Genomic DNA, 57,671 nt, shown 5'->3' with positions numbered 1-57,671 from the left:
AGGCACGGGGACGGGGACGTTTCCAACGGACAGTGACGCGGTCCAGCGGGCGAACAGCGTGGGGTAGGGCGGCAGTTCCTGGTCCTTGAAGCTGCCCTCGGCAACGTGTGCCTTGTAGTTCAGCCCCACGCAGATCACCCGCGCCGAGGGGGGGACGAGCGGCACCTCGGTGACGCTGTCCCGCTCCAGCCAGGTACAGGGGTCGGGCGCCTCCCGTGCTGCTCCGGCCTCCAGCGAGGCTGCTTTGTCCTGCCAACCCTCGGCGTCAGCCCAGAAGTCGCTGACGGCGGTGAGGGGAAGGACGCGGGAACCGGCCAGCGCTGCCGCCCACGGTTCCGCGTGGTGTGTGATGCCAATGAACTGCATGGAAGGGCCTTTCAGGTCTGTTCTTGGGCGTCTCTTGCCCCGGAAGAGTGATGGGATATCAGTGTTGTGCCGCCTGGCGGCGGAAGAAGTCGATGGTGGCGGCATTGGCCTGATCCGCTGCCGCACTGCTGCCGTCAGGGGTGGCCCACATGTGGTCCGCGTCCGTCAGCAGGAGAAGTTCGACGGCGGCGCCCGCGCCTTCGAGCGCGGCGGCAAGCCTGGTGGACTGGGCCACCGGGACGAAGCGGTCCGTTGTTCCGTGGATGAGGAGGAAAGGAGGTGCGCCGGCGTGCACGTAGGTAACGGGACTGGCGGCCTTGGCCTTGTCCGGAGCGTCGGCCGGCTGCGCTCCCAGAAGCAGTGCTTCGCGGGAACCGGCATCATCGGCCCGCGCCACGGCATCCGGCCGTGCCTGCCCGCCCATCTTCTCCAGGTCTGTGGGCGGATACCAGGCCACGACGGCCGCCACGTGGTCGTGGCCTCCAGGGCCGTCGTCGTTGGGTTCCCCAAACTCCCTGGCTCCGGAGGTCAGGCCGACGAGGGCGGCCAGGTGGCCGCCTGCTGAGTCCCCCCATGCGTAGATCCGCTCCGGGTCCACCGCGTAGTCAGCTGCGTGCGCCCTGAGCCAGCGGACCGCTGTCCTGGCGTCCAGCAGCTGTGCCGGAAAGGTGGCCGCATCCGTGAGTCGGTAGTCCGCGGAGGCCACCACGAACCCGGCCTTCGCCAACTGTTCGATGGGGCTGAGGCCGAGGCTATCCACCACCGGGCCCAAGGAAGACCGCTCCCCCGTCCGCCAGCCGCCACCGTGGAAATGGACCACGGCGGGCCGGCTTCCCTGTCCCGCCGCCTCCGAGTCCTCGGCAGGAAGGTAGAGGTCCAGCAGCAACGCTTCCGCGTTCTGTGGCCGGGCGAACTCGATCCCCCTAAGGACCTGCAGTTCCGTCATCGTTGACTCCATGTGTGTGCCGCGCCGTTTCTTTCCTGTGCTAGTCCAGCAATACCTCTTGCTGGTCGATGCATGTGCTCACCGTCCTGCTTAACACTCGGCTAGGCGACGATGCGCACGCGCTGCCAGTTTCAATGATTGAAACTAGTTCGGGCAGTGCAGCGGGGGCCGGAAGAGGGACATTGGTCCAAGGCAGCGTCAGCTCAGCGGGTGGCAAATTCCGTCAGGTTGCCGGGGCACACCCTGCATGCAGCATTCAGGGTCTCCCTCAAGCCCCGCGCACTTCGGCCAGCTCGACTGCCAGAAAATCTAGGGCTGCCTGCCCCTCCGGGAGCCCGGCCGTGTGGTTCAGGTGGCCGTGCACGCCGCCTTCGGCGAGGAAGTAGGACACAGGGACCCCAACCCGCTCCAACGCCGAGGCGAACAGCTCGGTTGAGCCGCGGGCGTCGTCGTACTCGCAGGCAAGCAGCGCCGTCGGCGGCAGCCCGGTAGGGTCCGCATATCCGGGCATGGCGTAGGACGGGGCCAAACTGACCGGGCCGCCCACGTAGTTCTCGGCCGTCCGGATGCAGTCCTCCAGCGTGAAGCGCAGGTGCCGCGGCAGCCCCGCCATCACGTCGTCGTCCAAGCCACCGGCGGGTGGAGGCAGTTCTGCGTGCAGGAACGGGTAGGCCAGCAGGAGTTTGGCCGGCAGCGGCTTGCCGGCGTCAATCAGGTAGAGCGCGGCGCCGGCGGCCAGGTTGCCGCCGGCCCCGGCCCCGCCCAGGCACAGCAGGTCCGGATCCAGTCCCAGTGAGCCGGCGTTCTTGCGGGCCCAGAACCAGCCGGCCAGGGCATCCTCGTGCGGGATGGGGAAGGCCACACCGTCACGGGCCAGCCGGTAGTCCACCGACAGCACAGGCATCCCGCGGCCGGCGAGCACCCGTGCCAGGTAGTCCGACTCGGGGCTGTCCACGCTGCCGCTGACGAAGCCGCCGCCGTGCAGCCACAACAGGGCGGGGCTGTCCGTCCCGGCTGGTTCACCGTAGATCCGGATGCCCACCGGCCCGTGACGCCCGTCTGCAGTGGCGGTGTGGATGGTGACGTCCGGACCCGGTGAGCGGATGGCCTCAGGGTTCAGGAACTGCGGGCCCTCCGGGCTGGCCAGATACTCGGCGAAGCCTTGGGCAGGCGTTTGCCCCTGAACTGCGGTCCCCGTGCTGTGCGGGGCAGCCTCGGCGGGTTTTGTCCGGGGCGTCACGGGGTCCCCAGCTTGCGTGCGAAGAAATCCACTGCGGTAGCCAGGATGGTCTCCATTTGGTCCTCGGCGCCAAAGAAGCAGTGGTCACCGCCTTTGATGGTGACCACCTCGTGTTCCGCGCCGGCGCCGGCGAGGGCTGCAGCGAGCAGTTCGGTCTGCGCGTGTGGGACCAACCCGTCACTGTCGCCGTGGACCAGCAGGAACGGCGCGGTATCGGCGGTGGCGTAGCTGACGGGGCTGGCCGCGGCCAGCAGGTCCGGGTCGTCAGAGCCGCCCACCAGCATGTATTCGGGCTGCAGGGACATGCCCTCCGGCACGGCTGCGGTGAGCGCGGGCGGGAAGAGCCCGGCCGGCCGTTGCATGGGCGGGATGTCCGTCAGGGAGGAGACGCCGTAGAAGTCGACGACGGCGCTGACGCTGCTTGGGTGACCCTGGGCGCCGAGTCCCCCCTCAAGGCCAGTGTGGTTGCCGGTGAGTCCGAGCAGCGCCGCCAGGTGGCCGCCGGCGGATTCCCCCCAGGCACCGAACCGGTCCGGGTCGATGTTCAGGTCCGCGGCGTACTCCCGCAGGTAACGGACGGCGGCCTTGAGGTCGTGCAGCTGCGCCGGGAATGGCGCTTCGAGCGAGTGCCGGTAGTCCGCAGTGGCGCAGGCGATGCCGGCCTCGTTGAGCAGCCGGAACACGGAGTCCGGTGCGAATGTGGGCGGCAGCTCCCGGCGGTCCCCCAGCTGGAACGCGCCGCCATGCACCCACAGCACCAGCGGCGTGGGTCCGGCGGCGTTGCGCGGCAGCCAGATGTCCAGTTTCAGCGGACGGAAGCCGATGGCCCGGGCGTAGGTGACTTCGCGGTGCACCAGCGAGGCGTCCGAGGCAGGCTCCGGCGTACCGGGCGCGTCAAAGACCGGGAAGGGCGGAACGGTCCTGCCGCTGGGGCGGAAAGTGTCAGGTACTTCGGTGGCGTAATCCGCTGTCATAGCGTGCTCCTCATAAGCTCAGGGTGCGCGGTGTCCCCGCCGGATGCGGCGTGGAAAGTATGGTGTCCGGGCCCGACGACAGCCGGTGCCGGTGATGAACCACAGGTGGGCAGCACCTCAGCTGTGGTGCCGGGCGGGATCGTGACAGTTAGCGTCAGCAGGCCGTCGTCCGCCGTTTCCTTCGACACACCCACGTCCTTTGACACGGTCCAGGCCACCTCGATCAGGCCGCGCGGTCCCTGGTGGGAAGTGGAAGCGGACGTGATGGCGGCGCCGGGGCGCGGTTCGATGATGATCCGCTCCCAGCCCGCGCTGCCGGGTGCCTGCCGCAGGCCGGCGGTGTACCGGTGAAGGAAGGACACTACCGCGCCCTTGCTGTAGTGGTTGAGCGAGTTGTGTGCAGTTCCGTCAGCGTCGATGCCGTTCCACTGTTCCCACACGGTGGTGGCTCCGCGGTCCACCATGGCGAGCCAGGAGGGTTCCGAGTCCTGCATCAGCAGTTCATATGCCAGGTCCAGGTTGCCATTGTCGGCCAGGACGGGCAGCAGGTACGGGGTGGCGAGGAAGCCTGTGCCCAGGTGCCTGTCCTCGCCGCGGATCAGGTCCGCCAGCTGGGCAGTGACGGTGGCGCGGTCTTTCGGGCTGACCAGGTCGAAGGCCAGGGCGCGGACGCAGTTGGCCTGGCTGGCTTCTATGACCTGCCCACTAGCGTCGACGTATTCCGTTTCCCAGGCATCCCGGATTTTTGTCGACAGCTCCGTCAGGACGGCTGCATCCTCCGGCAGCCCCAGGACCGTGGCGATGCGCGCCATCAGCTCTGTCGTGTGGCGGTAGTAGGCGGTTGCCACGATGCCGTGGTCTGCGGTGCGGGCGGCGAACAGGTCCGGCTCGGGCCCGCCCGGTTCCATCCATTCCCCGAAGTGGAACCCGGCATCCCACAAGTACAGCTCATGCGGTGCCGCTGTGGGGTCAGCCGCGACCCTGGACGGGTGCCGCTGTGTCTCCGCTGCGTTCCGGACAAAGCGCAGCCAGCGGTTCATGGCCTCCCAGTTCTCGGAGAGGATCGAGGTGTCCCCGGACGCCAGGTAGATCTCCCATGGCACCATGACGATCGCGTCGCCCCAGCCGGCGGAGCCGTTGGTGAAGCCCATGAACTCGGCAGAGGTGACGGCAGGGCCGGGTGACGGCGAGATGTTCACGATGACGCCGTTGTCCCACTGGTCAGCCCGAACGTCGCGCAACCACTTCCGGGAAAAACCGGTGACGTCGTACAAGAAGGCCGCGGAGGGGGCGAACAGCTGCCAGTCCCCGGTCCAGCCGGCCTTCTCACGCTGCGGACAGTCGGTAGGGACTTCGCAGGAGTTGTCCAGGAAGCTCCACTCCACAATGTCATGGAGCATGTTCAGCCTTTCGTCGCTGCAGTGAAAGGTCCCGATGCGCTCCAGGTCGGTGCGGACCAGGCAGGCGGTGATGTCCTCCGGCTGCAGGTCGGCCGCAAGGCCCTGGACCGAGACGTACTGGAAGCCGTGCGTGGTGTGCCGGGGCTCGAAAACTTCGCCGGCAGTGCCGGAGGCGATGACGCCGTCCACCTGCCCGGCGTCCCGGAACGCACCGGGCGCGCGGAAATCGAGCGGGCGCAGGTGGTCCCGGGTGACATCGCCGTCCCTCCCCAGCGCTTCGCCATACTCCAAGGTGGTTGGTGTGCCCGGCAGCCCAAGCCTGGTGAGCCGCACCCAGCCATGGATGTTCTGACCGAAGTCCACCACCTGGTGGCCGTTGGACAGGCGGGTGATGGACACCGGCGCCAGCTCCTGCGTCACGCGGGTGGGTGGGGCGAGTGGTCCTGTCAGTGTGTCGAAGCTGCCCGGGCGCACGACGGCGGTGCGCGGCAACGATGGCCGGGCACCTGCCGAGTCCCCACCCGCCGGAGTGTCCCCCGACTGAAGGGCCCTGCCTCCGTCGGCGGTTCGGAAGTCGATGCGCTGGCCCGCCATGAGGTCAGCGCGAAGGATTTCCGTGACGGACACCAGCCACGAACTGTCGGTGCCGATGACCTCCCTGCCGGCCCTTGACTCCAGCTCGAGCTGTGCAAGGAAGGCCGTCTCAGTGCCGTAAATGTCGGCGTCGCGCGTGTAGCCGAAAGAGCCGCGGAACCAGCCGTCTGTGAGGACGGCGCGGACGGTGTTGGTTCCTTCGGCGAGCAGGGCGGTGACGTCGTAGGCCTGGACCTGGAGGGTGGTGTTGTAGCTTGTGGAGCCGGGGGTGAGCTGTTGGTCGCCCACGCGCTGACCGTTGATGAAGAGTTCGTAGATGCCGTGCGCGGTAGCGTAGATGCGGGCCCTGTCCGGAACGTCCTGGAGCGTGAAGGCCTTACTAAGGGCATAGCCGGGCCGCTCCCCCGGGGCCGGAATCTCTTGTTCTTCGGGGCCGATCCACCGTGCCGTCCAGTTCGACGGGTGCAGAAGGCCCAGCTCGACGGGCATCGGTTCCGACCAGGCACTTGTCGTTTCGGTGCCGGTGGCATCGATGTTCCAGGTACGAACGCGCCACTCGAACCGGCTGCGGGAATCCAGCGCGGGTCCGCTGTACGGGATGCCCGAGCACGCCGCTGACTTTACCTTCCCGGTGTCCCAGCCGTTGCTGGCGGTGATCCGGTAGGCCGTCTGGCCGGTGGTGCCGGGGCTCCAGCTGAGCCGGGGCTCGGTGATGGTCAGGCCCATCGCCTCAGGGAGGTGCTCGGCCCGAAGGCGGGTGGGGGCGCTCATGCGGCGGGACTCCTGGACGGTGCGGTTGCTGGAAGTTCCAGCTTCGCGTTCCACGACGTGCCCTCCACAGGGTCCTTTCAATGGTTGGAATAGTATTGTGGTTCAGCTCACTAAGCACCATCAACTATCAACGTCGCTAGGAATCACTGCCATGACTGCCACTCCGGACACGGTAATCTCACACGCTGACGTCCCCGCGGCACGCGGAAAGCGGCCCAAACAGGGCGAGCCGGTGATCGACCGGGCACTGAGCCTGCTGGCCGTCTTTTCGGACCGGCGCCGCGCGCTGACCCTGTCCGAGCTGGCCCGCTACGCGGGTATGCCGGCGCCCACGGCATTGCGGCTGATTGCCCGGCTTGTTGCCTGGGGCGCCCTGGAAAGGCTCGACGACGGCAGGTACGTCGTGGGGGTGCGGCTGTGGGAAGTTGCGTCGCTGTCACCGCGCGGGCACGGCGTGCGGGAAATCGCCCTGCCGTACCTGGAGGACCTGTTCGAAGTCACCCGGCACCACGTCCTGCTGGCCGTACGGGACAACGAGGAGGCGGTGCTGATTGAGCGGTTGTCCGCCAAGGACGCCACCGAAGTGGCCTACCGTGTGGGCGGCCGGGCTCCGCTGCGGTCCACGGCCATCGGGCTGGTGCTGCTGGCCGGGGCGGACCAGCAGTTCCAGGAGACCATCCTGAAGCGGCCGCATGAAAACGAGCCTGGCGTGTCCGAGATGCCGGAGGGGCAGTTGCGGCGCACCCTCTCGGATGTCCGGCGCACCGGTGTGGCGATGATCCGGCGCAGCCTGCCGTCCCGGACCGTATCCGTCGCGTCTCCCATCTTCGATGCCCAGGGCAGCGTGGTGGCGTCGCTGTCCATCGTCGTTCCGGATGGTTCTACTCCCCCCAATGTGCTGGCTCCTGCAGTCCGGGCCGCTGCCAGGGCGGTGTCTCGCAACCTGGGTCACCAGGCCCAGGCAAGCACCGGCCTCCGGGCCCACTCTTCGGGATGACTAGTAGCGGCGTCATCGGAGGTTATGCCTTAGCGGCAGTACTCGCGTTTGAGAACGAGGGGGAGCCGCACGTGATGCCGCCGTTGCATCACGTGCGGCTCCCGCTCGGCGGACAGGCTGTTGTCCACACGTCGAAACCTGTAGGGCGTTCTCCGGTGAAGCCATGGTCGTACTGGTTCCCGTGGTGGGCCTCGGCGCAGGCGGCCCGAGGAGGGCACCGGGCGACCGGCGTTACTTCAAACAGTGGAGGTGATTTTGACATGCACGACGTGCCGCACGGGTCATGCAGGGAACGTCTTTTCGCGCATACTTGCTACTTCACCAGCACGCCCACAGCGGCGGTGAAACCGTGCGTCCCGTCCTTAACCGCGTGCCGGGCACCGTCTGGAAGGACGACCTCGGCCTCCGCCCCGGCGGGGACTGTCACCTCGAGCCGGAACTCTCTGCCGTCGGTCTTCCATTCCGTTCGCACCTCGCCGTGCTTGGTTTTCAGGGACGTCCTGGCCCAGCTGATCCCCTCCCCCGGCTGCGGCTGGATGAGGACGCGGGTGTACCCGGGTTCGGCCGGGCGGATGCCGCCGATGGCCTTGTGCATCCAGTCGGCCACGGCGCCCAGGGCGTAGTGGTTGAAGCTGGTCATCTCACCGGGGTTGATGGTGCCGTCAGGGAGCATGGAGTCCCAGCGTTCCCAGACTGTGGTGGCGCCCATGGTTACGGGGTACAGCCAGGACGGGCAGCCCTCTTCGAGCAGCAGGCGGTAGGCGTCATCGACGTGGCCGGTGTCTGTCAGCGCGTGGGTGATGAACGGCGTTCCGGCGAAGCCGGTGGACACCCGGTAGTTATTGTCCCGGACCAGTTCGGCGAGGCGGTTCCCGGCGAACTCCCGCAGTTGAGGGGTCTTCAGCACGTCGAAGGCAATGGCCAGGGCGTAGACGGTGGTGCAGTCACTGGAGATGGTGCCGTCGCCGGCAACGTAGTGTTCGGCGAATGCGGTCCGCACCCGGTCTGCAACTGCTTCGAAGTGGGCCTCTTCGTGGTGCTTGCCCAGCAGCCCGGCGGCCTGCGCAGTAATGCGGGCTGTCCGGTACATGCAGGCGGTGGCCACTACGGCGGTGTCCGCCTTCGCTGCCCATGGCTGGTCCGGCGCGGCGTCAGGATCCAGCCAGTCGCCGAACTGAAATCCGGAATCCCACAGCCCGGCGGGTGAAAGCAGGCCCTCCACCCGCCGGGTGTGCGCGGCCATCGATTCGTACTGGTTATCCAGCACGCTGAGGTCCCCGTACGCCTCCCACAGCCCCCACGGCACCCACACCGAGGCTTCACTCCACAGCGCGGACGATTCCGGGGCCGGGAATTCGGGCGGCTGCGGGCAGTACTTCAGCGCATCCGGCACCGTGATCGGGACCAGCCCATCCTGCGCCTTCTGCTCGGCGGCAAGGTCCAGCAGCCAGTCCTGCAGGAAGCCTTTGACGTCGTACAGGTAGGCGGCAGTGGGGGCGAAGACGGCGATGTCGCCGGTCCAGCCGAGCCGTTCGTCGCGCTGGGGGCAGTCGGTGGGCAGGTCCAGGAAGTTGCCGCGCAGGCCCCAGACGATGTTACGGTGCAGCTGGTTGACGAGTTCGTTGGAGCATTCGAAGGTGCCGGTGCGCTCCAGGTCGGAGTGGACCACCACCGCTTCGAGGTCATCGGCGGTGAGGGTTCCGGGCCAGCCGGTGATCTCGGCGTAGCGGAAGCCGTGGAACGTCTTGGTGGGCTCGAAAAAGTCCTTGCCGCCGGAGAGGATGAAGGTGTCCGTGGCCTTTGCGGACCGCAGCGGCCGGACGCCCAGCTCGCCGTCCTCCAGCACCTCGGCGTGCCGGACGGTGATGACGGAGCCGGCCTCCCCTTGCACGCAGAACCGCAGCCAGCCCACCAGGTTCTGGCCGAAGTCCACCAGCGTCTTACCGCCGGGTGAGGTGGAGATTTCCACGGGACTGACCGCGGCGGCGCGCACCACGGGTGGGCCCACCGGTTCAGCCAGCCGGCCGGCGTCGAATGCCACCTCGCGCACACCGGTCCAGTCCTTGCCGGGCACGAAGCCAGGCTCCGCCCAGCCTGCCTGGAGCCTGCGGGCGTCGATGGCTTGGCCGTCGTAGAGGTCGTTGAACGTGGTGGCGGAGGGCCCGGCCTGCCAGCTCCTGTCCGAGGCGACCGTCTGGACGTGGCCGTCCTCGAACTCGATGTCCAGCTGTCCGAAGAACCCCAGCTCGCTGCCGTACAGGTTGGACATGCCGTGCCAGGCGAGTCGCCCGCGGTACCAGCCGTTGCCCAGCTCCACACCGATCACGGTGGACGGCCCCACCAGGGACGTGACGTCATATGTGCGGTAGCGGAGCCGCCACTCGTAGGAGCTCCAGCCCGGGCTCAGCACGTCAGGACCCACTGGGGCGCCGTTGATGAAGGCCTCATAGACGCCAAGGGCCGTGGCCCGCAGCGTCGCCATCACCACCCCGCCGTGGCCCTCGTCAAGGGTGAACTCCCTGCGGAGCAGCGGGGCGCCGTCGAAGTCGTTGGCCGGGGTGATCATGGCGGCGCGCCAGGGGGTGGAAGTCATGCGGGGATAGTCCGTTCTGAAGGAGGTCAAGGAATCTAGGCGTAGTGGCAGGCGACGTCGGCGGTGCCCACGCGGCGCAGTGCCGGCCGGTCGGTGGCGCACGAGTCGGTGGCGAGCGGGCAGCGGAGCCGGAACGGGCAGCCGCCGGGTCCGGGAACGGCCGCGGCGCCGGTGCGGACGCCCAGCGCCTCGCGGGCTTCCCGCCGGGCGGCCTGTTCGGCCGGCCGGGGCACCGGGGAGGCGGCCACCAGGGCCTGCGTGAAGGGGTGCTTCGGGTTTTTAGTGACGGCGGCGGCCGGTCCGGTTTCCATCACCTGGCCGCGGTAGAGCACCACCACGCGTTCGGCCAGGAACTGGACCACGGCGATGTCGTGGGCAATGAACAGGTAGCTCAGGCCCCGTTCGTCGCGCAGGTCCGCCAGCAGGTTCAGGACCTGCGCCTGGGTGGAGAGGTCCAGGGCGCTGACGGCCTCATCGCACACCACCAGCTGGGGGTCGCAGATCAGGGCGCGCGCCACGGAGATGCGTTGCCGCTGGCCGCCGGAGAACTGGCTGGGATAGCGGTCTACGGCCTCCCGCGGCAGCCCGACGCGTTCCAGCATGTCCTCCGCCTTGGCCCGCGCCTCCGCGCCGGAGACGCCGCGGAGCCGGAGCGGTTCAGCCAGGGAGGTGCCGATGGTGTTGCGCGGGTTCAGCGACGAATTGGGGTCCTGGAAGACGGCCCGCAGCTCCCCGCCCAAGGCCCGGCGCTGGGCGGCATTGGCCGAGGTGATGTCCTTGCCCTGGTAGCTGATGGAGCCGCCGGAGACTTTCTGCAGGCCCAGGATGGCCTTGCCGATGGTGGACTTTCCGGAGCCGGACTCCCCCACCAGGCCCACGGTTTCCCCGGGCGCGATGCTGAAACTGACGTGGTCGACGGCGGCGGGTGCGGCGGCTGCCTTCCGGCCCCGGCCGTAGCGGACCACCAGGTCCTTGACCTCCAGCACGGGGGTGCTGGCTGGGGGCTGCTGTGTCTCGCGTTCCGTGACTGCGGTGCTCATGCCAGGTCCTTTTCGACGATGGTGGTGTTCGTTGGGGTCACCGGGCTGACCGGGAGGAGCCTGGCGGCGGGCACGTCGGTGGCCAGCCAGTCCATGCCTTCGACGGCGAGCTGGTCCGCCTTGACGCAACGGACCAGGCCTTCGCCGGCGCCGGAGGGCAGCAACGGGACCGGTTCCAGGCAGGCGGAGCCAGCGAACTGGCAGCGGGCGGCGAAGCGGCAGCCGGTGGGCCAGTCCTTGGGCTGCGGGACCTGGCCGCTGATGGTGGCCAGTCTCTCGGGCATCTCCTCGGCCTGGTTGGCGTGCGGATCGGCGGCGAGCAGGGCCAGGGTGTAGGGATGGCGGGGGTTGTCCAGGGTGGTTGCGGTCTTCCCGTTTTCCACCACCTGCCCGGCGTACATCACGGCGACCTGATCGCAGAGGTCCGCCACCACGCCCAGGTCATGGGTCACCATCACCACGGACATGCTGGTGTCCTTCACCAGGGTCCGCAGCAATGACAGGATTTCGGCCTGCACGGTGACGTCGAGGGCGGTGGTGGGTTCGTCCGCCACCAGCAGCTTCGGCTGGCCGGAAAGCGCCAGGGCGATGGCCACGCGCTGGGCCATGCCGCCGCTGATTTGGTGCGGATAGGTCTTGAGGATCCGTGCGGCATCAACGATGCCCACCTTCTCCAGCAGGCCCAGGGCCTCCGCCTTGGCTTCGGCCCGGTCTGTCCCGCGGAGCCGCCGAATCGTGGTGGTGAGTTGGTAGCCCACAGTGAACATCGGATCCAGGGCGCGCATGGGCTCCTGGCTGATCAGCGCGATCTCGCGGCCGCGGACGGCTTCCATGTCCTTGTCGCTGGTGGCGGCGAGGTTTCGTCCGTTCCACAGGATTTGCCCGCCGGTAACGGACACCCCGGACGGGAGGAGTCCCAGGAGCGACAGCGCCGTCATGGTCTTGCCGCAGCCGGATTCACCCACCAGGCCCAGGACGGTTCCGGGCTGGACGTCGAAGGAGATGTCGGTGACCAGGCGGACGCCGTTGCCTGTACCAGCATTATCGACGCCGACGGACAGGTTGCGGACGCTCAGCGTCCCCCTCCGGGCGTCCCCGGGAGCCGGGGAACCGGCGGCGATGGTGGCAACAGCTTTGGCGCGCTGTCGGCGGGCCGCCGCGGACGGCAGGTGCGGGGCCGCCGCATTCGGTGCCTTGCCAAGGGCATTGCCGATGGCATTGGCCGACAAGACGGTCAGTGCCAGCACGGCACCGGTGGGAACCATCATCCAGGGGGCGTCGTAGACGTGCTGGGAGGCGCCCTGGATCATGCCGCCCCAGCTGGGTTGCGGAAGAGGCGGCCCGAACCCGATGAACGCCAGGCCGGCCTGGATCAGCATGCCCACGGCGAAGATCAGCGCGGCCTGCACCACAATGGTGTTGGCCAGGCCGGGCAGGACGTGGCGGAGGCTGATGCCCAGCGGGCCGGTGCCGTCCACCTTGGCCGCGTCCACGTAGAGCTGGGACTGCACTGACTTGGCCTGCCCCAGGATCACGCGGTAGATCCCGGCGGACATCAGGATGCCCAGGATGGCCATGACCACCGGGATGTTGGTGCCTACCGCGCCTATGACGGCCAGGATGATCACGGTGCCCGGCAGGGACATCATGATCTCGGTGACCCGGCTGATCACTGCCTCGGTCCGTTCGCCGGCCCCCGCGGCGAGCAGGGCAAGGACGGTGCCAAGGCCGACGCCGACAATCACCGTGATCAGCGACGTCCCCAAGGTGCCTGCGGCCGCGGCGAAGATGCGGCTGAGGATGTCCCGGCCCAGTTCGTCGGTGCCCAGCCAGTGGGCCGCGGTGGGGCCGGAGAGGACTGCGGTGAAGTCCTGGTCCTCGGTCTTGTACGGCAGCCAGAGCGGAGCCGTCAGGGATGCGATCACCAGCGCCGCCAGCCACACCAGGCCGGCGACGGCCCCCGGCGACCCGAACAGGCGGTGCCTGGAAAACCTGGTGAGGGCTGCCTTGCCGGCGCGGGGTGCGGAGGCTCCTGCCGCCGTCGTACTTCCTGCCTGGTCCGCGTCCGCGGGGGCCGGGGCAACTGTGGGAATCATGAGGCACGCAACTTCGGGTCGAGGAACTTGGTGGCCAGTTCCAGCACTAGGTTGACGGCGACCACCACCACGGTGGCGATCACCACCACGCCCTGCACGGCGGGGGCGTCGTGGGTGCTGACGGATGACTGGACGGCCTGGCCAAGGCCGGGCATGGCGAACAGCTGTTCCGCGATGACGGAGCCGCCGAACAGGCCGATGAACTGCAGGGCGATGCCGGCCACGATGGGCAGGCTCGCGTAGCGCAGGGCGTGGACGTAGAGGATCTTCCAGGTGGGGGTGGCCGTGGCGCGCAGCGTGCGGATGTGCTCCTGCTGTAGAGCCTCCAGCATGGAAGCACGGGTCTGCCGGGCAATGAACGCGGCGCCGCCCACGGCCAGCGTGATGATCGGCAGCGCCAGCGACATGGCCCAGTCCTGCGGCGATACCTCGAAAGGCACGTAGCCGGTGGCCGGGAAGACGGAGGACTGGACGGCGAACAGGTACACGAAGATGATGCCCACCCAGAAGGCCGGGAGTGCGACCAGGAGGCCGACGAAGCCGCCGATGACTTGGTCAAGCAGCCCGCCGCGGACCGCTGCGGTCACGCCCAGGGCGATGCCCAGGACGGCGCTGAGGAGGGTGGCGCCTGCGGCGAGGGACGCGGTGACCGGGAGCCGGTCGGTCAGGTCCACGCTGATGGAGCGGCCGTCAATGAGCGAGACGCCCAGGTTTCCCTGCACCGCGTTGCCCAGCCAGCGGAAGAACTGCGTGAACAACGGGTCATTCCAGCCGAGCTGCTGGTTCAGCTGGTCGATTGCGTCTTGGGAGGCGCCGGCGCCCAGCGAAACCGCTCCGGGGCTGCCGGGCATTGCGTGCACCAGCAGGAACGCCAGCACTGCAACCACCAGCACCGTGGCGAGCGCCATGAGCAGGCGCTTGGCTACGAACAATGCCATGGGGGTGACCTCCATTGGTCAGACCGGGCGCGCCCTCCGTGGGGGGGAGCGTGCCCGGCCAGGGTGATCAGTTGGTGGGCTTGTAGGAGGAGAGCAGGGGGTAGGCGTTGGTGCCGGCGAACTTCACTTCCTGGACTTTCTTGGTGTTGTACCCCTGGTTGGTCAGGGCCTCGTACAACGGGATCATCCAGCCGGACTCGACCAGCCGGGTGTTCAGTTTGGTGGCTGCGGCCTTTACGGCAGCATCGTCCTTGGCTGCAGCCAATTCCCCGGTAGCGGCGCTGAGCTGGTCATCAGTGGCCTTTTGGACGTTGGTGAAACCGTTGAGGATGGCGCCGTACATCACGCCGACGGGGTTGTCCCAGTTAAGGGGCGCGTAACCCAGAGGTGTGGTGGCAACGGCAGCGAAGGCTTCGTCTGTGGAGGCCGCCATCTTGACGTTCATGGTGATGCCGACGGCGGCGAGGTCCTTCTGGACGGCCTGCAGGTCGGTTTGGGTCTGTGCACCGGCGATGATGGTGAACTCGAAGCCGTTGGGATAGCCGGCCTCGGCCAGCAGGCTCTTTGCCTTGTCCGGGTTGTAGGCGAACTCGGTTTCCAGGTCTTTGGTGAAGCCGGCAGAATCCTTGGGGAGGGCGTTCCAGGCGGGAATGTCACCCTTGTGCAGGGCGTCCACCAGGGCCTGGCGGTTGATGGCGTACTGGATGGCTTGGCGGACCTTCTCCTGGCCGAACGCCGGGGCGGTCTTGCCGGTCTTGTCGAAGGAGATCATGGTGTTGACGGTGCCGCCGATCTGCGAAACACTGACGCCCTTTGACTTGACGAAGTCCACCGTGGAGGAGGTCAGCATGGCAACATCGGCTTGGCCGGAGACCAAAGCGTTGGCGCGGGCCTGGGGGTCCATGACGACGCTGAAGACAACCTTCTTGTAGGCGTAGTTGGCAGCGTCCGCGCTCTTGTCGTTCTTTACCAGGACGTACTTGTTGCCCTTCACAGTGGAAGAGTCAAGGGTGTATGGGCCAGAACCGTCAGGGGTTGCAGCGAGGCTGGCGGCGTCCGTGACGCCGTTCTTGCCCACGATCATGCCGGTGGTGGAGGCCAGGTTCTTTTCGAAGCCGGGCTGCGGCTTGGCGAAGGTCAGGGTCACCTGGGTGGGGCTGACCACGTCAACCGACGTGATTTCCTGGGCCCCGCCCTTGGCGACGGCGGAGTAGGCGCTGAGGGCCGGATCGGAGCGGCGGTCCAGGTTGGCCTTCACCAGTGCAGCGTCGAGCTTGGAGCCGTCGGTGAACGTCACGTCGTCCTTGAGGTTCAGCGTCAGGACGGTGTTGTCAGCGTTGTAGCTGAAGTCCTTGGCCAGCCCGGGACCCGTGGATCCGTCCGGCTGAAGGGTCATCAGGCTGTCGTAGAGGCCTTCGAAGAACTGGCGCTGGGCTGCGGAGACGCGCAGCGGGTCAAAGCCGAAGGAGGCCGAGTCGCTGTCGATGGCCAGGGTGAGGCTGGTGGTATCGCCCTTGGCGGCGGCTTGGCTGGACCCGCCGCCGCAGGCGGCCAGGGAACCCATCAGCAGGGCGCCGGTCAGGACGGCCGCGCTGCCGCGTGCGGTGGAGGTCATAAGTTTCATCTAGTGCGCCTTCGCATTCTATGACGGTGACAAACGGAGGAAATTCGGGGGGCCGGAGGTGTCCGGCTCCTCTCCAGAATCCGTTGGAGCCGGTGGCGCCAAACATGACAATGTCATTGATTGAAAAAGTATTGTGGCGGCGGTCACGCGCCTCGTCAGGATGGATGCAGGCAGACAGGCCTGGACGCGGGTGCGCGTCCGTCACGAAAGGAACCACATGAGCAACCCGTTTCCGCAGGACTTCCTTTGGGGAGTGGCCACCGCCGGCCACCAGGTGGAAGGCAGCAATGTCAACAGCGACACCTGGCTCCTGGAGCACCTGCCCGGCACCATCTTCGCGGAGCCTTCCGGTGACGCAGTGGACCACTACCACCGGTACCGCGAGGACATTGCGCTGATTGCCGGCCTCGGCTTCACCAGTTACCGCTTCTCCATCGAGTGGGCTCGGATCGAACCGGAGGAAGGCCATTTCTCGCTGGCTGAGCTGGACCACTACAGGCGTGTGCTGGAGGAATGTGTTGGGCAGGGCCTGACGCCGGTGGTCACGTTCCACCACTTCACCTCGCCGCGCTGGCTCCTGGAACTGGGAGGATGGGAGGGCGACCGGACACCGGAACTTTTCGCCCGCTACTGCAACCGGGTAATGGGCCACCTCGGAGACCTGATCGGCGTCGCCTGCACGCTGAATGAGCCCAACCTTCCGTGGCTGCTGGAATCCTTTGGCATTGGCGGCGAGTCACCGGAAAACCGCGGCAACGTCCCCATGTGGGCTGCCGCCGCCCGGCGGCTCGGCGTTGACGCCAGCACTATTGCGCCCTTCCAGTTCTGCTCCACCGAGGCCGGCTTCAATGTCAAGCTGGCAGCGCACAAGGCCGCTACCGCAGCCATCAAGGCGCACCGCCCGGACCTGAAGGTGGGCTGGACGCTCGCCAACTCCGATATCCAGGCCCTTCCCGGCGGGGAAGAACTCGCGGACCGCGTGCGCCGTGACGTCAATGAGCGGTTCCTGGTGGCATCCCGGGATGACGACTTCGTGGGCATCCAGACGTATGGCCGCACGGTATACGGCCCTGAAGGCAACGCCCCCGCGCCGGAGGGCGTTCCCACCAACCAGATGGGCGAGGAAATCTACCCGCAGGCGCTGGAGGCAACCATCCGCGAGGCCCACCGAACGGCCGGCGTCCCGGTGATCGTCACGGAGAACGGCGTGGCCACCGAGGACGACACCCAGCGGGTGGACTACCTGAAGGCCGCGGTCGACGGCGTGGCCTCCTGCCTTGCCGACGGCATTAACGTCTGGGGTTACATCGCCTGGACAGCGTTCGACAACTTTGAGTGGATCTTCGGCTACCGGCCCAAGTTCGGCCTGATCGCCGTCGACCGCTCCACGCAGGAGCGGACCCCGAAGGACAGCGCCCGCTGGCTGGGGAACCTGGCCCAGGAGCACGCTGCATCCCAGGTCACCCAGCCCGCTTAACAACGATGCATGGGCCGGATCTCCATGAGAGGTCCGGCCCATATGTCTTCCGCACGCGCTCAAACCTGCAGCCGCAGCTTGGCGACAAAATCGGCCATGATCAGCCTCGTGTCCACTGACATATATTTCCGCCGCTGGGGCTCGGCCGACGTTTGGACGAACGTGGACGTGAGGTCATCCAGCCCTGTCACCACCAGGGGCGCACTGTCACCCAGGCACCAGAGCGGGCCGAACTTCACGAAATCCGGCACCTCCAGGCTGTTGAAGTGCTCCCACAGCCATGCACCACACGGGCCGGCACTTCGGAACGCCGCATCCAGTTCCACAACCGGGACCACCACCCTCCGGTAGGTCTCCATAGGGAACTGCCACACGGCGACTTCCCGGTTACCCAGCACAAAGTCTGCAGCCGCGGGGTCCGTGAAGTAGTTGTACTCCTCCTCATCCTTGTCGGCACCGCCCACCCACACCAGGGTGAAGGAACGGGCGACGGCGGGCTCCAGCAGGAGCGCGTCAGCCACGTTGGTCAGGGGACCCGCGCAGACGAGGAACAGGGGAAGGTTTTCCCCGGCAGCATCAGCGGCTGCGTCAACGATTGCCCGGGCAGCAGGACTGTTCCGCGGTTGCCCGGTGAACGAAGTATCCGGCCCCGCGTGCACACCCGCCAGGTCGGGCAACTTCAGTACCTGAAGAAGATCCAACACAAGGTCGGCGCCGGCCTGCGCCCTGCCTTCGGGCGGCCCAAACATAGGGTTGGTCAGGGAACAAGTGATGGCGATGACCCTATTGGCAGGCGATAATGCGTGGTGGGCCAAGGCGACCAACCCGTCCGGGTCCCCCGCCCAGTCGTTGTCTATAACTACCCGGCAACGGGGCTCAACCCGAATCATGTTCACGCCCCCAGTTTTGTAGACGTCGCGGCCCTGCAAAGCGATGGTTTTCATTCACTGGAAGTCGGGTCATGCGGGCGACCGCTATGGACCCCCGCCTGGCACGGGGCGCGGAGACCTGCGGGCCACAACTCCCCTTTATCCTCTTGCACTGCTGCCGGCTGGTCCGCCCTCAAGGATCCTTTCCAAAGGGTGAAATCGCGGCACGAATACCCCTGATTCAACTGGAAAAATCCATCGGATGAGCCCCAACCCGATTCCCTCCGGCTTCAATCCGGATCCGAGCATTGTGAGTACGCCGGACGGCTACTACATCGCGACCTCTTCCTTTGAGTACCTTCCCAGCCTGCCGATTTATCACAGCAGGGACTTGGAGAACTGGGAACTGATTGGCCATGTGGCTACGCGGGAGGAGCAGGTTCAGCTCGCCAACGTGCCTACGCCTGGTGGAGCCTGGGCGCCCACCTTGCGGTACCGGGAGGGCGTTTTCTACCTCATCGTTTCGGTGTTCCTGGGCGGCCGAGGCTGCGTCGTGTTCAGCGCCACCGATCCAGCCGGCCCCTGGAGCGACGGAACCGTCATCGAAGCAATAGACGGCATCGACCCCGATCTCGCTTGGGATGAGAAGGGAACCACTTATGTGACGTTTGCCCGCCATCCGGACGCCATCCAGCAGGTCAGGGTGGACCTTGAAACGGGGCAAGCACTGGAACGGCCGCGGCAGCTGTGGTCCGGAAGCGGTCTATACTCACCGGAAGGCCCGCACCTCTACCAGCGCGGGGACTGGTGGTACCTGCTGGCTGCCGAAGGCGGAACCGACCGCGGACATGCCGTTACGGTAGCGCGTTCGCGGCGCCCAGACGGGCCGTTCGAATCAGCACCCCACAATCCTGTCCTCACCGCAGCAGGCACCGGCTCGCACATCCAGAACACCGGGCACGCGGACCTGGTCGAGCTTCCCAACGGCGGCACGGCCATGGTCCTGCTGGGCGTGCGTCCAGTAGGCCTCACCCAGGCGTTTTCACCCCTAGGCCGCGAAACCTTCCTGACCGGGGTGGAATGGATCAACGACTGGCCGCACCCGCGCTTACCGCGTCTTTCCGGTGGACGTCCGGAGCGGGTCGACTACGACTTCACCAATGGCGCACGATTGGACGACAGGGCCTGGATTGGTGTCCGGCAGTTGCCTTCCACATTCACGGTCCCAACGTCGAAGGGGCTCGTAGTCAGGGGCGACGGCGAAACCCTCGCGTCGCCCCGGCCCGCCTTCTTTGCCCAGCGGCAACGCCACCTCGGCATGGAATTCCGGGCTGTGCTCCACGTTAGCTCCGGAGTTGGCGGGATCGCAGTGCGGAACGCCGAAGACAATTGGTTCGCCGTGGAGGCCTCTGCCCCCGGGCACGCGCTGACGGTCACAGCGCGTGCCGTCATCGCCGGCTTGGACCGCACATGGGAAGCCGTACTGCCGACCAGCGACGTTGAGCTGGCAGTCGTGACCACGCCGCCGCCGTCAGGCTTCAGTGAAGGGTCCGTGGGCGGCGACAGGATCCGCCTGCTCGCGCGGGCCGCCGGCTCCGCAGGGAGTGCCGAAGTGTTGCTGGCTGAACTCGATGGCAGGCACTGGACCTTCGAAACGGCCAAGGCCTTCACGGGACGGACGTTCGGGGTCTACGCGGTTGACGGGGAAGTCCTGGTCCACAGCCTTTCCTACCGCGGCCAGGACTGACGGCCCAAGCGCTCCAACGTGCGGTAGGCGCCCTGCGCTGGCTTTCCGATTCGGCTGGTTCAGATTGAGCGAGGGCAGGCGGCCCTCCGGGTGGTATGTGGAAGTAGCTTGCAAATTAGTCTCAAGCCGTCGACCAAGCACACCCCAACCTGACGTCAGATTGGGGTGTGGATAGCGTCAGAATAGAGTCCCGTGCGGCACTTACTGCACCCGCGGCCAAGCACTCCTAGATTCAATCCTGACAAGTATGGCGAACAAGGCCGCCCAAGAATCTCCACCCCACGGCTGTAGCTGGAACCCTCCAAATCAATAGTCCGCGAAACGCCCCCAACCTTGACGGCATCAACCTGCTCAGGGTTAGGCTCGCCAAGAGCCAGCGACGGCGCCGGCACGGGAGGAATCTATGTCACTGCAGGAAATCGAGTTCACGTCCGCCAACGGCCGCGACACCATCCAGGCCTGGGTCTACGAACCCATCGGCCAGCCCAAAGCCATTGTGCAGCTGATCCACGGACTCGGCGAGCACTCCCGCCGCTACCTCCACCTCATCTCCACCCTGGTGGACGCGGGGTTCATCGTGGTGGCGGGCGACCACTCCGGGCACGGGCGCACGGCCATGCAGCAGGGGACCTGGGGCGACGCCGGCGAGGACGCCGCCAGCGTCGTGGTCGCAGACGAGGTCACCCTCCAGGCCAAGGCCAAGGAGGCGCTCCCCCAGCTTCCCTACGTGGTGTTCGGCCACAGCTGGGGCTCCATGATCGCCCGCGGCATGGCCGTGGACCCGCGCGCACAACTCTCCGGCCTGATTCTCTGCGGAATCGCCGCCCAGATGCGCGGCATCGAAAAGATGATCGACCGCCCCGAACTGGCCCGGCTTGCCTCCAGCGAGCGCGGCGCAGAGCCCGCGCCCCAGGAACTGGTGGCACAGCTGTTCGACGGTTTCCTGGGCCGCTTCGGCGAGGGCGCCGGCCCCACCGCCTGGGTCGCTTTGGACGCAGACGTGGTTTCGAACCACGGCAGGGACCCCTTCAACAACTTCGGCGCACCGCTCAGCGCCCGCTTCCTGCAGGGCTTCGTGGACCTCTACGACCAGGTCACCTGCGACGACTGGTACAAGCAGCTCCCCGAAGACCTCCCCGTCCTGATCCTCGCCGGCGACCAGGACCCCGTCACCAACTACGGCGAAGGCGCCTACCACGTGGCCAACCGCCTGGCCGATTCGGGCCACGCGGACGTCCGCACCCGCGTCTTCCCCGGCGTCCGGCACGAGGTGCACAACGAACCCACCACGCGCGCCGAAACGGAACGCGAGACCGTCGAGTTCATCCAGCGCGTCACCCAGCGGCAGGAGTCGCCCACGGCGTCGGCTACAGCCTGACAGTCCTGGAGGAAAGCAGCCCCGAAGCAAGGCACGACGGTGGCACTCCGCCCGCCGCCGTCGTCGCCCCTTCCAGCAACGCGGCCCCGGACGAGGTGGCCGATGCCGTGGTACGTTCGGCCGCATGGAATGTGTGGTGCTGTACACCGTGCGGGAGGGCGTGGACCGCTCCCGCATCATGGAGACCTACCCCCGCCACAAGGCCTTCTACGAGGCGTTTCACGCCGACGGCGGCGGACTCGTGGCCCTCGGCCCCTTCCAGAACCCTGACCCGGCTGCCAGCTCGATGGGGATATTTACTTCCCGGCAGGAAGCCGAACGGTTCGTCGCCAGCGATCCCTTCGTCACCGAGGGTCTGGCCGAGCCGCGGCTCCTGGAGTGGAACGCCGTGCACTTCGGGTAAAAGAAACTTCACCCAGGCGCATCGTCTTACCGGGCCGACGGTACCAGCTTGCAAAGGCGGGCCCGGCCGCCGGGCTTTTGACAGGGTGGGCACCCGGAGCCTGCAGCAGTCACGCGGAAGTTTGTAGGCAACGGAAAGTCCACAATCCTCTTACTCAACTAAATTGATTTAGTGGCAAGTGTGGGCTAGATTACTTCTGTCCAGCCCTGGCCCCTCTGGCAGTTCGACCCACCGGCGCACAGGGCCCCTATGACTTTTCCCTTTGGCGTTGCGAGGAGATCCCCTTGATTGCAGTTGCGGGCGCGCCCGTGAGTTTTGGCGTCTTTGATTTAGGCGCGAGCGCCGGAGGCCGTTTGCCCGGGCCGGACGAAGTGTGCTCCGTTTTGGAAAGAAACGGGTACACGGGGATCGATTTGGGCCCTGTCGGCTTCCTCGGCCGCGGCCCCAGGCTCCGTAGCCGCCTGGAGGAGTACGGGTTATCCCTGGCCGGCGGCTGGATCGATCTTCCCTTTACCGACGCCGACGCTTTTACCGCGGCGCTCCCGTCGCTTTCGGTAGTACTTGACGTGTTTGACGAAGCCTCGACGGGGCAGCAGGCGCCCCCGCCGTTGCCCACGTTGGCAGACAGCGGCTCCGACCGCCGTCGGGCGAATCCGGGAGGAGGCGACGACGTGGCCCTCGACGCCGAGGGCTGGACCACGCTGGCCCGGAACGTTGCCACCGCCGCACGCCTGGTACGGGACCGCGGGTATGAACCCACCTTCCACCACCATGCCTGCACGTATGTGGAAACCCCCATAGAGATCGAGGAGTTCCTCGATCGCACTGACGTCGGCCTCACGCTGGATACCGGCCACCTCATCCTGGGCGGCGGGGATCCGGTTGAGAGCCTCGGACAGTGGAAAGAACGGGTCAACCACGTCCACATCAAGGATGCCCGCATGGGCGTGCTGCAGTCGGTTGTCAGGAACAAGGGCGACATGCGTGACGTCTGGGCCGGTCAGGCGTTCGTGCCTTTGGGTGAAGGCGACCTGGACGTCAACGGGTTCATGGACGGCCTCGCCCGGACCGGCTATGACGGCTGGCTGGTGGTAGAGCAGGATTCCATCCCCAGGCCCCAAGACCCCGCACAGCTTGCAGACCAGCACCATGCCATCAACCGGAACGTACTCAGAAAGTGGATCCCGTAATGACTTTGCTACGAATCGGAGTTGTGGGACTGGGCGCCGTCGCCCAGTCTGTTCACCTGCCCCTGATCACACGGCGATGGGATCTGTTCGACCTTGCAGCCGTGGCAGACCTCTCCCCCGCCCTGCTTGCCCGGGTCGGCGCCCAGTACGGCGTCCCCGCCGAACACCAATACCAAAACCTGGCCGACATGCTGGACGGTGAGGAGCTGGACGCCGTCGTGTTGTTGACCTCCGGATCCCACGGCCAGCCCGCGCTGCAATGCATTGAAGCGGGGGTGGCAGTGCTCTGCGAGAAGCCACTGGCGTTCTCCCTCGGGGAGATCGAACTGCTGCGCAAAGCGGAGCAGGGCCAGGGCAGGGCAATGCTCCTGCTCGGCTACATGAAGGAGTACGACCCCGCCGTCCTCACCCTGAAGGAGCGGCTGCCCGGCCGGAAAGACACGCGGTTCGTCAACGTGGAGGTGCTCCACCCCGCCGGATCCGCCCAGCTGGCCTTCGCCAACCTCCACCCGGGCGCCCGGGACGTCCCCACAGACGTGCTCTCCGGGCTGATCGAAGCCGACGAACAAAAGCTGGATGCAGCCTTGGGCAAAGACAGCCCCCGCCTGCTGCGGCGGCTCTACTCCAACGTCGTCCTCGGCAGCCTGATTCACGACATCGCGGTGGTCCGGGCCCTGGTGGGTCCCCTGCAGGCAATTGATGCTGTCCATTACTGGGCAGAACAGGATGACCCGGGGTCCATCGAAATAACTGCGACAGCCGCTGACGGGGTCCGCGTCCACTTCAACTGGCATTTCCTTGCCGACTACCCCGTGTACCGCGAAACCGTGACCGTCCACCACACCAGGGGCAGCGGAAAACTGGAATTCACCGTCCCCTATCTCCTCAACGCCCCCACCAAGCTGCAGATAACTGAGAAGGCCGGCGCCGGGGTGTCCGACTCCCTGTTCGAAGACGTGACGGAAGCATTTGAGCAGGAACTCGTCGCCTTCCACCGCATGGTGGACGGCGGGGAGCAACCCCCCACCGGGATCGCGGAAGGTGAGGCGGATGTACGGGTTGCCCAGCTGATCGCTGCAGCCTTGGCCGATTCCCTGCAGGTCTCCATTGGCGGAGAGGCGGCGTCGGCATGACCCCGGCGGAGGAGACCGGCATCGTCCTGGTGCCCCACACGCACTGGGACCGGGAGTGGTACGAACCCTTCCAGGTGTTTCGCTTCAAGCTGGTCCAGATGTTCGACACCGTCCTGAAAATGGCTGAGGAAGACACCAGGTTCCGGTTCACCCTCGATGGCCAGACGGCCGCAATCGAGGACTACCTGGAAATCCGGCCGGAAAACGAAGACAGGGTCCGTGCCATCGTGGCCACTGGCCAACTTGCGCTGGGTCCGTGGCAGATCCTGCTCGACGAATTCCTGTGCTCGGGCGAGACCATCATCCGCAACCTTCAAATGGGCATGGCAGGCGCGCAGCGGCTGGGCGGATACATGAACGTGGGCTATCTTCCCGACATGTTTGGCCACGTCGCCCAAATGCCGCAAATCCTGAGCCGGGCCGGCATCGCGCACGCCTGCCTCTGGCGCGGAGTGCCCTCCAAAGTTTCCGGGCATTCGTTCCGGTGGGAAGCGCCGGACGGTTCATCCGTGCGGGTGGAATACCTCTTCGACGGGTACGGCAGCGCCCTGGACCTCCTGGCTATCCCGGAACATATCCCGCACGCGTTGGGCGAGTACAGGCAACAAACCGCCGATCGATACCGCGGGGACCCCATCCTGGGGATGGTCGGCACCGACCACATGCCGCCCGACCAGGCACTCATGCACCACGTGGACACGTACGATTCTCCCGCCTTCCCGATAAGGGTCGGCACCTTGGAAGAGTACGTAGCGGCCTTCGACCCCAAAGACGAACGACTCGAGGCAGTCCGCGGGGAACTTCGCTCCCACGCCCGGGGCAACATCCTTCCGGGCGTCTTCTCGATCCGCCGCAACCTCAAGATCGCCATGGCCGCGGCTGAACGCATGGCCCTGGACGCCGAACGGCTGGCAGCGGCCCATCTGGGCGTCGACTTTGAACCATTTATCAGCATGTCCTGGCGGCGGATCATCGAGTCCACCGCGCATGACTCCGTGGTCGGCTCCGGCACCGACGAAACCGTGGATCAGGTGGAGGCCCGGCTTCACGAAGCAGCCCAGATTGCCCGCGCCGCACGCGACGAAGTGGCCCTCTCAGTGGCCGGAAGCATTCCCAGCGACGCGTTCGTCGCGCTCAACACGTTGCCCGCGGACCGCAACGTCGTGGTCGAGCTCGACGTGCCGGCCCCTGCCGAGGGACTGCCCGTGGCCGCCATGACCGGTAACGGCACAATGCTGCCGGTGCAGGAAACCGGGCACGCCCCCACCATGCTCGGTGATGAAACCATGGACGCCTCCGTCCTGGTGGAGCGCATGATGAATCGGATCCACGGCCGCGAACTGTTCGGCCAGCTCATTGAGCAGTACCGGGTGGCCCCCTATTCCCTTGAGTTCGATGTGGCGGAAGTGCCGTCAACGCCGGTGTTCGACATCGTCACGTTCAAGGCCGAATTGGCGGCAGCCGTCGAGGCGCACCCGGGCGACTGGAAGGTTCGGATCGTCGCCGAACCCAGGCGCAGGGTATTGGTCGATGTCCCGGTCGCAGCCATGGGTGTTACCCCCTTCAAGGTCTTCCAGGCAGAACGCCCCGAACCGGAGCACATCACGTGCGACGACGGCACCTTGAGCAACGGACTCATTTCAGCGGCCATCGGCGAGGATGGGGAAATCACCCTGACAGGGGTGGACGGCACCGTCCTGCACGGTGTCGGCAGGCTTGTCGACGGCGGCGACTGCGGTGACAGCTACAACTACGGCCCTCCCGCCTTGGACAGCATGGTCACTGAGCCTTGCCGGGTGGCCGTGGAGGTTGTCGAACGCGGACCCGTACGCGCAGTAGTCAGGGTGACCAGGCACTATTCCTGGCCGCGTTCCCTTGACCGCGGCATGGGGAGCAGGGACAACGAAACCGTCGATGTTCCGGTCCACACGTTCGTGGAGCTGCGCCGTGGTGAACCGTTCATCCGTCTTCGTGTCCAGTTCACGAATGACGCTGCCGACCACCGGCTGCGGCTGCACATCCCGCTTCCGAGCGCCGTGGAATCCTCTGCATCGGAGGGGCAGTTTTGCATCACCACCCGCGCACTCACCGCCGAAGGGGGAGGCGGCGAATTTCCGCTTCCGACGTTTCCCGCCTACACCTTCGTGTCCGCCGGACCTGCCACCGTGCTCCTGCACGATGCCACCGAGTATGAGGTGGTGGACGGAAAGGAACTGGCGCTCACGCTGCTGCGCGCCGTGGGCTCGATCAGCGTCAACGTGCACCCGCTGCGGGACGAACCGGCTGCCTCAGAGATCCCCATCCCGGGCGCCGAGGAAGCAGGAACCCAGGTGGACGTCGAATTCGCGGTCATGGCCTCCGCCCAGGGTTACCGCAACGCCGACGCGGTCCGGTTCTCGGACCACTTCAACGCTCCAGGCCTGGCCGTACGCGGCCGGGGCACCCCGGGCGCCTTGGTGCCGGAACCTGCCGAAGGACTGCGGCTCAGGGGTGAGGGCATCCGGCTGAGCAGCATGCGCCAGGTGGGCGACGACGTCGAAATCCGCGTTGTGCTGCTGGCCGGGCAGACCACCCGGGGTGTCGTTACCGGCCCCTTCAGCGGCGTGTCCACGGTTGACCTGACGGGCCGGACGCTGGCGTCGGAACAGGCCGACGGTGAGTACAAGTTCGAGCTTGATCCGTGGGAGATACGGACTCTGCGCCTGGCTCCCCGCAAGTAATCACGAAATAAGATATGCCCCGCTTCACCGGAAGCGGGGCATATCTGTTTTGGCAGTGCACTGGGGACGTCCCGCGCCACACGCGCCGGGTGCTTCGTGGTACTTCCTACGTGGTGAGGGCGAGGATCCGGCGGTCCGATGTTTCGAGCCGGTACGGTCCGGCGCCCTGGGTGTTTATGGCTGCATAGGAGTCGCGGATGAGTTGCCGGCGGCCTTCAAAGTCCACCAGGATGGTCCCTTCCGCGTCGAGGGCAAGCAGTTCGCCGTCGACGCGGAGCAGCAGCGGCGCGTCGATCCCCATGCTGAGGGCCGTCGGGCCTGTCTTGAGCGCAGCCAGGAGTCCTTCTTCCGTAGGTTCCGCGGACTGCACCCATGTGGTGGGCAGCCCTGTGGGATGCCCGTCCTCCACGCGGTGGAAGTCCCCGCCGCCGAGGGGAATGACAGGCTCGCCCCAGGCGCTTAGCCAGGCCCAGATGCTGGTATCGCGCCGGTTCGGCAGCCAGGTTTCATGCATGATTTCGGCGTGGGACGGCTTCCGGGACAGTTGCCACTGCCAGGAACAATCAGCTGCTACCGGGTGGTTGATGGACAGGAATCCGCCTTCTCCTTCAACCTGGTCAAGCCAGGCGTCAGGGTGGCACCGGAAATCGACCCAATTAATGCGGCCGTAGGCGTTTGCGTGGCCGCGGACGGTGGTCACTTCCTGTCCGGGCAGAAGTGCGATGCCATACTCGTGGCCCACGCCCTGGAGGTGCGGGTAGTGGCTGACCGTGTTGTGGTCCGTTACGGCCAGGAAGTCCAGCCCGTTCCGTGCGGCCTCTCCCGCCAATTGACGGAGGGAGAGGCTGCCGTCGGAGTGGAGGCTGTGTGAATGGCAATCCCCGGCAAGCCACCGCATCCCTGCCGCGGCGGGAAGATTTCGACGGCGGCTGGCCGGGACAGTGCTGACGGGCGCGGGGGCGGAAGGCTCGGCTTCCACTCCCCCTGTTGCCGGAGTATTAATGGTCAACTCGACCGTGACACCCTCGGCCGGGATCTGGTGAAGGCCCAGCACCACCTTCCACACGCCGGCTTCAAGTTCACCTGCGCAGTATCCCGTGGACGCCGCGGTCCTGCTGATCACAAAGCGCTTTTTGGCTCCGCCGGACCAGCCCCGCCAACCGCCAGGACCCATACAGCCCAGATCAATGACGGCCCGGGACCTGTCATAGTCCAGGAGCACCTCCAAAGATTCGCAGCGTCCCAGCTCGAAGGGAACGTCGAAGTAGAGGTTCCCTGCCCGGTCTTCCGGGGTCAGCGTCCGGCTGATGCGCACCGTCAGTCTCCGATCCGCAGACCTTCAGCATCGAACAGCAGCGTCCGCCGGGGCTCAAACGTGACCCATACGCGTGTGCCGATTCCCGGCTCGTGGTCCTCACTGACCACAACCTGGACCGGCTCCCCGCTGCCCGTCAGTTCCACCGTAATCAGGGCGGAAGCGCCCAGGTTCTCAGATACGGTGACCGTTCCTTCGAGGCCGCCGTGCACTGGCTCCAGGGAGATGTCCAGGTATTCAGGCCGCGCACCCCAGGTGATTTCCTGGCCATCGCCCACCCTTCCCACGGCATCCGCCGGCAGGGCCACCTTCTGGTGTCCGAGCATCACGCCGCCGTCAGCGACAGTGCCCTTGAGCAGGTTCATGGAGGTGGATCCAACGAAGGACGCAACAAATGTGTTGGCCGGGCGCTGGAACACCTCCCGCGGTGTTCCGAGCTGCTGCATCTTGCCTGACCGCATGATCGCGATCCTGTCGGCGAGGGCAAGGGCTTCGGCCTGGTCGTGAGTGACGAAGACGGTGGTCACGCCCAGATCCAGCTGGAGCTTTTTCAGGAAGGTGCGCGCTTCGAGCCGGAGCCGGGCGTCCAGGTTGGACAGGGGTTCGTCGAACAGGAAGACGTCCGGCCGGCTCGTCACCGCCCTGGCCAAGGCGACGCGCTGCTGCTGTCCGCCGGACAGCTGCCCCGGGCGGCGCTCGAGCAACCCCTGCAGGGACAGCTTGTCCCCCACTTCTTCAGCCCGGGAATGGCGCTCGGCCTTGGCGACCTTCTGGATCTTCAGCGGGTAGGCGATATTGTCCGAAATGGACATGTGCGGGAACAATGCGTAGTCCTGGAAAACCATGGCTACGCGGCGCTGGCCCGGTTCCATATTGGTGACTTCCCGGTCGCCGATTTTGATGCTGCCCGACGTGGACTTCTCCAGGCCGGCGATGGTGCGCAGCAAGGTGGTCTTGCCGCAGCCGGAGGGGCCCAGCAGGGCGAAGAACTCGCCGTCGTGGATCGTTACGTCCATCTCGTCCACGCCGCGGACCCCGCCGGGATACTCCTTGATCAGGGAACGGGTCGTAATGCTGGCCATTAGCTTTTGATACCTCCATGGAAGCGGAACCCGTAGCGCCTGTTAACGAAGAAATACATGGCGACGACAGGGATTGAGAAGAGCAGTGAGAAAGCGGAAATCAGGGCGAGGTTGGGTTGGCCGCCTTCGGTGTAGAAGGTGTACATCACCACCGCCGCGGGCGACTTGGACGGGGACCTCAGCAGGATGTACGGAACGAGGAAGTTGCCCCAGACCTGGACAACAGCCCACACGGCGATGGTGGCGAGCCCGGGCCGGGCCAACGGGATGACAACGTCCCACAGGATCCGCAGGGGCTTGGCACCGTAAAGGCGGGCCGACTCCTCGTAGGACTTGGGGGTGGAGTCCATGAAGTCTTTGAGGATGAAGATCACCGTGGGGAGGATTCCGCCGCTGAGGACGAGAATCACGCCGAACTGGGAGTCGATGAGCCCCAGCTTCACCATCAGCAGGAAGGTGGGCACCATGGCTGCCGTGCCGGTAATGATCGAGGAGAGCAGCAGCAGCGTATAGAGGAGCAGGTCCCGTCCGGGGATCTTCACCCTTGACAGTGAATACGAGGCCAGCGAGCCGAGGACCAGCACCACCACCATCGACCCCAAGGCCAGGATCAGGGAATTGCCCAGGGAGGCGATGGCCGTGGGATTGTCGAGCAGGACCTTGAAGTTGTTGAAGGTGAACTCGGGCAGCTTCACGTTGAGGCCGGGGTGGGCGTCAAAGGGTGCGAACACCAGCCACAGCACGGGGATGACAAAGAATGCCAGGACCAGGGCGGTGAAAACACTTTTGCCCATCAGTCCAAGGAAGTGCCGGAGCATCTGCCGGCTCTCCGGCCCGGCGGTGCTGGTGGAACCCTGCACGGCGGTCATGACTTTCTCTCCTTGAGCAGTCGGAGGTAGACGGTGGCAATGACCAGGTTGATGATGATCATGATCAGCGAGATCGCCGAGCCTTGCCCCAGCGCTCCGTCGTTCAGGGCCAACCGGTAGATGAAGATCGGCAGGATGTTGGAGCGGTCATCGGGGCCGCCGGCCGTCAGCAGGTAGGGGGTGAACGTGTTGAACGTCCAGAGCGTGATGAGCAGCGTGTTGGTCAGGACGTGGCCGCGGATGTGGGGGAAGACGACGTCGCGGAACTGTGCCCACGCGCCGGCACCGACCATGCGTGCGCTCTCAAGCTGTGACGGCGGCACCGAGGCGAGCGCGGAGCTGAACAGGAGCATCGAAAAGGCCGTGCCCACCCACGTGTTGAAGACGATGATGCTCTGCAGCGGGTAGTCCAGCAGCCACGCGGTGTTGCCCGTGGAGAGCATCGCGTTCAGCGTTCCGTTGCTTCGGTCCAGCATCGCGTACCAAAGGAAGGTGGTTACGGAGCTGGGAATGATCCAGGCGAGCAGCACGAAGAATTCGACGACGGCCCGCACCGATTTCCTGACCCTGGTCATGGTCCAGGCGATGGCGAAACCCAGCGCGGACTGTCCGATGACGGCGGACCCGAACACGAAGATGAGGGTCAACCCGAGCGAGTTGAAGAACCTGTCGTCGGAGAGCGCATTGATGTAGTTGTCCACGCCGACGAACTGCGGGTTCTTGGCCGCAGAACCGCTCAGGCGGTAATTCGTCAGCCCAAGGTAGAGCGTCCACAGCGCCGGGAAGACGAGGAACAGGGAGATCAGCAGAAGGGCCGGGGCAAGGAATGCCATGGCCCTCGCCTTGCCAAGGCCGGCTACGTCACCATCGTCCACTACTGCCCGGGAGGGCCCGGTGCCCGCTGCAGGAGCGGGCACCGGGGCCTCCACTGGTGGCTTACTTGAAGGTTTTGTCGTTACCACCGACGATTCCCTCCAACGCCTTTTGATACGAACTGCCGGCGTCCTGGGGCGACTTGCCCGCGGCCACCTGGCCGGTCGCGTCCTGCAGGGCTGCCGAGACCTGCGTGTAGTCCGCAAGGCCGGGACGGTACGCCGTCACCGGCAGGACCTCCGTGGAGATGTAGTTCAGCAGCGGGTCAGCCTTGAGGATTTCTCCGTTGACGTCGTCGCGGGCCGAGATCTGCGGAGTCGATCCGATGCGTGCCTTGATCGCGTCTGCCGAGGACATGAACTGAAGCAGTTCCCAGGCCTGCTGGGGGTACTTCGTTTTGGGGTTGATGACCTCGCCGGAACCGCCGGACATGCTCACAAAGTCTGCGCCGTTCGGTCCCTTGCCGGCCGCCTGGGCCGGGATCTTCGCCCATCCGACGGAGCTGTCCCGGTCGGCCATGGGAGAAACACCCTTCGAAGGGTTGATTACCGAACGCCACAGGTAGTCACTCTCGATCAGGATGCCCAGCTTGTTCTGCGAGAATTCCTGGAAGGACTTGTCCCGGCCCTTGGCATCCTGCTGAAGCAGCGGGTCGCCAAGCTTTTCGGAACCGTACACGGTCGAGTAGAAGCCCAGTACGTCCTGGACGCCCTGGCTGTTGCCCTGCCACTTGCCGTCCTTGTTGATCGGCTGGCCGGTGCCCTGGAGCAACGGCAGGAATCCCTGCATCGTCGCGGCCTCTCCCATTGCCTTGCCCGCATTGATCTGCAGCGGGGTTACGTCAGGAAGTTTCTTGAGCTTGCGTGCGGCATCCAGGATGTCGTCCCAGCTCTTGGGTTGCCAGTCGGCCGGCAGGCCGGCCTGGCTGAACAGCTTCTTGTTGAAGTAGATGACACGGCCATCCGTTCCGTCCGGAACGCCGTATTGCTTGCCCTCATAGGTGGTGAGCTGTTGAACCGCCGGCTTGATCTGCTTCCAGCCGTCCCAGGCCTGGACCTTGTCCTTGCCGACAATGTCCTCGAGAGGGCTGATGTATCCCGCGTCTGCGAACTCGCCCAGCCAGATGCCGTCGATCGAGGTGATGTCCGCGCCTTGGCCGGTGGAAAGGTCAAGGGAGACTTTGGTCTTGTACGCCTGGTCATCCACGCCGTTGGGCTGGAAATTAACCTTGGCCGTGACGCCTTTCGCCTTTTCCGCCTCCACGAATTTGGGGATGACGTAGTTGGTGATCCAGTCAGCGCCGGCAGCGTTCTTTCCGCCGGAGACGGCGTTGGCCGTGATGGTCAGCGTCACCTCCTTGGCGTCCGCATTCTGGTCAGTTGCCTGGGATGGTGCAGATGAGCTGCCGCACGCGCTCAGGGCAACGGTGCCCGCGAGCAGACCTGCTGCAGCCGCGAAAAATCTCTTCCGAGTCATATCAGGGGTTCCCTTTGGGAGACAGAGCTCCGCCTCTGCGAAGCTACTTATTGGAGCGTCCGAACTATCTGACAGCCTGTGACACAGGCCACTATAGTCTAGGATTGAGCTTAGTCAAATAAATTGAGTTAGGGGTTTTGGATGCCGCGCGGATCGAATCTGGAGCGAGTGAGCGCCTTCAACCAGGCCGTTGTCCTGGACCTGATCCGCCGTTCGGAAGCCGGAATGAGCCGGGTTGAACTCATCGGCGCCACGGGCCTCTCGACACAGACCGTGTCAAACATTGCCCGGCGGCTGCTGGACCTGGGACTCATCGTCGAAAGTGGAAAAGTCCACGTGCCGCAGGGGAAGCCGCGAACCACCCTCACCATCGACCCCAAGAGCAGATACGCCGTCGGCGCCCACCTTGATCCCTCCATGCTCACCTTCGTGCTGCTGGACCTGGCAGGTACCGTAGTGCACCGCAAACACCTCCCCGTCGAGGCAGTTGCCGGACCAGAGGAGACGGTGGACAAAATTGCCGCCGCCATTGAAGAGTTGATCAGCGGGACTGATACCCCCAGGGAGCGCGTCCTGGGAGTAGGAATCGCAGCACCGGGACCTATCGAATTCGACCAGGGTGCGGTTGTTGGTCCGCCGATGCTTACCGGCTGGAAACGGGTGGAACTGCGGGAATCCCTGGGAAAAGCCACGGGGTACCCCGTATTCCTGGACAAGGATTCAGCCGCGGCAGCACAGGCGGAACTTTGGGTACGGGACAACAGGTCAGACGAGAATTTCGCGTTTGTTTACCTGGGCAGCGGCGTCGGCGCGGCAGTGGTCATGAATGGCGAAGTCGTGCGCGGATCGTCGAACAACGTAGGTGAGATCGGGCATTTTTCCACGGGTGACGGCGGCCGGTTATGCGGCTGCGGACGCACAGGCTGCCTGGGCGTATCCGTCATGCCGGTCCAATTGGTCAATGACAGTGTCAACCGGGGAATCATTCAAGGGCCCCTCGACACTGCTGATTTGCGCCAGGTCACTGACCACTTCCACAAACTCACGTCCCTGGCCGATGCCGGCGACGAAAAGGCGGCCGCGCTCCTCCATGAGGCGGCCGGCCGGCTCGCCCGTGCCGTAGAAGATATCGCCAACCTGCTCGACGTCGACGGCATTGTCTTCGGCGGACCCTCCTGGCCGCCCATTGGGGATCGTTACCTGGAGGTACTTCACGCCGCCCTGGCCAACCGCCTGGCAATGGGGATGATCCACGAAGTCGAGCTTCTGGGATCGGCCCTCGGAGAGGACATCACGGCAGTAGGCGCAGCCTGTATCGTGCTGGATCACGCGCTCTCCCCCCGGTCAGGAGGCCTGATGCTGGAGTAGACCGCAGTGCTTGACCTAGACCGAGCAAACCGCCCTGACTTGGGCGTTGTGCGCTCCGCCTGTTCCTGACGCGCCGCCGTCGGACGTTCGAACAAAGCCGGCCCGGCGCACCGAGCGCCGGGAAAAGCGAGGCGGGGCCAGGCCCATTGGAGCCTGCCCCGCCTCTTTGCACCGGCTGATGCCCTGCGCCCGACTTTCGGGTTTCCTGTTGCGATGGAGTATGCAGGAACAGCAGCCGGCGGGCTTGTGAAGGAACGCTTCCGGGCCGTCGAAGCGGCCTAAAGCGTCCAGGGATCCTCGGCGTACATCTTCAGCCTGATATCCAAGGCGTCGGACATGTGGCGTGCGGCGACCTCGCCTGCACGGGCGGAGTCCCCGTCCCCGATGGCGGCCAGCAGTTCGGCGTAGTCCGCCAGCACCTCCGGCCACCGTCCCGGGTAGGTCAGGGTGGTGAGGGTGTACCGGCGGACCTGCTGGTCCAGGCGTTCCAGCAGTCCGATCAGCGACGGGCTGTGCGTGGCGTGCCACAGCTGCGCGTGGAAGGCGCGGTTGGTCTCGGCAAGCACCCGGCCGTCACTGGGGTCCAGCTGCTGCATCTGCGTCAGCAGTCCCGTGAGCAGCTGGCGGTCCAGGGCGGTCGCCTTAGTGGCAGCCTTGGCGGCGGCGGCCTGCTCCAGGATGATCCTCGACTCGTAGATGTCGATGATCTCCTCGGCCGAATGCGTGCGGACCACCACCGCCTTGCCGCGCCTCTCGACCAGCCCGTCCTGCTCGAGCCGCTGCAGGGCCTCCCGCACCGGTGTCCGGGATGCGCCGTACCGCTCGGTGAGCTTTGCCTCCGTGAGCGGCTCGTCAGGAGCGAAAACGCTCGCGAGAACGTCCTCGCGGAGCCGCTGATGGATGGGACTGGCCACTTTTTCCTCTTTTCCGTTGCTGGCCGGGAGTGCTGTGTCGTCTAGGCGATGGAACCGGCCCGGCGTCCGAAGACGGCGCCTGCCGCAAGCCCGGAGCCGCCGGGGTAGTTTCCGCTGAACAGTCCGCCCAGCGCTTCCCCGCAGGCGTAGAGCCCTTCGAGCGGCTCCGCGTCTTCGGTGAGCACACGGCCCCACGTATCCGTCTTCAGGCCGCCGAAGGTGAACGTGATGCCGCAGGTGACGGGGAACGCGTAGAACGGGCCGGTGGCGATACTGCGGGCCCAGTTGCTCTTGGGCGGCTGGGTGTCGGCGCGGCGGCCGTCCTTGACGTTTGGGTCAAACGGCGCGTCCTCCGTGATCGAGTTGTTGAAGCTCTGCACGGTGTCCTCGAGGCCCTCGGGATTGATGCCCGCTTTCTGCGCCAGCTCGGCCAGAGTGGGCGCGGAGACCACCGAAACCCCCGGCATGTCGTACTCCTCAGTCCGCAGCATGGGGCGGCCGGAGGCGTCAAAGATCTGGAAGGCGGCCGATCCCGGCTGGGCAAGAATGTCCCGGCCGTACTTCGCGTACGTGTAGTTGCGGTAGTCGGCACCCTCGTCCACAAACCGCTTGCCCTCGCTGTTCACCACAATGCCCAGCGGGTAGCCGCCGCGGGTGAGCTGGTTGGTGAGTTCAAGGTTGCCCTCGTTCTCCGGGTGCCAGGCGTCCCAGGCGACGCTGTGGCAGGTGGACCAGTCCCCGCCTTTGGCCGCACCGGCGTCCAGTGCGGCGAGGATCATCTCGCCCGTGTTGCCGGGCGTGCCGCGTACTTTTGCGTTCTGCCAGCCCTCGCCCAGGTGTTGGCGCCGCAGGTCAGGTGAAGCCTCAAAGCCGCCCGAGGCCAGGATGACCGACTCCGCGCGGAGCTCACCTTCTCCGGTTGACGTGCGGTAACGGACTCCGCGCACGCGGCCGTCCTCCAGGATGAGCCCAGTCGCGGCGCAGTCATAGATGACCTCCACGCCCATGCGTTCAGCGGCTGCCCGGTGATCGGCCATGAGTCCCTTGCCGCCGCCCACGTTGCCCACGTGCAGCCCGCCCCAGAACAGGTAGCCGCCGTCCCGGGTCCGGTATGCCTGGCGCTCATACATCAGCCGGTACTTGAGTCCCATGCCCTGAAGCCAGCGCAGGGTCGGGTTGCTTTCGCTGACCAGGACCGCCGAAAGTTCGGGGTCGTTCCGGCCTTCAGAGACCTTGGACAGATCGGCAAGGTATTCGGCAGCGGTGTAGGCGGGAACTTCGCTGGCGGCGTGCCTCTCATCAGGTTCTACGAATTCGATGAGCTCCTGGAGCCCGTTATGGGAAATGCGGGTGGCGCCGGCGGTGTAGAAGCTGTTGCCGCCCGAACGGGCCTCCTGCGCCTTTTCCAGCAGGACAACCTTGCGTCCGCGCTCAGCGGCCGCAAGTGCAGCGGCAAATCCAGCGTTGCCGCCTCCGACAACCAGGACGTCGCTTTCGATCATCATCATTTCTCCTCAGCTCCATCGCTGTACACGATTGTATACATAGGTATGCCGTTGCATGCAATAGAGCGTGTTGGAGTGTTTTTGGAGAAGGCAAGGGCCTGCCGGGAGCCCGCCAGCGCGGGTTACATGGAGCGCGGGTGGCTGATTTCCTGCGCGTCGATATACATCTGGATCCGGATGTTCTTCGCCTCGTCCATGTGGGCGCTGGCGATCCGGCCGGCCTCCTCGGCATTCCGCCCGCGGATGGCAACCAGCAACTCCTCATGCTCCTTCAGCACCCTGTCCCAGCGCCCCCGGGTGGAAAGCGTGGTACCCGGGTAGCGGATGAAATGCACCAGGATCCGGTCGAGCAGGTCAAGAAGCGCCGCGCTGTGGCTGGCAGCCCAGATGCGCTCGTGGAAGGTGCGGTTGGCGGCGGCCAGCTCAGCCGGCGTTGCAGCATCGAAATCGAGGGTGACCATCGCCTGGTGCGCACGGTCAATCAGCATCAGGTCCATGTCCGTATGCCGGAGAGCCGCGGTCTTGGCGGCCGCTTCCTCCAGGAAGGTGCGCACCTCATAGAGGTCCAGCATCTCCTCCGGCCGATACTCCCGCACCTGCATGCGCGAACCGTAGCGCTCCACGAGCCCCTCCGTTTCGAGGCGCCGCAACGCTTCGCGGATTGGAGTCCGGGAGACATTGTACTTCTTGGCCAGGGCACTCTCGACGAGCTGGGCACGGGGAGGCAGCTCCTGCGAGATGATGGCGCCCCTGATCATCAGGTAGGGGCTTGTCTCGGGTTGCGACGCCACGTGCGGCCTCCGGTCTTCATGGAACAAGCGGCAGGACGCACCGGCGCCATACCTTTAGCCGCAATTCTAACGCACTGCATACCGTTTCCACCGGCTGTGAACACTGAATTCAGTCGACACTCGGGTCGCAAATAGGGGCTGCTCCCAATAGTACCCATCTGTATTCATTCTTTTTCTACTGTTGCTTAAACACTTTAAACGGTATACCGTTTGTGACCAACACCATACAGTGCATGATCTACGGATTCCCAGGCTGTGCGGCTCTGAACATTTATCCACCGGTTGCATACGGCTCCTCGGTGCTTTCAGGAGAACCAATGACGCTTCTATTCAGGGAAGAGCCGCAGGCAGGCAGCCTCCCAGTCACCGCAGTCCCGGCAACCCTGGTCCGCGGGGGGACCAGCAAGTGCTGGATCTTCCGTGACGAGGACCTTCCCGCCGACCCCCGGGAAACTGAACGGCTCCTGATCCGCACCTTCGGCTCACCGGACCTTCGCCAAATCGACGGAGTGGGCGGCGCCTCCTCAACAACCAGCAAGGCGATCACCGTGGCCGGTACCGGCCCGGACGGAACGGTGCACTACCGGTTCGCCCAGGTTGCCATTGATAAGCCGGCGGTCGAATGGGCCAGCAACTGCGGAAACTGCGCCACCGCCCTTGGCCTTTACGCTCTCCATGCCGGGCTTGTCACCCCCACCGGCGACGTCACCCGGGTCCCCATCCTGAACACGGTGACCGGGCTGCGCCTCATTTGCGAGATCCCGACGCCGGGGTCCCAGGTTCCGGCGTACGGCGGCCGGCGCCTCGATGGCCAGCACTACCCCGGCGTCCCCATCGACGTCGTCTTCCAGAAATCCTCGTGGTCCAGCTATGGTGCACAGTTCCCCACCGGCAACGCCGTTGATGACATCGACGTTGACGGCCGGCACTACCAGGCGACATTGATCGACGCCGGTGCGCCGGCTGCGCTCTTCGACGCAGCGGCCCTGGGACTGGAGGCGACCGGCAGCGAAGAAGCATTGGAGGCGCTGGTCCGGATTGCTCCGCAACTGCGCGCCGCGGCGGCCCGCAAGATGAACCTTCCGCAGGATCTCAGCTCCATTCCCAAGGTGGGCATTGTGGGGCCTCCGCCCGAAGGAACAACCGGGGTCTCGGCCCGGATGATCTCGATGAGCGCGCTGCACCCCGCCATCGGACTCACCAGCGCCGTCGCCGTTGCCGCCGCTTCCGGGACTGCAGGCAGCGTGGTGCAGCGCAGCATGGTTCCGGCGGCGGAGGACGGACTCTTTATCCACTTACTGAAAGGCAAGACCGCACTGACGTTGGATGCAGCCGATCCCGCTGAGGTCTCCTTCCAACGTTCGGCCCGCGTCATCAGCGAAAGCACCATCCTGGTGCCAAGTGACTGAAGAAACCCCTAACGGAAAAACCCAGCCCAAGGAATCAGCCATGAAGATCAGCATTCAAAACCTGCAGCTGAAGTACGGAAGCTTCACTGCCATTGAAAACCTCAACCTCGACATCGAGGACGGTGAAGCCCTCGTCCTCCTGGGCCAATCGGGATGCGGCAAAACCAGCACCATGCGCTGCATCGCCGGCCTGGAGGAACCCACCTCAGGGCGGATCATCATCGACGACGTTGTGGTCTTCGACTCCGAAAAGGGCATCAACCTGCCCCCTAACAAGCGCAACGTGGGCATGGTCTTCCAGTCCTACGCCGTGTGGCCCCACATGACCGTGGCCCAGAACGTGGCCTACTCCCTCAAGCAGAAGAAGCTTCCCAAGAGCGAGATCGATGAGCGCGTCATGGAGGCCCTCACGCTGGTGGGCCTGGAGCCCTACGCGGACCGCGGCGCCAGCCTGCTCAGCGGCGGCCAGATGCAACGCGTCGCCCTGGCGCGCAGCCTGGTAATGCGGCCCAGCGTGCTGATGCTCGACGAACCCCTTTCCAACCTTGACGCCCGCCTGCGGGACCGGCTCCGGGTGGAGCTGCGGGAAATCCAGCTCCAGCTCGGACTCACCTGCGTGTACGTCACCCACGACCAGCACGAAGCCTTCGCGCTGGCAGACCGCATCGCGCTGCTCCAGGGCGGCCGCATTGTGCAGATGGGTGCGCCCCAGCACATGTACGAAGCGCCCGCGAGTGCCTCGATCGCGCACTTCCTGGGCGTTTCCAACATCATGGACTGCACCACGGAAGGCACCGCATCCGGGTCCACCACCGCCCGCATCGCCAACAGCGGGCTCACGGTCCAGGCCGCACAGGAAACCAGGGATGCCGGCACCTCCCCCAAGGTCTGCATCCGGGCCGAGGACCTGCAGATCACGGCCGCGCCCACGGAACACCCCAACTCCTGGCCGGGAACAGTACGGGTCGCGGGATTCCAGGGGAACGACATCCGCTACGCGATCCAGCTGGAATCCGGGCCCGAGCTGGACGCCCTGGGCGGCCTGAGGCGCGGAGAGCAGCACAAGGTGGGTGACCGGGTCTGGGTGACCGTCAACCCCCGCGAAGTCCAGATCCTTCCCGCCGAGGTCCTCGCATGAGCCTCAAGACCGTAGCGACCAGCCGGGCCGAGGCCCGCCCCGCACCAAAGCCCGCGCCCCGGGACTACCGCTCCGCCCGGACCATCGCGGGCCTCCGAAAGAACACGCCGGGCCTGATCGTCCTGGCCGTCCTCGGCATCCTCATCGTCCTCCCGCTCGCCCTGGTCCTGCTGGCAGCCTTCTCGGACAGCGTTCCCCGGCCGGGCAGCATTTCCCTGGGCGGGCTCACCTTGTCCAACCTGGCTCTGCTGGCCACCCCGGAAGCGCTCGGGGCGTTGGTCAACTCCCTCATGGTGGGAGCGGGCTCGGCCGTCATCGCCCTGCTCATCGGGGCGTTCCTTGCCTTCGTCTGCGCACGCTCCGACGCGCCCTGGCGGAAGTTCATCTTCTTCATCGGCATGGCACCGATGTTCATCCCCGCACTGGTGGGCGCCCTGGCCTGGTCCCTGCTGTGCTCGCCCAGCGCCGGCTACATCAACATCTTCCTCCGCGACCTGGGCATTGATGCCGCCATCAACATCTACAGCCTTCCGGGCCTGGTCTTCGTCCTGGGCATCTTCTACGCCCCGTACGCCTTCCTGCTGCTGCACAGCTCGCTGTCGATGATGAACGCCGACCTCGAAGAGGCTGCAACGGTCCACGGCGCCCCGCTGCGCACCATGCTGCGGACCGTCACCCTGCCCCTGGCCCTGCCGGCCATCCTGGGCTCCGCCGTCCTGGTCTTCGCACTGACGATGGAAAACTTCCCCGTGGCCCAGGTCATCGGCAACCCCGCCGGGGTGGACACGCTGCCCACCTACATCTACCGCCTCATGAGCGCGACACCGGCCAAGAGCAACCAGGCCGCCAGCGTCGCCGTCATCCTGACCGTTGCGCTGATGGCCGTGACCCTCATCCAGCAGCGCATCATCAACAAGCGCAAATTCACCACCATGACCGGCAAGGGCAACCGTCCCCGCCAGGTACCGCTGCGCAGGATGCGCTGGCCCTTCACCATCATCGCGGTGGCCTACTTCGCAGTCTCGGTGGTCCTGCCCATGCTCGCCCTGCTCGCCGCTTCGATGCAGGCCACCCCGTTCGTGTCCTCCATGTCGCAGCTGCTCGAGGCGAATTCCCTCAGCTTCGCCAAGCTGATCGAAGTCCTCGGATCCAACGATTTCCAGCTCGCGCTCAAGAACAGCGTGCTGGTTGCCCTGATCGCAGCCTTCGCCGGCACCACCCTCAGCTTCATCGCCTCCTACATTCGCTACCGCACCAAGTCCAAGGTGGGCCGCCTGATCGAACTGGTCGCGATGACCCCTCTTGCCGTCCCTGCCATCGTCATGGGCATCGGGCTGCTCTGGACCTGGCTGCTGCTGCCGCTGCCCATCTACGGGACCCTGGCGATACTCGCAGTGGCCTGTGTTGCAGTGTTCATGCCGCAGGGCTACCGCGGTGTATCCGCATCCATGCTCCAGATGGACCAGGACCTCGAAGACAGTGCCGTCATGCTGGGTGCCGGAAGGACAAGGTCCGTCCTGGACGTCACCCTGCCCCTGATGCGCGTGGGCATCATGTCCTCCTTCCTGCTGTTCCTGATGCTCTCCATGCGTGAGCTCAGCGCCTCCATCTTCCTCTTCACCTCCAACACCCGGATCCTGTCCATCCTCGTGTTCGACAACTTTGACAACGGCCAAAGCCAGGCAGCTGCGGCCGTCAGCGTCCTGTACTGCCTCGTCATCGGAATCCTCGCCGTCATCGCCCAAAAAGTCGGCGGCGAACGCAAGACCAAGCACTGAACCTCACACCCACCTTTGAAAGGGACACCCACAATGAAGTTAGCGTCCAAGCTCCCCGCCCTCACCGCCGCCGGAGTGCTCCTGGCCCTCAGCCTGACTGGCTGTGGAAGCGCAGCCCAGAGTGCCGGCGTCGTCACGGCCAGTGCGGCCGTGAAGACCGACGACGGGCTGGTCATCAACGGCGAATCCATCGCTGACAAGGCCACCTACGAAAAGGCCAAGACCCAGACGCTGTCCCTCTACTCCGGATACACCGATTCCTCTGAGAGCGCCCTGGTCGACGCCTTCACCAAGGACACCGGCATCAAGGTCAACGTCGTCCGCCTCACCCCCAACAAGCTGTCCGAACGCGTGCTCTCCGAGCAGGGCGCGGGCAAGCTCAGCGCCGACGTGATCCGCACCTCCGACTACCGGATCGCCAAGTCCATGGAGGATGCCAAAGTCTGGAAGGCCTACGACGTCCCCGGCGCCTCGGCCCTTAAGGATGTCTCGGTGGACGGGGGCCAGTTCACCCGCATGTTCAACTCGGTGTACACCTTGGGCTACAACACCCAGCTGGTGAAGGAAGCCGATGCCCCCAAGTCGTGGGCTGACGCAGTGGGCGGCAAATGGCAGGGCAAGATCGGCATCGTCCAGGGCGGCTCGGGCGGCAGCACCGCGGCCCTGAACCGGTTCATGGAAACCAAGATGGGCGGCGACTACTTTGCCAAGTACGCCGCGCAGAAGCCCAAGATCTACGACTCCCTGGGAGCTGAGGCCACCGCCCTGGCCCGCGGCGAAGTGGCCGTGGGCACGGTGACCATCAGCGGCACCAACATCTCGGCTGTGCAGGACAAGGCACCGGTTAAGTTCATTGTCCCGGAAGAAGGACTGGTCTCCTATGACTACTACCTGGGCACGACGGGCACGGCCGTGAACGTGGAAGCCGCGAAGGTCTTCATGAACTACAACCTTTCCAAGCAGGGCCAGCAGGTCTTCTCGCAGATCGGTGAATACCCGGTCCGCACGGACGTGGCACCCCCCACCATCATGGGCGTGACCCTCCCCGCCATCGATTCCGGCAAGGTTTACCGGATGCAGAACAGCGACGCCGTCACGTTCGGCAAGGACGACCTGGCCAAGTGGAACCAGGTCTTCGGCTACACCAAGTAAGCCCGTCATCCCGTGCCTGGGGACCCGGCCTCCGCCGGGTCCCCAGGCACGGCTTTTTGTTTCATCCACGCCACAGGAGTCCCGTGACCGCCCGTGCACTTCCGATGCCCCGGAATACCTCGTCCCTGCTGGTCCTCCAGGACGGAGCCACCATCCTGGAACTCGGCGACACCACCCGCGCCGGCTACGCGGCGTCGGTCCGCAAAAGCCTGCTCTCGATCCTTTTCGGTCTCCAGGTGGCGGCCGGCAGGGTCAGCCTCGACGCCACACTCGATGAGCTCGGCGTCGACGATGTGGGGGGCCTGCTGCCCATCGAACGGACGGCCCGGCTCCGTGACCTCCTGACCTCGCGTTCCGGGGTCTACCATCCGCCCTCCAGCCCTGGCAGCGACGAGCATGCGTTCCCCGCGCGGGGCACTAAGGCGCCGGGGCAGTATTTCCTCTACAACAACTGGGATTTCAACGCAGCAGGCGCCATCTTCGCGAAAATCAGCGGGCTCTCCGTCTTCGACGCGTTCGGGAAATATCTGGCAGGTCCGCTGGGATTCGACGACTACGACCCCGCACGCCAGCTGATGCTCGGCGACGCCGCCAAGTCCGCCTTCCCGGCTTACCACCTCTTCCTCTCCGCCCGGGACCTGGCAAAGATCGGGCTGCTCATGGCTGCTGAAGGACAGTGGGAGGGCCGGCAACTCGTACCCCGGGAGTGGGTCAGGGAAAGCGTGGCCACCCACGTCAGGCGGGCGGACATGGCACCGGGTACCGGTTTTGGCAACTGCGACTACGGCTACCTCTGGTGGCTGCCGCGGGAGGAGGGCCCGCAGTGGGAGGGAGCCTTCCTGGCAGCGGGGAACTTCGGCCAGTTCCTGCTGGTACTTCCGGCCATCGGCGGCGTCATCGTGCACCGGCGCTTCGTCAGTGACAGCTTCGCCATCGCCCGGAACACCCGTCCGGCGGCTTCGACGGCGTCCCCGGCTCCGGTGACCCACGCCGAGTTCATGGACCTGGCCCGTGCGCTGGTTGCCGGCCCACTGGCCCGGTAGGCGTCAGGAAAGACAGTGCACGACGCCGGCCCCTCCTTTGTCAGGAAGCCGCGCCCTTGGCGATGGAACGGAACACCTTGGTTGCCTGCTGCGCGGCCGGGCTGAGCCGGCGGTTCGCCAGGTGGGCAAGGAGGATGCGGCGTTTCGGGGACCCGGCAAGCGGGACCGCCACGACGTCGGGGCGCAGGGCCGTCAGCGCCAGCCTGGGTGCCAGTGCGATCCCGATGCCTGCCGCCACCATGCCCTGAGTCTCCTGGTAATCGTTGGCTGCGAAGGCGATCCGCGGCTCGAACCCTGCATCGCGGCACACCCGGCTGAGGACGTCGGCCACGGGGTGCTCGTCGCGCACCACCCATTCCTGGTCGCTCAATGCGCCGATGCGGACCGAGCCCAGTTTTGCAATGGGGTGCTCCCGCGGCACCAGCAGCACTGTCGGATCGTTCGTCAGCCTGACCAGGGCCAGGTCAGGGTCCTCGATTTGCTGCCAGGGGTAGTCCCATAGCAGCGTCAGTTCGATTTCGCGCCGCCGCAGCCGTTCCAGCAGGCCGTCCCTGCGGGCGCTGACCACCGTCACTGCCACCTCGGGGTGGCGGGCGCGGAACGCAAGTACAACGTCCGGCATCAGGGAGGCCCCGCCGGTGGGAAAGGTTCCCAGCCGGAGCTGGCCCCGCCGAAGGCCCGCGAACTCCCCCATTTCGGCCCGGGCCGCTTCAACCGTCCTGTCGATGTCGTCGGCGTAGTGCAGCAGGGCGTGCCCCGCCTCGGTCAGGACCACGCCCCGGGGATGGCGCTCGATGAGGACCACGCCCATCTCCTGCTCGAGTTTCGCGATCTGCTGCGAGACCGCCGACGTGGTGAAGGACAGGGCGGCAGCAGCGGAGGTCAGGGAGCCGGAACGGCCCACCTCGCGAAGCACATGGAGCCGGTGGAGATCGAGGATTGCCATGCACTGAGTTTAGCAAAAGTAGATAGTCGTCCATTTATTTGCGATTGTGCTGAAGGCTACTATCCCGGATCGTAGAAGTACAAGGTGCTGTGAAGTAGAGCACCTGCAAGTTACGAGGGAGAAATACAGTGGGACTCAAAGGACATTGGTACCGGGGCGGCACCAGCAAGTGCTGGCTCTTCGATGCCAGGGACGTGGCCCTCCACGCCCCCACCCGCGAGGAAATCCCCGCACTGCTGTCAGCCGCCTTCGGCGCAGCCGATGCGCGGCAGCTGGACGGCGTCGGCGGCGGAACCTCCACCACGTCAAAGGCTGCGGTCATCTGGGCAACCCCGGATGCCGAGGCAGACCTTGACTACCTCTTCGCCCAGGTCGGGATCGGTGACCCTACCGTTGAACTCGGCTCCAACTGCGGCAACTGCGCCACCGCCATTGCCCTGTTCGCAGTGCAGACAGGCATCGTGGAAGCGCAGGACGGCATGACGAAGGTGCGCATGCGCCACCTCACCTCCGGCGCCGTGCTCAGCGGAACGGTTCCCACCCCCGGACGGCACATTCCCAAGTCCGGCCTGGCCAGGGTTCCGGGCAGCAGCGCGGCCGGTGTTCCCGTCAGCCTCTCGTTCCACGGCCCCTGGGGCCAGAACACGGGTGCACTCCTGCCCACCGGCAACGCAATGGACCAGCTCGAGGTGAACGGCACCACGCTCAGCGCCACGATGGTGGACGCAGGCGCACCAGCCGTACTGCTCGCAGCCGACGAGGCCGGCGTCGATCTTTCCTCAATGACGGACACCCTCAACGGCCAGCTGCCCACCCTCATTGCGGCCCGGGCCTCAGCCGGTCTCATCATGGGCCTGCGGAAGCCTGAGGATCCGCCCCAGAACGCTGTTCCGAAAGTGGGTGTTGTGGCGCCCGCGGGCGACTACACCGCCGCAGACGGAACAACCATCACCGCCGACAGCCATGACGTCCGGGTGCGCATGCTGTCAATGCTCGCACCCCACCCGGCCATCGGCCTGACATCAGCCGTGGCAGTTTCCCTGGCAGCCTCGCTCCAGTCGTCCGTCGTGGCAAACGCCGCAGGCCAGGCACCCACCAGCGCCGGTATCCCCCGTGTGCTGCGGATAGGAACGCCGGCCGGCGTCATCACCGCCGAAATCATCTCCGATGACACCGGCACCGTCAGCGAGGTGGCTCTCCACCGGGCAGCCCGGCACATCGCTACCGCAGATATCGATGTGGCCCCGGCCGCTGAGCTGTCCGCCTAACCACCCTCTCTTTGCCCCATCATTATTGGGGCCGCACTAAGCAGGAAGTTGTTCAATGAAGATCAAATCCATCCTCGGACACCTGTATGTCCAGGTACTTATCGGAGTTGCCCTCGGCGTCGTTGTGGGCGCCCTGTGGCCGGACCTCGGCGCATCGCTCAAGCCCATCGGCGACGGTTTCGTGAAACTCGTGAAGTTCATGATCGCCCCCATCGTGTTCTGCACCATCGTCGGAGGCATCACCTCCCTGCGGGACACCAAGAAGGTGGGCCCCACCCTGGTCCGCTCGCTTGGCCTCTTCTACGCCCTGACGGCACTCGCCCTGGCCCTGGGCCTGGCAGCCGTGATGCTGTTCCAGCCGGGAGCGGGCATGCACATCGACCCCACCCACCTTGATTCATCGGTGGCCCAGAAGTACACCACCCAGCTGCCGAGCAGCAACCCCGCGGACTTCATCCTGAGCATCATCCCCACCACGTTCGTGGGTGCCTTCGCCGACGGTGAAGTCCTGCCCGTGCTGGTGATTGCACTGCTCTGCGGCTTCGCCTTCAGCAAGCTCGGCGCGCCGGGCCAGCTGGCCCTGAACGTTGTCAACAGCTTCAACAAGCTGCTCTTCATCATGTTCGGCTACATCATGAAGGTGGCCCCGCTGGGAGCCTTCGGCGCCATGGCATTCACCGTGGGCAAGTACGGCGCACACTCCATCGGAAACCTCGGCATGCTGATCCTCGCCTTCTACGCCGCCTGCATCGTCTTCGTGGTGGTCGGCCTGGGCATCCTGGCAAAGGTGACCGGCTTCAGCCTGTGGCAGATCCTGCGCTACTTCAAGGACGAATTCCTGATCGTCCTCGCCACTTCCTCCAGCGAGCCTGTGCTGCCGCGCCTGCTGTCCAAGCTTGAGCGGATCGGCTGCGACCGCAGCGTTGTGGGCCTGGTGGTCCCCACCGGCTACTCCTTCAACCTCACCGGCACCGCCATCTACCTCACGCTCGCCTCCATGTTCATTGCCCAGGCCTGCGACATCCACCTGAGCTGGGGCCAGATCCTGCTGATGCTCGGCATGATGCTGCTGACCTCCAAGGGCGCGGCCGGCGTCACCGGAAGTGGTTTCGTGGCCCTGGTGGCGACCCTGACGGTCATGCCCACCCTTCCCGTAGCCGGCGTGGCCCTCATCGTTGGCATCGACCGCTTCATGAGCGAGGCCCGCGCCCTGACCAGCACGGTCTGCAACATCGTCTCCTGCGTGGCAATCGCCAAATGGCAGGGTGAGCTGGACATGGCCACGCTGCGCTCCGAGCTCCAGGCAGGCTTCGTGCCCACCGAAGCGGAGAAGGTGCAGCTCGCCGAGCCGGCCCTGGTGCACTAGCCAGAACGCAGGCCACCACCCCCAACGTTTGCCCGGGACCCCAGTGGGGTCCCGGGCAAACGCCTGAGGGGGTACTACTTCAAAATCCCACGGAAAGGACCCGGAAATGAGTGAGCGCCAAACGGAGCAGGAGTCAGCAGAGGACTGCGACGCCGGCACCTGCTTTTACTGCCAAAGCCCCGAAACCGATTAGGGGCTTTTGCCTGCCGGGCAGCCTGCGCGTGGGCGCATTGTCAGTGCATCCTCTTCCGCGATCCTTCCGCCAAGGCCCCTTCATGGTGCCCGTCCTGTGGGAGGACGCCCTTCACAGGCCTGTCACCGCCGCGCCGCAGGCTCAGCATCACCAGGCCGGCAGCCAGCAGGCAACAGGCCAGGAAGATGGAAGTGGCAAGGAAGCTGCCGTGTGTCAGGTCCTGGAGGTACCCTCCCACGTAGGGCCCGACAAAGCCCCCGAGGTTGCCCACCGCGTTGATCAGGCCCATGGCGGTGCCGGCCACAGCTACCGGCATCGCACGGGACGCGGAAGCCCAGAACGGGCCGTCGTAGGCCAGGGCGCCGGCCACGGCGATGCTGATCAGCGTGACCGCAAGGAACGGAACGTTATCCCCGGTTGCCACCGAGAGCACCAGTGCCACGGCACCCACGGCCATCGAGAGGAGCACGTGCGTGGAGTAGCGGCCCGTGCGGTCGGCTGCCTTGGCGTTGTACCAGAGGCCCACCATGGCCAGCACGTACGGGATGGCGGTGATGAGGCCAACCTCCATGGAGGACCCGGAAGTGATTGTCTTGATCACGTGGGGGAGCCAGATGTTGATGCCGTAGAAGCCGATTTGGATGAGGAAGTACACCAGGGTCAGCCGCCACACCACTGAATTGGATATGACGTGGCGCAGTCCCAGCTTTTCCTGCTGTGGATGCGCCGCTGCGTCAGCAGCAAGTCCGTTTTCGATGTACTCCCGTTCCTGGACCGAGCACCACTTGGCTTCCCGGGGGTGGTCGGCGATCAGGGCCCACCACAGTGGTGCGGCGATGACGAACGGGAAGATGCCTTCGATGATGAAGAGCCACCGCCAGTCCGAGAAGGACAGGATCCAGCCCGAAAGGGGCGCGGTGATGATGGACGCGATGGCGATGTTCATCATCCAGAACGCGTACGCCCGGGCGCGTTCAGCGGCCGGGAACCAGTGACTGATCAGGACAAGGATGGCCGGCCAGATCCCGGCCTCGGCGACGCCGAGGAAGAAGCGCACCACCAGAAGTTGGGTGAAGTCCTGGATGAATCCGGAAAGGACAGCCAGGACACCCCAGATGAGCACCATGATGCCGACGAACTTCTTCGCACTCCAATGTTCGGCAAGGTAACCGCCCGGGATCTGCAGCACCAGGTAGCCGATGAAGAAGATGCCGGCTGCCAGTCCCTGTTGGGCCGCATCAATGCCCAGGTCCTGGTGGAGTCCGTTGAGGGCGAACCCGATATTGGTCCTGTCCATGAACGAGATGATGTAGACGATGATTGCGACGGGAATCAGCCGCTTCCACCGTGCATTGCCCACCGCAGGGGCGGACGTCACGCTGCGTGCCATCAGAATTGCTCCTTCGCAATATGTGGCTTATCAGATCGCGCCCCAGCACGCTGTTGCTCTCCCGCGGACCCGTCGGGCCCGTCTTCCGCCCGGAGACGGAATGAGCAGGACCTTGCGGGGACACCGTCAGCACGGCGGCGGCGTGACATCCAGCGCCGCCGGCCCACCGGCGGTCCCCGCACGCGGACTACGCTTTTTATTTAATTGCAACTATTGCGTTTTTGCAAGGGATAGGTGCCCACGTTCGAGGCTTTCTACTGCTGGGGAAGAAGCAATTGTGCCGCGTGGTCCCGTTCCTGTCATTGCGTGTGCGCAATGAACGCCGCCGCACACCGCCGCGGATGGTCACCACTCCTTACATCCACTGCTCCCACACCGTCAGGTGCAGGCTGACCGGTCCGGGTCCGGGACGGCCGGGGGCCGCCGCCGCTATGCTGGCGCCATGGCCACGAAAACCACAGCAGAGAAGCTTGCCACCATCCAGAAGGGCTACACGCTGGAAGGTGCCACCATCGAACTGGGAGCCGCCATCATCGACGGCGAACTCCACAAGGACGCGCCGGTGCGGCTGCCGCTGGCCATGATGAACCGGCACGGCCTCGTGGCCGGAGCCACCGGTACGGGCAAGACCGTCACCCTGCACATGATGGCCGAGCAGCTGTCCACGGCCGGCGTTCCCGTGTTCCTGGCCGACATCAAAGGCGACCTGTCCGGGCTGGCGACTGCCGCCGTCGGCAGCGACAAGCTTAAGGCACGCACCGACAGCATCGGGCAGGCCTGGGCGGGCAAGACGTTCCCGGTGGAGTTCCTGGCCCTGGGCGGCGACGGCAACGGTGTGCCGGTCCGCGCCACCGTCACCTCATTCGGGCCCATCCTGCTCTCGCGGATCATGGAACTGAATGACACGCAGGAATCGAGCCTGCAGCTGGTCTTCTATTTTGCCGACAGGAACGGCCTGGAACTGACCGACCTCAAGGACCTGCGAGCCGTCATCCAGTTCCTCACTTCGGACGAGGGCAAGGACAAACTCGAGGAACTCGGCGGCCTGTCCAAGGCAACGGCCGGCGTAATCCTGCGCGAGATCGTGAACCTGGAGGCGCAGGGGCTGGAAAAGTTCTTCGGGGAGCCGGAGTTTGATACCGCCGAACTGCTGCGCACCGCCCCTGACGGCCGCGGAGTGGTCACCTGCCTGGAGCTGCCCACCCTGCAGACCAAGCCAATGCTGTTCTCCACCTTCCTGATGTGGCTGCTCGCCGATCTGTTCGAGGACCTCCCCGAGGCCGGCGACCTGGACAAGCCCAAGCTGGTGTTCTTCCTGGACGAGGCACACCTGCTCTTCAACGGCGCCACCAAAGCCTTCCTGGACGCCATCACCACCACCGTCCGGCTGATCCGGTCCAAGGGTGTGGGCATCTTCTTCGTCACCCAGACCCCCAAGGACGTCCCCGCCGATGTCCTCGGCCAGCTGGCCAACCGGGTGCAGCACGCCCTGCGTGCGTTCACCCCGGAGGATGCCAAGGCGCTCAAGGCCACGGTCTCCACCTTCCCGGTCAGCGACTACGACCTTGAAGAGACGTTGACCTCAGCAGGAATCGGCGAGGCCGTCATCACCGTCATGAACGAAAAAGGCGCCCCCACGCCGGTGGCCCTCACCCGGCTGCGCGCACCGGAGTCCCTGATGGGCCCCAGCGATGAGGCCCTGGTCCGCAGCACGGTGGCCGGCTCCGCCCTCCTGGGGAAATACGGAACTGCTGTGGACAACGTGTCGGCGTACGAGAAGCTCACCGGCAAGGCCGCGGCACCCACTGGTCCAGCGGCCCCTGGGTCTGCTGCCGGCACGCCTGCCTCCGAGGCGCCTGCTGCCTCGCCTTATGACGTGGACGCCGAGGCCCGGCGGATCGAGGAGGAAATCCTGGGCCGTCCCAGCAGCAGGCCGCCGCAGGACCCGGTGCCCCAGGATACCGAGCCTCAATTCGACTCACCGGAGTACAGCCAACCACGCGGCCCTGAACCACGGGCTTCCAAGCCACGGGCCAGGGCGCCGAGGGCTTCCAAGCCCCGGCAGCCGGAACCGCAGTCCGGCGGCATGATGGGTGACCTGGGTGGTGTTCTTGGTGGCGCGCTGGGCGGCGGTTTGAAGAGTATGGCCCGGTCCATGGGTACGCAGCTGGGCCGCGAACTGTTGCGCGGGGTGTTCGGTACCTCGTCCCGGCGACGTCGCCGCTGACCCTGCCGGGGATGTCCCCGGGAGGCTGCCCAAGGCTGGCGCCGACGCCGTCCCCGCGAGCCGCCGTCGGGCATTTATGGGGTGGTGCCGCGCACAATAGGGGGGACACCAACTTTAGAGTGCGTCCGCACTGACGTTACTGTGTAGAACGTGCAGATGAGTCAAGCGTTGGTGAGGATCGCGGCCGGATGGCTGCTGGGCCTCATGCTTGCCGTTGCCGGAGCCATTGTGGCCATCAACGTGGTGAACAATACGGTGGCCAGCCCCCAGCAGCCGGTCCGGGAGTATCTGGATGCCCTGAAGAGCGGCGACGGTGGCCGGGCGCTGGGCCTCCTGCGGGCGGCGGTCCCGCCCAGCAACGCAGCCATGCTTGATGGTGCCGGACTGCAGTCGGCGGCATCGCGGGTGACCAACGTGAACATCGGCGACCCCGAGGAGCGCCCGGGCAACCAGGTGATGGTGCCTATGGAATACACCATCGACGGCAGCCGCCTGCACAGTGAATTCCTGCTGCAGAAAACCGGCACCGAATGGCTCTTCTTCAACACGTGGGCCTTCGTCCCGTCGCGGCTGCCCACAGTGGACATCACCGTGGTCAACGGGAACGAGGCCCAGGTCAACGGTGTCCCGGTGAACATGCCAAATGGCCGCAACTCCTTTGCCGTGTTCTACCCCGGTGAATACGAGGCCTCCCTGGACGGACAGTACTTCTCCGCACCCGCCACCCGGGCCACCGTCACCTCCAAGGACACTCCCGTGGCGCCGCTCAACCTGCTCACCCAGGCCACCGACAAGCTGAAAGCCGATGTTGGGGCCAAGGTCCGGGAATTCCTGGACGGCTGCGCGACGGAGGCCGTCAAGGAACAGAAGCTCCAGCCGGACTGCCCCTTCTATTACGCCAGCAACAACCGGGTCCAGGACGGCACCATCAAATGGACCGTGACCGAATACCCCAATGTCTCGGTGGAGCCGTTCGACGGCCGCTGGGTGGTGGCCCCGCTCGACGGCAAGGCCAAGGTGGAGGCCCTCCAGCAGAACGCCTTTACCGGAGCCTGGTACCCGCTGGACGCGGAGGTGGACTTCAGCTTCACCACCCGCCTGGACGTATCGGGTGACACGGTCAAGGTCACCCCGCAGCTGAGCTTCTAGGTTGCCCGGGGCTCTCTGTGCCGGACTGGCCCAGTTTTGACGCCATGCCTGCCGTGTTCTTGAGTGTCCTAAACCCAATCGCGCCGAAAACCGGGCTGGTTCGGTTGCGGCCACCGCAACGACCCTCGCGCCAGAACCTCCTGGACCTGCGCCAGGACGGATTCCGGGGCGTAAACCACGTCGTCATAGAAGAACCTGAGTACGGGTAGTCCGTGACGGACAGCCATGTTGTCCCTGCGGCGGTCCTTTTTGAACTGACGTGGTTCAAGGTGGAAGGCGAGCCCGTCAATTTCCACGATGAGGAATCCCTCCAGCAGGAAGTCCACTCGGCCGACCCCCTCAATCCACACCTGGGTCTCGGTGGCTATGCCGGCATCCCTGAACAGCACCCGGGCCAAGGTTTCCAGGAGGGAGTCTGCGCCGCGTTCAACCTTGGACACAACATTTCGTGCCTTGCCTGACCGGTTGCCCTTCAAGTGGCGCAACAGCGAGGACGGCTCGATGTCCCCTCTGTTGTAGGCGCACTCCACCATCACCAGCGATTCGAGTTCGGGCAGGCACAGCAGCGCGTGAATCAGGACATCGGGAAGTGCTGCAAGGGTCCGATGACAGGGCCGCTGTGTCAGGGGAAGCCGGTGGCTGACACAGCGGACGGTACGTCTCCCGTTGCTTTGCCAGTAGTGCGGCCGGCCGGCTGGTTGAAGCTGCCATAGGCGGTAATGCGGGGCGGCCGAGGCGCATGTCAGGAGGCTACGGGCCAGTCCTGCGCCCACCAGTTCCGCATCAGCACCGGGAAGGGCCAGCAGCCCGCGCCCCAGTCGCACTACATGCCCGCCACGGATGGCACGGCTGATCTCAGTTTCGGTCGCCCCGCCCGCCAGCACATCGCGCGTCAGCAGCACTCCTCCGGCCGATAAGAGGATATCCATTGGACCCATCAGCCCACAGTGGCCGCCATCAATAGGCTGCCGGCAGGTATCACGGGCGCTATGTGGACAAGGGGGCCGCGCAGACTGGCCCAGTTTTGGCGCTGCAATAACAGAACTGGCCCGGTCTTCAGGCTTTAAATGCCTGAAAACTGGGCCAGTTCAGCAGGTGGGAACGGGATCAGTCCATGCCGCGGAGGTCCAGGACAAGTTCGGTGTCGCCGTCGGCCTGCAGGACCACCGGGATACCCCAGTCCTGCTGGTAAAGGTGGCAGGCGGCGTGGTCCGGGATCTCGCCGTCCTCGGTTTCGGGCCCGTCGCAGGCAGCGGCGCGGGCGGTGATGTGCAGCACGCCCTCGGGAACATCCGGGGACAGCTCCAGGGTGCGCAGCAGCCCCACGGAGGTTCCTCCGCCGGACACCAGCAGCTCGGGCGGGGTGGAGGAGATCTTCAGCTGGGTGGGGTCGCCCCAGCGGTCATCAAGCTTCTGTCCCGTGGGGGCGGTGAAGCGGACGGTCAGCTCCAACGGGCCGGGAGCCACGGGGCTCTTGGGCCGGTGGGTCTGAGATGCGCCCTCGTCCACCTGCTGCGCTTCCTTGGGGATGGGCACGTACACCAACTGGTGCTTGTTGGCTTCAACCACTACCAGCAGCGGCTCCGAGCCCGCGGACTGCGTGTGGTCCACAATCACGTCGGACGGCTCGGCGAGGCCGCGGGCCAGCGTGGACACGGTGCCGGACGCGGGGTCGTAGCGGCGCACGGCTCCGTTGTAGGTGTCAGCGATGGCCACGGAGCCGTCGGGCAGGACGGTGACGCCCAGCGGATGCTGGAGGCGGGCTTCGGCGGCGGGGCCGTCGCGGAAGCCAAAGTCGAACAGGCCCTTGCCCACGGCGGACTCCACGGTGATGGACGCGTCGTCCGAGATGACCAGCTTGCGGAGGGCTGAGGTTTCGGAGTCCGCCGCCCAGATGTTGCCGTCCGCGTCCTCGGCCAGGCCGGAGGACTGGGCGAACCAGGCCTCGTGGGCGGGACCATCCAACAGCCCTTCCAGGCCGTTGCCGGCGATGATGGACACCGCGCCGGTGAGGGGGTCGAAGCTGAAGATCTGGTGCGTGCCGGCCATCGCCACCACCACGGCATTCAGCTTGCGTGACCACACCACGTCCCACGGCGAGCTCAGCGCCACGTCCAGCGGGTCGTTGCCCAGGGAGCCGCTGAAGCCGGCGCCTTCCTCGTCAACGCGCGCCGGACCGGTCTCCAGCAGGCGCTGGATGCCGTTACCGGCCAAGGTGGAAGCCTTGCCGTCCGTGAGCGAGAGTCCGCGCAGGCGGTGGTTGACCGAGTCAGCAATTACGACGTCGTAGCCCGCCTGGGCTGCCACGTCTTCAGGCAGCAGGACCAGGCCCTGCGGCTCGTTGAACTGCGCGCTGGCGGTATCCCCTGCTGCCGGGCCGTCGGCGTAGCCTTTGGTGCCCGAGCCGAAGGTCGCAAGGACGGTGTCGAAGTCGGTGCCGAGTTCCACCAACCGGTGGTGGCCGGTGTCGGTGACCAGCCAGGACCCCTTCTCCGCAGCAGCGTTGGCCGGGGCACCTGCTGGCGTGCCGCCGTCGGCCGTTCCAGCCAAGTAAGCCGAACCGCGGCCCGGCGGCAGGAACAATGCCTTGCCGGGGAAGCGCAGGGTGCCGGACGTCGCCTCCGGGGCCACATACGGGCCGGACCCGCGGTGGAGGGTGCCCTTTGCCTCGTGCTCGGCGATCAGTTCCGGGATCAGCACGGCGAGTCCGTCGGCGTGCCCCTCGCCGGAAAGATGCGCAACGATGTAGCCCTCGGGGTCGATGACCACCAGGGTAGGCCACGCGCGGGCGGTGTACGCCTTCCAGGTGTCCAGCTCGGGATCGTCCAGGACGGGGTGGTGGATCTCGTAGCGTTCCACGGCGGCGGCCAGGGCAACCGGGTCCGCCTCGTGCTCGAACTTGGGCGAATGGACCCCGACGGTGACCAGGACGTCGGAGTACTGCTGCTCCAGGGGCCGCAGCTCGTCCAGCACGTGCAGGCAGTTGATGCAGCAGAAGGTCCAGAAATCGAGCAGCACGATCTTGCCGCGCAGGGCCTCGAGATCCAGGCTCTTGCCGCCGGTGTTCAACCAGTTGCGGCCCACGAGTTCGGAGGCCCGGACCCGGGCATGCGTGCGTACGGTTTCGCTCATCAGCGTCCTTCCAGCTTGTTGCGTTCAGCCAGCTTGGCATCGCGTTCGGCCAATTTGGCAAACATATCGTTGTAAGCGGTCAGATCGGCGTCGTTATTCCTGTCCGCCGCGCGGTCCACCCTTTTGGTCTCCCGCTGGTCCGACCTGGACCACATGACGGCAACGCCGATCGCCACGAGCAGCGTTGGCACCTCGCCGATGCCCCAGGCCACCGCACCGCCGGCCTGCTGGTCCGCGAGGGCCGACGGTCCCCAAGCGCGTCCGAGGTTGCCGAAGTAGTCAGCAGCCAGCAGCCCGGTACCGCCCATGATGGAGACGCCGAAGAACGCGTGGAAGCCCATGGTGGCCAGAAGCAGGAGCAGACGCATAGGGTACGGCGCTCGTCGGGGCAGCGGGTCCGTGCCGATCATCGTCAGCACAAAGATGTAGCCGGTCAGCAGGAAGTGCAGGTTCATCAACTCGTGGCCCACGTGATCGCGCATCGCGTAACCGAAGAGATCCGAGTAGTAGAAGAGGATGATGGAACCGGCAAAGTTGGCTGCGGCGAACAGCGGGTGGGTCACCAGCTGCGAGAACTTCGAATGCACGAAGACCAGGATCCATTCGCGCATACCGCGTGAACCGTCCCCGCGGGCGGGCAGTGCACGCAGGGCCAGCGTCACCGGTGCACCAAGCACCAGGAAAATGGGCGCCACCATGGTCAGGGCCATGTGGTCCATCATGTGCGCGGAGAACAGGATGCGGCCGTATACCGACGGCGGCCCGGACGTGATGTACGTCAGCACCACCAGGCCGATCACCCAGTTCACCGACCGGAACCACTGCCAGGAGTCGCCACGGCGGCGTACCTTGGCCACTCCCATGAAATAGGTGACCAGGCCGAACAGGGCCACGCCGACCCAGATCCAGTCCAGCCGCCACTCGGTCAGCCACCGGATGGGCGTCAGTTCCGGCGGCAGCTCGTAGCCGCTCAGGATGAAAGCCGGTGAGGCGTCCGGCGCCAGTTCGGTGGGCTGGGGCGGAGCTGAACGGCCCAGGGCCACCGCGATGCCGGAGGTGACGCCCATGATGAGGAGTTCGGCCAGGATGAGCTGCCACAGAACGCGCCTGGAGGACATGGTGGAGCCCTTGCGCCCCAACTGCGGGATGACCCACTGTCGGTGCATGAAGCCCACTCCGCCCAGCACCACCGCGGCTGCGGTCTTGGCCAGAATCAATTGGCCGTAGGCGGAACCGAAAAGATCCGCCCAACTGGTGACGCGGATGCTGGCGTTGATGACGCCGGAGGCAAAGACCAGGACGAACGCGAAGCCGGCGAGGGTGGAGAACCGGCGGAGCGTGGGTTCGGTGATGTCTGCTGCTGCCCCGGGCTTGGGGCCGGCCAGGATCCCGGACAGCAGGGCCAGGACGATGATGCCGCCCACCCACGTACTGACGCCCACCAGGTGCAGGCCGAGTGAGTTGATGGCACCTTCATGGTCCGACGAACTCGAGGAGTGCCCGATCAGCGCCGTGGGTACCAGCCCACTGAGGGCAAGGATGAGGGTAAGGGCCAGGCCGCCAAGGGAGCGGACGCCGAAGAGGGCTGTTGTCACCACTGCGGCAATGATGACGACGGCGAGCCAGGCCCGGCCCGTTTCGATGTCCGTCATGAAGTACACGAGCGCCTGGGTAAAGGCGGGGTCGCTGGACAGCCCCTGCCCCGCTATGTCGGCATACGTGAGCACCAGGACAGCGATGGCGGACAACGTCCACACCGCCCCGGCCACGGCTGCCACGGCCAGCGCCCGGGTGAAGGCGGGATGCTCAGGTTCCGCGCCGCCCTGGGTTTCCTTTCCCCGCGGGCTGGGGTTGCGGCCTTTGAGGTTCCTGGGCAGGATGCCGACGGCGAAGATCAGGCCTCCGACGACGGTCGCCAGGGACACGTTGTGGATAGCCTTGCTGACGGGAAGCCCCCAGCGGACCAGGGCGCCGGGATCGGCCACGCTGCGGGCTGCTGCCGCGCCGGAGAAGATCAGCGCGGCTGCGAGGCCCAGGAAGAGCGCTGCAAGCCCTGCCAGCTGCCACGGCAGCGTGATCCCCCGGACTCCGGCGTCCGGGACCGCAGCTCCCTTGCCGGGATCGGACTGGGGAGGGGTGGAACGAGGTTTTGCGGCAGAAGACACCACTCCATTGTCCGCTACGCCTGCCCGGGCCGCGAATCCGGGTTAAACGCCAAGGAGCGGCAACCAGCTGGTTGCCGCTCCTTTTCCGTCCGGCTGCCTGCCGGACGGACGGGTTCTACTTCTTGGAGACAGCAGCCTTCAGCTTGGAGCCGGCGGTCAGCTTGACGCTGTGGCCTGCTGCGATCTGGATGGTCTCGCCGGTCTGCGGGTTGCGGCCGGTACGTGCTGCACGGTCGGTGCGCTCGACGGCAAGCCAGCCCGGGATGGTGATCTTCTCGCCCGCGGCGACAGAAGTCTCGAAAACCTCGAACAGTGCATCGAGGACGGAGTTGACGGCAGCCTGGCTGGTGCCGGCCTTGCCTGCTACCTCTGCAACAAGTTCACTACGGTTCTTAGCCATTTATGTCCTCCTGGACGGTTCTGATTCTGAAGCCCGCACGCGGTGTGCGCACAAGCCACTGTCCGAAAACTTACCAGCTTGGGCGGTTCGGGGCCGCAAATTCCGCGTGTTTCCGGGACTTTTTGAGGTTAATCACCGAATCCGGGACCTATTCGCGACCAGTCAGGGCCACTTTTGGGCGTTGTGGGGTTTGGGTGTGTGGTTGCTTGGTTGTTAAATGTGGGAG

Annotated in this window: 42 protein-coding genes and 1 pseudogene (1 of these 43 running past the window's edge); 18 read left to right on the top strand and 25 right to left on the bottom strand. The window is 65.8% G+C overall.

Annotation, left to right across the window (positions count from 1 at the left end; all coding sequences use genetic code 11):
• From VXJ37_RS17060 to VXJ37_RS17040, 5 genes and pseudogenes are all read right to left on the bottom strand, one after another.
• A protein-coding gene (locus tag VXJ37_RS17060; protein ID WP_331324232.1) for a fumarylacetoacetate hydrolase family protein crosses the window boundary here: on the bottom strand, positions 1 to 366 show its start. Its footprint begins 513 nt before the window's first position; 366 of the gene's 879 nt are visible here — the first part of the coding sequence; its start codon is at positions 364 to 366; its stop codon lies off the left edge, out of view.
• Positions 367 to 424: 58 nt separating this feature from the next.
• Positions 425 to 1,354, bottom strand: a pseudogene (locus VXJ37_RS17055) (alpha/beta hydrolase fold domain-containing protein); the annotation flags it as partial.
• Positions 1,355 to 1,580: 226 nt separating this feature from the next.
• A complete protein-coding gene (locus VXJ37_RS17050) occupies positions 1,581 to 2,552 on the bottom strand; it encodes an alpha/beta hydrolase (protein ID WP_331324230.1) in 972 nt (323 codons plus the stop codon).
• Entirely contained in the window at positions 2,549 to 3,526 is a 978-nt protein-coding gene (locus VXJ37_RS17045) for an alpha/beta hydrolase (RefSeq protein ID WP_331324229.1), read from the bottom strand. Before VXJ37_RS17045 ends, VXJ37_RS17050 begins: the two co-directional genes overlap by 4 nt.
• Positions 3,523 to 6,345 carry an alpha-L-rhamnosidase gene (locus VXJ37_RS17040; protein ID WP_331324228.1) on the bottom strand — a complete coding sequence of 941 codons (2,823 nt, stop codon included), beginning with the start codon at positions 6,343 to 6,345 and terminating at the stop codon, positions 3,523 to 3,525. Before VXJ37_RS17040 ends, VXJ37_RS17045 begins: the two co-directional genes overlap by 4 nt.
• Positions 6,346 to 6,442: 97 nt before the next feature.
• Here VXJ37_RS17040 and VXJ37_RS17035 point away from each other — a divergent pair, with 97 nt between their 5' ends.
• A complete protein-coding gene (locus VXJ37_RS17035) occupies positions 6,443 to 7,288 on the top strand; it encodes an IclR family transcriptional regulator (protein WP_331324227.1) in 846 nt (281 codons plus the stop codon).
• A gap of 313 nt (positions 7,289 to 7,601) precedes the next feature.
• On the opposite strand, the gene VXJ37_RS17030 is transcribed toward VXJ37_RS17035, so the two are convergent.
• The 5 genes from VXJ37_RS17030 to VXJ37_RS17010 are packed head-to-tail and all read right to left on the bottom strand — an operon-like array spanning position 7,602 to position 15,579.
• Entirely contained in the window at positions 7,602 to 9,881 is a 2,280-nt protein-coding gene (locus VXJ37_RS17030; RefSeq protein WP_331324226.1) for a family 78 glycoside hydrolase catalytic domain, read from the bottom strand.
• Between the two features lie 35 nt (positions 9,882 to 9,916).
• Entirely contained in the window at positions 9,917 to 10,921 is a 1,005-nt protein-coding gene (locus VXJ37_RS17025) for an ABC transporter ATP-binding protein (RefSeq protein WP_331324225.1), read from the bottom strand.
• Complete coding sequence (locus VXJ37_RS17020) at positions 10,918 to 13,017, bottom strand: dipeptide/oligopeptide/nickel ABC transporter permease/ATP-binding protein (RefSeq protein ID WP_331324224.1); 2,100 nt, start codon at positions 13,015 to 13,017, stop codon at positions 10,918 to 10,920. The genes VXJ37_RS17025 and VXJ37_RS17020 overlap by 4 nt, the downstream gene beginning before the upstream one ends.
• On the bottom strand, positions 13,014 to 13,970 hold the full coding sequence (locus VXJ37_RS17015; RefSeq protein ID WP_331324223.1) for an ABC transporter permease: 957 nt from the start codon (positions 13,968 to 13,970) through the stop codon (positions 13,014 to 13,016). The genes VXJ37_RS17020 and VXJ37_RS17015 overlap by 4 nt, the downstream gene beginning before the upstream one ends.
• Before the next feature lie 52 nt (positions 13,971 to 14,022).
• Positions 14,023 to 15,579, bottom strand: coding sequence for an ABC transporter substrate-binding protein (locus VXJ37_RS17010; protein WP_331324222.1), 1,557 nt, complete (start codon positions 15,577 to 15,579; stop codon positions 14,023 to 14,025).
• 217 nt (positions 15,580 to 15,796) lie between these two features.
• On the opposite strand from VXJ37_RS17010, the gene VXJ37_RS17005 reads away from it, so the two are divergent.
• Positions 15,797 to 17,056, top strand: a complete 1,260-nt coding sequence (locus VXJ37_RS17005) for a glycoside hydrolase family 1 protein (RefSeq protein ID WP_331324221.1) — start codon at positions 15,797 to 15,799, stop codon at positions 17,054 to 17,056.
• A 59-nt stretch (positions 17,057 to 17,115) separates the two neighbouring features.
• Here VXJ37_RS17005 and VXJ37_RS17000 read toward each other — a convergent pair whose 3' ends face one another.
• Positions 17,116 to 17,946, bottom strand: coding sequence for a nucleoside hydrolase (locus tag VXJ37_RS17000; RefSeq protein ID WP_331324265.1), 831 nt, complete (start codon positions 17,944 to 17,946; stop codon positions 17,116 to 17,118).
• Between the two features lie 241 nt (positions 17,947 to 18,187).
• On the opposite strand from VXJ37_RS17000, the gene VXJ37_RS16995 reads away from it, so the two are divergent.
• From VXJ37_RS16995 to VXJ37_RS16970, 6 genes are all read left to right on the top strand, one after another.
• Positions 18,188 to 19,672: a glycoside hydrolase family 43 protein gene (locus VXJ37_RS16995; RefSeq protein WP_331324220.1), complete on the top strand. Its 1,485-nt coding sequence runs from the start codon at positions 18,188 to 18,190 to the stop codon at positions 19,670 to 19,672.
• Between the two features lie 403 nt (positions 19,673 to 20,075).
• Positions 20,076 to 21,050 (top strand): alpha/beta fold hydrolase, encoded by a 975-nt coding sequence (locus tag VXJ37_RS16990; protein ID WP_331324219.1) that lies wholly within the window; start codon positions 20,076 to 20,078, stop codon positions 21,048 to 21,050.
• Positions 21,051 to 21,174: 124 nt separating this feature from the next.
• Complete coding sequence (locus VXJ37_RS16985) at positions 21,175 to 21,453, top strand: YciI family protein (protein WP_331324218.1); 279 nt, start codon at positions 21,175 to 21,177, stop codon at positions 21,451 to 21,453.
• 383 nt (positions 21,454 to 21,836) lie between these two features.
• Positions 21,837 to 22,643, top strand: coding sequence for a TIM barrel protein (locus tag VXJ37_RS16980; RefSeq protein ID WP_331324217.1), 807 nt, complete (start codon positions 21,837 to 21,839; stop codon positions 22,641 to 22,643).
• Positions 22,643 to 23,776, top strand: a complete 1,134-nt coding sequence (locus VXJ37_RS16975) for a Gfo/Idh/MocA family protein (RefSeq protein ID WP_331324216.1) — start codon at positions 22,643 to 22,645, stop codon at positions 23,774 to 23,776. Before VXJ37_RS16980 ends, VXJ37_RS16975 begins: the two co-directional genes overlap by 1 nt.
• Positions 23,773 to 26,496, top strand: a complete 2,724-nt coding sequence (locus VXJ37_RS16970) for a hypothetical protein (RefSeq protein ID WP_331324215.1) — start codon at positions 23,773 to 23,775, stop codon at positions 26,494 to 26,496. Before VXJ37_RS16975 ends, VXJ37_RS16970 begins: the two co-directional genes overlap by 4 nt.
• 106 nt (positions 26,497 to 26,602) lie before the next feature.
• Here VXJ37_RS16970 and VXJ37_RS16965 read toward each other — a convergent pair whose 3' ends face one another.
• From VXJ37_RS16965 to VXJ37_RS16945, 5 genes are read right to left on the bottom strand one after another with little or no spacing between them, the layout of a single operon-like run.
• Positions 26,603 to 27,811, bottom strand: a complete 1,209-nt coding sequence (locus VXJ37_RS16965) for a CehA/McbA family metallohydrolase (RefSeq protein ID WP_331324214.1) — start codon at positions 27,809 to 27,811, stop codon at positions 26,603 to 26,605.
• A gap of 2 nt (positions 27,812 to 27,813) precedes the next feature.
• Entirely contained in the window at positions 27,814 to 28,893 is a 1,080-nt protein-coding gene (locus VXJ37_RS16960) for an ABC transporter ATP-binding protein (protein WP_331324213.1), read from the bottom strand.
• Entirely contained in the window at positions 28,893 to 29,762 is an 870-nt protein-coding gene (locus VXJ37_RS16955) for a carbohydrate ABC transporter permease (protein WP_331324212.1), read from the bottom strand. The genes VXJ37_RS16960 and VXJ37_RS16955 overlap by 1 nt, the downstream gene beginning before the upstream one ends.
• Complete coding sequence (locus VXJ37_RS16950) at positions 29,759 to 30,679, bottom strand: carbohydrate ABC transporter permease (RefSeq protein WP_331324211.1); 921 nt, start codon at positions 30,677 to 30,679, stop codon at positions 29,759 to 29,761. Before VXJ37_RS16950 ends, VXJ37_RS16955 begins: the two co-directional genes overlap by 4 nt.
• Before the next feature lie 19 nt (positions 30,680 to 30,698).
• A complete protein-coding gene (locus VXJ37_RS16945; protein WP_331324210.1) occupies positions 30,699 to 32,111 on the bottom strand; it encodes a sugar ABC transporter substrate-binding protein in 1,413 nt (470 codons plus the stop codon).
• 168 nt (positions 32,112 to 32,279) lie between these two features.
• Between VXJ37_RS16945 and VXJ37_RS16940 the strand changes: the two genes are divergently transcribed.
• A complete protein-coding gene (locus VXJ37_RS16940) occupies positions 32,280 to 33,479 on the top strand; it encodes an ROK family transcriptional regulator (RefSeq protein ID WP_331324209.1) in 1,200 nt (399 codons plus the stop codon).
• A 278-nt stretch (positions 33,480 to 33,757) separates the two neighbouring features.
• Here VXJ37_RS16940 and VXJ37_RS16935 read toward each other — a convergent pair whose 3' ends face one another.
• From VXJ37_RS16935 to VXJ37_RS16925, 3 genes are all read right to left on the bottom strand, one after another.
• Positions 33,758 to 34,393, bottom strand: a complete 636-nt coding sequence (locus tag VXJ37_RS16935) for a GntR family transcriptional regulator (RefSeq protein WP_331324208.1) — start codon at positions 34,391 to 34,393, stop codon at positions 33,758 to 33,760.
• A 41-nt stretch (positions 34,394 to 34,434) separates the two neighbouring features.
• Complete coding sequence (tcuA, locus tag VXJ37_RS16930) at positions 34,435 to 35,901, bottom strand: FAD-dependent tricarballylate dehydrogenase TcuA (protein ID WP_331324207.1); 1,467 nt, start codon at positions 35,899 to 35,901, stop codon at positions 34,435 to 34,437.
• 119 nt (positions 35,902 to 36,020) lie between these two features.
• A complete protein-coding gene (locus tag VXJ37_RS16925; protein WP_331324206.1) occupies positions 36,021 to 36,689 on the bottom strand; it encodes a GntR family transcriptional regulator in 669 nt (222 codons plus the stop codon).
• A 317-nt stretch (positions 36,690 to 37,006) separates the two neighbouring features.
• Between VXJ37_RS16925 and VXJ37_RS16920 the strand changes: the two genes are divergently transcribed.
• From VXJ37_RS16920 to VXJ37_RS16900, 5 genes are all read left to right on the top strand, one after another.
• On the top strand, positions 37,007 to 38,098 hold the full coding sequence (locus VXJ37_RS16920; protein WP_331324205.1) for a PrpF domain-containing protein: 1,092 nt from the start codon (positions 37,007 to 37,009) through the stop codon (positions 38,096 to 38,098).
• Between the two features lie 40 nt (positions 38,099 to 38,138).
• Positions 38,139 to 39,236 (top strand): ABC transporter ATP-binding protein, encoded by a 1,098-nt coding sequence (locus VXJ37_RS16915; protein ID WP_331324204.1) that lies wholly within the window; start codon positions 38,139 to 38,141, stop codon positions 39,234 to 39,236.
• Positions 39,233 to 41,014 carry an ABC transporter permease gene (locus VXJ37_RS16910; protein WP_331324203.1) on the top strand — a complete coding sequence of 594 codons (1,782 nt, stop codon included), beginning with the start codon at positions 39,233 to 39,235 and terminating at the stop codon, positions 41,012 to 41,014. Before VXJ37_RS16915 ends, VXJ37_RS16910 begins: the two co-directional genes overlap by 4 nt.
• 33 nt (positions 41,015 to 41,047) lie before the next feature.
• Complete coding sequence (locus tag VXJ37_RS16905) at positions 41,048 to 42,166, top strand: ABC transporter substrate-binding protein (RefSeq protein ID WP_331324202.1); 1,119 nt, start codon at positions 41,048 to 41,050, stop codon at positions 42,164 to 42,166.
• An 83-nt stretch (positions 42,167 to 42,249) separates the two neighbouring features.
• Positions 42,250 to 43,209 (top strand): serine hydrolase domain-containing protein, encoded by a 960-nt coding sequence (locus VXJ37_RS16900; protein WP_331324201.1) that lies wholly within the window; start codon positions 42,250 to 42,252, stop codon positions 43,207 to 43,209.
• Positions 43,210 to 43,249: 40 nt separating this feature from the next.
• Here VXJ37_RS16900 and VXJ37_RS16895 read toward each other — a convergent pair whose 3' ends face one another.
• Positions 43,250 to 44,155, bottom strand: a complete 906-nt coding sequence (locus VXJ37_RS16895; RefSeq protein ID WP_018772062.1) for a LysR family transcriptional regulator — start codon at positions 44,153 to 44,155, stop codon at positions 43,250 to 43,252.
• Positions 44,156 to 44,283: 128 nt separating this feature from the next.
• Between VXJ37_RS16895 and VXJ37_RS16890 the strand changes: the two genes are divergently transcribed.
• Both VXJ37_RS16890 and dctA read left to right on the top strand, forming a co-directional pair.
• Positions 44,284 to 45,423 carry a PrpF domain-containing protein gene (locus VXJ37_RS16890; RefSeq protein WP_331324200.1) on the top strand — a complete coding sequence of 380 codons (1,140 nt, stop codon included), beginning with the start codon at positions 44,284 to 44,286 and terminating at the stop codon, positions 45,421 to 45,423.
• 55 nt (positions 45,424 to 45,478) lie between these two features.
• Positions 45,479 to 46,789 carry a C4-dicarboxylate transporter DctA gene (gene dctA, locus VXJ37_RS16885; protein ID WP_331324199.1) on the top strand — a complete coding sequence of 437 codons (1,311 nt, stop codon included), beginning with the start codon at positions 45,479 to 45,481 and terminating at the stop codon, positions 46,787 to 46,789.
• A 233-nt stretch (positions 46,790 to 47,022) separates the two neighbouring features.
• Here dctA and VXJ37_RS16880 read toward each other — a convergent pair whose 3' ends face one another.
• On the bottom strand, positions 47,023 to 48,372 hold the full coding sequence (locus tag VXJ37_RS16880) for an MFS transporter (protein WP_331324198.1): 1,350 nt from the start codon (positions 48,370 to 48,372) through the stop codon (positions 47,023 to 47,025).
• Positions 48,373 to 48,814: 442 nt separating this feature from the next.
• Between VXJ37_RS16880 and VXJ37_RS16875 the strand changes: the two genes are divergently transcribed.
• The gene (locus VXJ37_RS16875) at positions 48,815 to 50,599 is read left to right on the top strand and encodes a helicase HerA-like domain-containing protein (protein WP_331324197.1); all 1,785 of its coding nucleotides are present in this window, start codon (positions 48,815 to 48,817) and stop codon (positions 50,597 to 50,599) included.
• A gap of 156 nt (positions 50,600 to 50,755) precedes the next feature.
• On the top strand, positions 50,756 to 51,748 hold the full coding sequence (locus tag VXJ37_RS16870) for a hypothetical protein (protein WP_331324196.1): 993 nt from the start codon (positions 50,756 to 50,758) through the stop codon (positions 51,746 to 51,748).
• 68 nt (positions 51,749 to 51,816) lie between these two features.
• Here the strand turns inward: VXJ37_RS16870 and VXJ37_RS16865 are convergent, their stop codons facing one another.
• From VXJ37_RS16865 to VXJ37_RS16850, 4 genes are all read right to left on the bottom strand, one after another.
• Positions 51,817 to 52,686, bottom strand: a complete 870-nt coding sequence (locus tag VXJ37_RS16865; protein ID WP_331324195.1) for a DUF559 domain-containing protein — start codon at positions 52,684 to 52,686, stop codon at positions 51,817 to 51,819.
• Between the two features lie 169 nt (positions 52,687 to 52,855).
• Positions 52,856 to 54,880 carry an NHL domain-containing thioredoxin family protein gene (locus tag VXJ37_RS16860; protein ID WP_331324194.1) on the bottom strand — a complete coding sequence of 675 codons (2,025 nt, stop codon included), beginning with the start codon at positions 54,878 to 54,880 and terminating at the stop codon, positions 52,856 to 52,858.
• On the bottom strand, positions 54,880 to 57,048 hold the full coding sequence (locus VXJ37_RS16855; RefSeq protein WP_331324193.1) for a cytochrome c oxidase assembly protein: 2,169 nt from the start codon (positions 57,046 to 57,048) through the stop codon (positions 54,880 to 54,882). The genes VXJ37_RS16860 and VXJ37_RS16855 overlap by 1 nt, the downstream gene beginning before the upstream one ends.
• Positions 57,049 to 57,160: 112 nt before the next feature.
• A complete protein-coding gene (locus VXJ37_RS16850) occupies positions 57,161 to 57,445 on the bottom strand; it encodes an HU family DNA-binding protein (RefSeq protein WP_011693739.1) in 285 nt (94 codons plus the stop codon).
• Positions 57,446 to 57,671 lie beyond the last annotated feature (226 nt).

It is taken from the genome of Pseudarthrobacter phenanthrenivorans, assembly GCF_036455295.1.
Lineage (GTDB): Bacteria > Actinomycetota > Actinomycetes > Actinomycetales > Micrococcaceae > Arthrobacter > Arthrobacter phenanthrenivorans_C.
The sequence above is the reverse complement of the archived record's forward strand: the minus strand, read 5'-3'. Positions and strand labels throughout refer to the sequence as shown.

Coding starts and splice junctions, on each gene's coding strand:
- VXJ37_RS16970 (WP_331324215.1), top strand. CDS start 23,773: ATGACCCCGGCGGAGGAGACCGGCATCGTCCTGGTGCCCCACACGCAC.
- VXJ37_RS16910 (WP_331324203.1), top strand. CDS start 39,233: ATGAGCCTCAAGACCGTAGCGACCAGCCGGGCCGAGGCCCGCCCCGCA.
- VXJ37_RS16850 (WP_011693739.1), bottom strand. CDS start 57,445: ATGGCTAAGAACCGTAGTGAACTTGTTGCAGAGGTAGCAGGCAAGGCC.
- VXJ37_RS17000 (WP_331324265.1), bottom strand. CDS start 17,946: ATGATTCGGGTTGAGCCCCGTTGCCGGGTAGTTATAGACAACGACTGG.
- VXJ37_RS16955 (WP_331324212.1), bottom strand. CDS start 29,762: ATGACCGCCGTGCAGGGTTCCACCAGCACCGCCGGGCCGGAGAGCCGG.
- VXJ37_RS17045 (WP_331324229.1), bottom strand. CDS start 3,526: ATGACAGCGGATTACGCCACCGAAGTACCTGACACTTTCCGCCCCAGC.
- VXJ37_RS17020 (WP_331324224.1), bottom strand. CDS start 13,017: ATGATTCCCACAGTTGCCCCGGCCCCCGCGGACGCGGACCAGGCAGGA.
- VXJ37_RS16905 (WP_331324202.1), top strand. CDS start 41,048: ATGAAGTTAGCGTCCAAGCTCCCCGCCCTCACCGCCGCCGGAGTGCTC.
- VXJ37_RS16985 (WP_331324218.1), top strand. CDS start 21,175: ATGGAATGTGTGGTGCTGTACACCGTGCGGGAGGGCGTGGACCGCTCC.
- VXJ37_RS17035 (WP_331324227.1), top strand. CDS start 6,443: ATGACTGCCACTCCGGACACGGTAATCTCACACGCTGACGTCCCCGCG.
- VXJ37_RS17010 (WP_331324222.1), bottom strand. CDS start 15,579: ATGAAACTTATGACCTCCACCGCACGCGGCAGCGCGGCCGTCCTGACC.
- VXJ37_RS17015 (WP_331324223.1), bottom strand. CDS start 13,970: ATGGAGGTCACCCCCATGGCATTGTTCGTAGCCAAGCGCCTGCTCATG.
- VXJ37_RS16875 (WP_331324197.1), top strand. CDS start 48,815: ATGGCCACGAAAACCACAGCAGAGAAGCTTGCCACCATCCAGAAGGGC.
- VXJ37_RS16880 (WP_331324198.1), bottom strand. CDS start 48,372: ATGGCACGCAGCGTGACGTCCGCCCCTGCGGTGGGCAATGCACGGTGG.
- VXJ37_RS16960 (WP_331324213.1), bottom strand. CDS start 28,893: ATGGCCAGCATTACGACCCGTTCCCTGATCAAGGAGTATCCCGGCGGG.
- VXJ37_RS16870 (WP_331324196.1), top strand. CDS start 50,756: ATGAGTCAAGCGTTGGTGAGGATCGCGGCCGGATGGCTGCTGGGCCTC.
- VXJ37_RS16995 (WP_331324220.1), top strand. CDS start 18,188: ATGAGCCCCAACCCGATTCCCTCCGGCTTCAATCCGGATCCGAGCATT.
- VXJ37_RS16860 (WP_331324194.1), bottom strand. CDS start 54,880: ATGAGCGAAACCGTACGCACGCATGCCCGGGTCCGGGCCTCCGAACTC.
- tcuA (WP_331324207.1), bottom strand. CDS start 35,901: ATGATGATGATCGAAAGCGACGTCCTGGTTGTCGGAGGCGGCAACGCT.
- VXJ37_RS16920 (WP_331324205.1), top strand. CDS start 37,007: ATGACGCTTCTATTCAGGGAAGAGCCGCAGGCAGGCAGCCTCCCAGTC.
- VXJ37_RS16895 (WP_018772062.1), bottom strand. CDS start 44,155: ATGGCAATCCTCGATCTCCACCGGCTCCATGTGCTTCGCGAGGTGGGC.
- VXJ37_RS17005 (WP_331324221.1), top strand. CDS start 15,797: ATGAGCAACCCGTTTCCGCAGGACTTCCTTTGGGGAGTGGCCACCGCC.
- VXJ37_RS16990 (WP_331324219.1), top strand. CDS start 20,076: ATGTCACTGCAGGAAATCGAGTTCACGTCCGCCAACGGCCGCGACACC.
- VXJ37_RS16915 (WP_331324204.1), top strand. CDS start 38,139: ATGAAGATCAGCATTCAAAACCTGCAGCTGAAGTACGGAAGCTTCACT.
- VXJ37_RS17030 (WP_331324226.1), bottom strand. CDS start 9,881: ATGACTTCCACCCCCTGGCGCGCCGCCATGATCACCCCGGCCAACGAC.
- VXJ37_RS16945 (WP_331324210.1), bottom strand. CDS start 32,111: ATGACTCGGAAGAGATTTTTCGCGGCTGCAGCAGGTCTGCTCGCGGGC.
- dctA (WP_331324199.1), top strand. CDS start 45,479: ATGAAGATCAAATCCATCCTCGGACACCTGTATGTCCAGGTACTTATC.
- VXJ37_RS17025 (WP_331324225.1), bottom strand. CDS start 10,921: ATGAGCACCGCAGTCACGGAACGCGAGACACAGCAGCCCCCAGCCAGC.
- VXJ37_RS16865 (WP_331324195.1), bottom strand. CDS start 52,686: ATGGGTCCAATGGATATCCTCTTATCGGCCGGAGGAGTGCTGCTGACG.
- VXJ37_RS16975 (WP_331324216.1), top strand. CDS start 22,643: ATGACTTTGCTACGAATCGGAGTTGTGGGACTGGGCGCCGTCGCCCAG.